Here is a 55,852-nt window from a genome sequence, read left to right on the forward strand (position 1 = left end):
GGGGGCCCCGGCCCGCCCGCGCCGACCCCGCTCGCCCCCCCCGCCACCGCGCGCGCGCGGCCGCCCCCCCCCCCGGGGCGCGGCCGGTGGCCCGGACGCGATCGGCGACCTCTGCTGTGCGCTCGCAGAAGGCGCTCTGCGACGGCACGCACTCAGTGTTGACAGGCGCCCCCTGACACGCCGAGCAGGAGATGCCTTCCCCAGCGCCTCGGTGAGGCGGTGCCTGGCCGTTGAGGAGACGTTGTGTGCTTCGCCGCCGAGGCCGGCGGTGGGGTTGGCGCCGGCTTGCTGAAACGGGCCCGGTCAGCCGTACATCGCAACGTGGTGGAGAGCCGCAAGCGCCTCGTCGATGGGGTGGGGTTGGGGCACGCCGGAGGAGTCGAGCCTGTTCCACCTCTGGAGGTTCACCGCCACCGTCATCTGCCGTTTGCCGTCGGCACGGGTCATGGACAGGGTTCCACCGCCCCAGACCGTGCCGCCATGGCCCCAGAAGACGCCTTGACCTGGACTTTCCATCGGGTGCAGGCCGAGGCCGTAGTCGATGGTCCGTCCCTCCTGGGAGATGACCGGGACGGTGCGTCGCATGTGCGCGAGCGACGACGGGTTCACGATCTCTCCGGCCAGCAGCATGCCGTAGAAGGAGTTGATGTCCGCGACGGTTGATATCAGCGAGGCCGACGGCCCCACCCATGACATGTCGAAGACGCTGTAGTCGCGCGGCGGGTCGATCATGCCGAACCACGCCTCGTACAGCTGCGAGTGCGGCCCGTCGACGTACGGTCCGGTGGGGAACTCGGTGTCCTGGAGCCCGGCGCGCTCGATGACGTTCCGGGTGATGCACCGTTCGGCCGTGGTGCCGGTCACCTTTCCCAGGAGTTCGCCGAGGAGCAGATAGTTGGTGTTGGAGTACACCCCCGGGGTGCCGCCCGGGGTGCCGACGGCAGGTGCGGTGACTCCCATCTCGATCAGTTCGGTGGAGTGAAACCGTGTGAGCCGGTGGTCGTCCAGGCTCTGGGGCCCGGTGTCAGCGAGGACGGGGAACGCCTTGAGGGAAGGGTAGGCATGGGGGAGGTACTCGGCGAGGCCGCTGGTGTGGTTGATCAGCATACGGACCGTGATCGCGTCACCGCGTGCTCCGGGAACCAGCCTCGGAAGGAACCGGCCGATCGGCGCATCAAGACCTAGCTCACCACGCTCGGCCTGCTGTAGGACCGCGGCGGCGGTGAAGGTCTTGGTGACGCTGCCGACGCGGTGCCGCATGTCGGCGGTGACGGGGCGGCCGGTGGAGACATCGGCCACCCCAGCGGCGCCGCGCCAGATCTGCTCGCCGTCACGCACCTCGGCGAACAGGCCCGGCATCCCAGCCCGGTGGACGTTTTCCAGGGCGGCGTTCAGTTGCGCGGGATTCAGTGGATTCCTCATGGACACGCGTCCTCTCGTCTTCGCAGGGAGGCTGTGCTTCACATCGATTGCCTGCCCCGGGTAGCAGGGCATGGGTGGCATGCCGGTCCGCCCGATTCCGGGCCGCTCGGCACGCTCCCGTCTCCAGTATGCACGCGGTGCGCGCAACACCGAGTGCATAGGTTAGGCTGAATCTCGGAGAGAGGGGTGCGATGGCAGGCCGAAGGCGCTGGTCGACCGAGGAGATCCTGGATGCGGCGGCGGAGCTGCTGCGCACGAGCGACGCCGAGTCGTTCAGCGTGCGCAAGCTCGCCGCGGTGCTGGGGACCGATTCCTCCAGCCTCTACCGGCACTTCCGCAGCAAGACCGAACTGCTGCGCGCGGTCGCCGACCGGATTCTCCTGGCCGCGATGGACGGCTACCGCCCCGAGGGGGACTGGAAGCAGCGCCTCACGGCCCTGGCCCTGCGCGTGAGAGAGGCCTTCGGCCAGCAGCCCCAGCTCGCGGCGGTCTGGGGACGCCATGTGTCCAGTGGCACCGGCTCCCGGCTGGTCATGGAAGAGGCCCTGCAAGCTCTGCGGTCGTCGGGACTGCCCGATGAGGAGATCCCGGCGCGTTACCACCGGATCGCGGTCCTCGTCGCCGCGCTGATCGCCTCCGAGGCCGGGGTCAGCGCCGTCACCCCCGAGGAGCACGAACAGGGTATGGAGCTGTTCCGCGTCGCGGTACTCGGCGCTGATCCCGAACGCTTCCCGGCCCTGGCCCACTTCGCCCGCGATGTCCGTCCCCTCGTGGTGGACCGCCGCGCCGCGTTCGAGGAGATCCTCGCAGCCCAACTCGCCCACATCGAGTCCACGATCAGCCCGGGCTAGGGTCTGTGTGAGGTCGTGTTCAGCGTATTGGTGCGCAGTGGCGGGTCGGTGACCGCAGCCCTGGACGCCCGCGAGGCCGACCGGTATGCGCGGGACCCACCGCCCAACCACGCGAGCGTGACACTGGTGGCCGCGACACGGAGAACCCCGGGATCGCCGTGCCGGTGGACGCGGAGGCGGAGGCTCCCACCGCGAGACAGGCGTTGTGCTGGGCGGCGGCGTTCTCCACGACGGCCCGCTGATCAAGCTCCTCCTGACGCTCCAGCAGGCGCTCGTACTCCGTCGGTTCGCCTTCGCGCGCCGGACCGCGTCGACTGTCGCGACATTCCGTGGCAGAGCGGGTCGATGGGGCGCACCCCTCAGGACGACAGCAGCCGTGGAAGTCCGGCCACTGCCGCCTGTGCTGCTGGTGCGAGGCCCACCGGAACATCCGCCTCGCCGCCTTGCAGGGAGGCAGTCAATGCCCTCTCGGTCAGGTCACCGGACCCTGGGCGGCGTCCCTCGCCCTATCCGCACCGCCTGTCCGACCTGCTCGGTAGCACGCTGGTTGTCGATGTCGGTCAGGTAGGGGGCGGCGAAGCCGTGGTAGTCCGCTTTGCGCGCGGCGGGTAGGTTCTTCCAGCCGGTGATGCGGTCCCGGCAGTCCGGCGAACCGCACTGGCAGTGGGCCGCGAAGTGTTCGACCGAGTAGTTGCGCATCGCGTAGTCGAAGGTGATCTCCTGACCTGCGGGAATGGACTGGCGGGCGACGAAGTTGTGAGCGCCGCTGGCGTTGGGGCGGATTCCGCAGTTCGGCTCGCACGAGTGGTTCACCTTGGGGATGAGCCCGCCGTGCAGGACGAACCGATTCTCGCCGATCTGGGAGGCATGGGAGTGGTTGCGGTCCAACTCGCGGTCGATGACACCGACCATCACTATCTCGCCGACCCGGAAGGACCGGGTGGCGAAGACGCCTTCCCCTTTGGCATCGGTTCGCTGGAGTTCGTAGCCGTCGTTCACGCTGCCTGCTCTCTGCAAGATCAGCTCTGCCCCCGAGCCGATCACGGATGAAGCGGGTTCCCCACGCCGGGGACCACCCTCAAGGCATGGCACCAATGATCTTCCCGACCGATCGTCCGAAAGACGCTCAACTGGCGTGACACTCCCGACGCTACAGTGCTCCTGAGTCCCAGCCCATCGACGAAGACCGAATCGAGCCCACGTACGCCGTTCATCGACCGCTCCCGTACGACCGCGGGTGCGGCGTCCCTGCCGATGCCGGGAAGTCGAGGCCCGGTCAGTTCGCGAAGTAGTGGCCGTCGGCAAGGTCCGTGGGCAGGTCCGGGTGGCTGGGGTGCCCGTCCAGGAGCGTGCGGGTACGGGTGCTCGACGCGGGGCGGCCATCCCGGCGAGCACGCACTGGGGCATACGGCGGCCGGCCTCACCCCGGTCCTCCGAGCGATTCCACCCGAGCGGGTACGGCGCTTCGAGCCGACGACCTGCCCGGCCTTCATGCCTTTCGAGGAACTGCGCGCGCCCGCACCCTGCGGTCGTCCTCGGTTGCCGCGCTGCGGGCGATCAGTACGGCGATGAGGTCGCCGTGGTCCGGCCTGCTGCACCTATCTCGGTACTCGGTCGTCCCCGCCGAAACGGTCAACGGCAGCGATGCCGGACGGGGTGGCGGGCCGCTCAGGAGTAGGTGGTCGGTCTGCGGGGCGGTGGGACGGCCCGGAGCAGTTCCCACAAGGGGCGTGAGCCGGAGGCCCATAGGGCGAGGGTGTGGCGGTCGACGACGTGGAGGCGCTGTTGCTTCGCGAAGTCCACGGCGGGCGCGGTGACGCGGCCGTTGGTCACGATGACGGCGATGTCGGCGCCGTGGACCTGGCGGGCGGTGCCGTTGAGGACCTGGAGGTCGGGGGTACCGACCGCGGAGCCGGCGAGGCCGTTGCGCCGGTGTTTGCACTGGATCACCCAACGGCGTCCGTAGGGGTCGGTGGCCTTCACGTCGGCGCCCAGGTCCCCGCCGCCCCCGACCCGGACCGCGTCCGGGCAGCCGTCACGGCGCATCAGGTCCCGTACCGCGTCCTCGAACTTGGTGTGGTGCAGGGCGTCGAGCTGGGCCAGTTCGTAGCGCAGGCCCCGTGCCCGGACCGCCGCCCATCGCGCCCGTTGCCGCCTCTGGTGGAGCCGGACGCCGGCCGTCACCGCCGCGAGCACGCCGGTGGCGGCCATGACCCACCAGTGGGCCAGCAGCCAGTCGACGACGACCACGACCAGGGTGACGGCCACGGCCGCGGCCATGAGGAGGCCAGCCAGTCGGTCGTCCGTGCGCTGCCGCCGTCTGCCGGGCCCGCGGGTGCGCCGCCGCGCGGGAGGGCGCCTGGTCGTGGCCGACCGGGCCGACCGGCCCCGGCGCGGTGCTCGGGGGCTCATCGGCTGGCCTGTGTGACGCCGCCCGCGAGCTGCCCGAGGAAGCTCAGGATTCCCTGGCCCACCGGGGTGGGAGCGATCAGGACTCCCAGTGCCAGGACGATGACCACGGTCAGTTTCTCGTCGGAGCGGCTGCGGGACTGCGTACGCCGCCGCAGCCTCAGGACCACGATGACCGCGAGCAGCACCGCCACATTGATGGACAGCAACCGTCCAGACCTCCCCCGTCGACCGGCCGTCACCACACGGGGACAACAGCACGCCGTCCCCGGACCTTCTTGTTGTAGCGGCGCCGCGGTGATGTTGGAGGCGGGTTTGATGGCGAATGGCACAAACCCGTCGGACCTGGCCGGATACCGAACAGCCGGGTGTACCCGGGATGACGGCCGGCCACGTGTCCCCGTTCGAGAGGGGAACGCCCTGCCGGAGCACCGCGACACGGTGATCACGCCTGGGTGCGTCCGCTCGGCGTCCCGGGCGCCGACGAGGACGACGGCCAGGGGGCGGGTCGTCTGCGGAGGGATGCGGCCCGCGGCCATCGCGCCGGCGAGCCGGTCCTCCATCAGGCCGATGGTGCAACGGGCTTCGATCTCCCGCCACCGCTCCCAGCCGAGCACGGCCGGGGCGTCGAGGAGGGCGATGCGCTGGACGCCGGGCTCTGGCACCGGACGGTGATCCATTCCGTACTAGACGGTGATCCATTCCGTGGACGTGGTCACTTCGGCGAGTACGTCCGGTAGTGGTTCCACGCCGGTGCCGGGTCCGGTGGGTACCGAGAGGTGGCCGTTGTCGAGTGCGAAGGGTGCGGTGATGTCCGTGGCGTAGTAGCGGCTGGAGGCGGAGGTGTCGCCGGGGAGGGTGAAGCCCGGGAGGGCCGCGAGGGCGACGTTGGCGGCGCGACCGATTCCGGTTTCGATCATTCCGCCGCACCACACGGCGATTCCGTGGGCCCGGCACAGGTCATGGATGCGGCGGGCTTCGAGGTAGCCGCCGACCCGGCCGGGTTTGATGTTGACGACGGAGCAGGCGCCCAGGGAGATGGCCGCGGCGGCGTGCGCGGCGGATTCGATGGACTCGTCCAGGCATACGGGGGTGGCGAGGCGGCGGGCGAGGTGAGCGTGCTGGACGAGGTCGTCGTCGGCGAGGGGTTGCTCGATGAAAAGAAGTCCGAAGGGGTCGAGCTGTTCGAGGTGCCGTGCGTCGGCGAGTGTGTAGGCGGCGTTGGCGTCGGCCTGGAGGAGCAGGGCGTCGCCGAAGCGTTCCCGTACGGCGGCGATCGGTGTGATGTCCCAGCCGGGTGCGATCTTCAGTTTGATCCGGAGGTAGCCCTCGGCGACGAAGCCCTCCACCGCGTCCAGCAGTTCGGGGATGGAGTCCATGATGCCGACGGAGACTCCGCTGGGCACCCGGTCGCGGACGGCGCCGAGATAGGAGGCGAAGGATTCGCCGCCCGCACGCAATTGAGCGTCCAGCAGGGCGCTTTCGAGGGCGGCTTTCGCCATCCGGTGCCCCTTGAAGGGTTCGAGCGCGGTGGCGACGGTAGCGGCGGTGACATGGTCGGGGAGGGCAGGGATGAGGAAGCGGCGGAGGACTTCGGCCGCGCCGTCCACGTACTCGCAGTTGTAACGGGGTTCGGACATGGCGACGCACTCGCCCCAGCCTTCGCCGTCGGGGGTCTCCACCCGCAGCAGCAGGATGTCGCGGGCGTACTCGACGCCGAAGGAGGTGCGGAAGGGGGCCTTGAGGGGCATGGCGATGCGGCGGAGTTCAATTCCCTTGACCTTCATCGGTTCTCCCTTGACCTTCATCGGTTCGGTGACTCCAGGGTGTGGGCCGGTCGGGCGGATGTTCCGGTGGCGGGGGGACGACGGTCGAGGAGGTAGCCGGAGCGGCCGTGGAACCCGGTGACGCGGGCGCCCGCGTCCAGCAGGCGGCCGAGTGCGTCGCGTACGGCAAGGCGCCAGGCGGTGGCGGCGGCCGGATCGGTGCGGCGCAGGCCCTCGATGTCGGGCGGGAGATCGATCCGTACGAATCGGGCTCCGGCCGTCAGCCGGGAGGGCAGCGGCAGTGGGTGGCCGTCGTCCGCCATGGTGAGCACCGGCAGAGCGGGGAGGGTGCTCTCGGGGTGGTGTTCCGGTGTCGCCGGGATGTCGAGTCGCCAGTGGACGACTGCTCGGTCGGAGTCGTCGGTGCCGTTGCGGGAGTCGGGCAGGGGGCCGTAGAAGTCCTGGTGGTAGGAGGCCAGGGTGGCGCCGAGTTTGACCAGGTTGAAGTAGGCGTTCCGGCGGACCAGGGGGTCGAAGGTCCAGGTGATGCGGGTCAGTCCGTGGCGGAGTGCCCAGGTGCGCTGGTGCAGTTTGAGCGCGAGACCGATTCCGCGTCCCCCGCGCACGCCGGTGATGTGGGAGTGCAGTGCCTGGCCCGGTGGGGCCGCGAGAAAGGCGACAGACGCGCCGACCAGACGGGAGCCTTGGTAGGCGCCGGCCACATAGTTTCCGGAGTGGGCCAGCGCGAGGATCAGTTCGACGCTGAGCGGGCTCAGGTCCGGCTCGAAGTGCCAGATGTCGTGGAAGAGTCGATGGATGTCCCGGCACTCGTCGAGGCCGTGGAGTTCGCGGACGACGAGCCCGTCGCCGGTCCTGTCCTCCGTCCCGGTCGCACTCCCAGTCCCCGTCCCCGTCCCGGCCCCGCCGCACGTCCCGTCCCCTGCTCCGTTCCTCACTGTGGCGTTCTCTTTCATGTTCATGTGCGTACTGCCTTGATCAGTTCGGCGAGGAGGGCGGTTCGTTGTGGCAGGTGGGCGACGACGATGTGTTCGTCATCGGCGTGTGCGCCGCCGCCGACGGCTCCGAGGCCGTCCAGGGTCGGGCAGCCCACCCCGGCGGTGAGGTTGCCGTCGGAGACTCCGCCGACCGCCACACCCCGCAGCGGTTCCATGCCGAGGCGCGCCGCCGCCTGCTGCGCGAGCGTGAACAGGGTCGCGGACGATGTGGCCTCCAGCGGTGGCCGGTCGGGACCGCCGAGGATGTCGAGCCGGGTGCCGGGGGTACGGGTGGGCAGGGCGCGGATCAGTTCGTCGACCCGTCGCTGGGCAGTGGTGGTCGGCACCCGGACGTCCACGCGGAGGGTGGCCCGGTCCGGCACGGTGTTCTCCGTGGTGCCCGCCGACAAGAGCGTGGGGGTGACGGTGGTGGCGCGCGGGCCATGGGCTTCGGGGAGTCCCTGGTTCATGAGTGGGCCGAGCGCGTTGACGGCGAGAATCTGGTGGGCTGCCTCGACGGCGGCATTGGCCCCCTTCTCGGGTTCGAGGCCGGCGTGCGCGGCCTTGCCGCTGACGACGATCTCGTACCGGGAAGCCCCCTTGCGCGCGGTTTTGAGCGCGCCGCCGTCGGCCGAGGCCTCCAGGACGAACGCGGCGGCGCAGCCGCGCGCGGACTCCTCGATCAGTGTGCTGGAGGTGGCCGAACCCAGTTCCTCGTCCCCGGTGATCAGCACGCGGACACCGTCCGGAGAGGGCAGCGACGCCACGGCGTGGAACAGTTGCACCAGTCCGGCCTTCATGTCGAAGACGCCCGGCCCCCGGGCGATCCCGTCCGCGACCGACCAGGGGTGGGTGGCGAGCGAGCCGATCGGCCACACCGTGTCGTGGTGCCCCACCAGCAGCACCCGGGGCGTGCCGAACGTCCAGCGCAGATGGGTGACTCCGTCGACGACCAGCGTCTTCGGCGCGGTCCCGAGGAGCCGGGAACCCACCTCCGCCACGACCACCGCGCTGCGGGCGACCGCCTCCAGGTCGGATGAGTACGACTCGCAGACCACGAGATGTTCGAGATCGGCCAGCATCCGGGCCACTTGCCCGCTGTTTCCCATGGTCAGGGTGGTTCGCCCGTTCATCTCGGCCGCCCCAGTTCCGCGCGCAGGAGGCGGTGCACATTGCCTCCCATGATCTTGCCGATGTCGGTCTCGGAGCGGCCCCGGCGGATGAGTTCGGCTGTCACGAGGGGCAGCCCGGAGGGGCCTTCGAGGCCCGGCAGGACGGCGAGCGGGTCGATCTCCCCGTAGGCGAGGTCCTCGCAGCAGGGCGGGGTGACATCGGTGATGACCTCGTACACGAAGTCGGGGCCGATGCCGACGTGGTCGATGCCCACGACGGACGCCACGTGCTCGATGTGGTCCCCCAGCCGCTCCACCGTCCGTGCCTCGGGGTCGGTGTCGAGGAAGGCGGGCAGGAAGTTGACACAGACGATTCCGCCGGTGGCGGCGATGCCCCGGATCTGGTCGTCGGTGAGGTTGCGGTGATGGTCGCGCAGGGCGCGGGCGGCGGAGTGGGAGGCGATGAGGGGGCGGGTGGCGAGTTCGAGGACGTGTCCCACTCCGGCGGCGCCGAGGTGGGACACATCGAAGATCATGCCGATGCGTTCCATCTCCGCCAGGGCCCGCACCCCTGCCGCGGTCAGTCTGGAGCCGGTGGCGTCCTCGCCGCTGCCGTCCGCCAGCGGGGTACGGCCCCAGTGGGCGAGGGACGCCATGCGCACGTCCAGGCGGTGAAGAGTGTGGAACAGCTCGATGTCCGCGTCGATGCCGGGTGCGCTCTCCAGGGCCAGGACGAGCGCGATCTTCGACTCCGCGAGCGCGGCGTCGATCTCGTCGCCGTCGCGGCACAGTGTCACGGTGTCCGCGTTGCCCTCGGCCAGCACATGGGCGGCCTCGATCATGCGCAAGGTGCGGCGCAGTGCGCCTTCGGGACGGTACGGGTCGTCGATGAAGACGGGCAGTACCTGGATGTCGACCCCGCCGGCCTGGAGCTGGGGCAACCAGCGCTCGCGGAAGAACTCCGCCCAGCGGGCCGGAGGCCGGGCGGTCACCGCTTCCAGGAGGTCGTTGTGGGTGTCGGCGACGACGGCTCGGTGGTGGAGGTCGGCGGTCACTTCGCGGCCTTCCGGTGTGTGGTGGCTCGGGGCGGTGCGGCGGCGACGGCTCGCTCGGCGGGGTCAGCCGGCTGCCGGGCGGTGGCCGGGGCGGGTACGGGAAGCTGCACTCGGGGTCAGTGCTGGGGCCCGGCGGTACCGGGGTCCTTCGCGGCCGAGTCGCCCAGGAGATGGCGCAGGCCATTGGCGAAGGCGCGCCGCCAGCCTGCGTGTTCATGGGCGCCGGGGAACTCGTCGTACGCGACGTCGTAGCCCTTGGCGGTCAGCACGCTGCGCAGATGGCGGTTGGCGGCGAGCAGGGTGATGCCGAAGGGCAGTGGCTGGTTCTCCAGCGTTCCGGCGCTCACCCAGTAGCGGGTGGGGGTCACGGGGTCGGCGGCGATCTGCCGGGTGAGCCACTCGGGTTCGGCGTCGCGGCCCATGGAGTGCGTGCTCTCGTCGCCGCCGAAGCCGTCCTTCTGGCCCCACCAGTGGGACCCGGAGAGGGAGAGCACCCTGCCGATGGCGTCGGGCCTGCTGTGGGCGAGCCAGACCGAGCCGAGGCCGCCGTAGCTGGCGCCCGTGGCGACCGTACGGGACGGGTCCTCGCCGGCGCCGTACTCGGCGCGCAGCCAGGGCAGGAGTTCGTCGGCGTACTGGGTCACGAGATCGGGGTTGCAGCACATCTCCACCATGCGTGACATGGGGTTCTTGTTGTGCACGAAGGCTGCGACGGTCGGCGGGATCGCTCCGGCCTCGATGAGGTTGTCGAGGATTTCCGGGTAGTTCTCCACCTGGTACTCGCCGTCGAGGAGGAACACCAGGGGGTAGTCGCCCCGGCCGCGCTCGTACCCGGCGGGGGTGTAGACGGTGATGGTCCGCTCGTTGCCGAACACCTCGGAACGCACCTGGTGTTCGGTGAGGGTGCCGGGGGTGCGGCTGGGGCCGAACCAGGTCTCGGTGTCCGCGCCGGGAAGGGTGAGGACGGAGTCCTTGGCGTGCTGATCGAACTCGGGACCCAGGTGGATGATGTCGGCGGTGACGCGGTCGGGGTTGAACGGATCGTGGTGCGAACAGCGGGCACGCTGGAGGGCGAATTCGTGCAGCGTGTTCTCCTCCTGGAAGAGTTTCATCATGTCGTCCGTCGACACCCTGGTGCTCGGGTCGTTGACGGCGAAGGTGTACAGGACCGACAGACGGTCGTCGGTGACCGGGAGCGACAGGTACCAGACATCGGTGCCCGCGACCCTCTCCATCTGTGCCACCCGGCCCTCGTCGTCCATGGTGAGCTGGGAGGCGACCGCGATCTGCTCGGCCGGGCCGATCCAGACGAAGGTGACGAGATAGCCGCCGTCGGGGAGCGCGTCGAGCAGCGGTCCGCCCGCCTTGGTCAGGGCGTCGGTGAGCGCTTCGAGGGCTCCGTCATGGCCGGCCGCGACAGCGCTCAGGAGCTGGGGGGCGAGTGCGGATGCGGGTGCGGATGCGGGTGCGGATGCGGATGCGGATGCGGATGCGGATGCGGATGCGGTCACGTTTAGCTCCTCGTGCGGTGATCGGGAGTCGGTTCACCGGAGAACCGGCAGGGATGGTGGCCCGGTCCGGGTGCGATGGGTGCGATGGGTGCGATGGGTGCGATGGGTGCGACGTGTGAGATTCCGGGTCCGGGACCGGGACCGGGACCGGGTCAGGCGTGGACAGTGGGGGCCGGTTCGGCGGTGGGCCGGGGCGAGGTGGCCGTCCCTCGTCCGGGGACCCGCCAGGCGAGCAGGATGGCGAGCGCGGTGATGGCTCCCCCGGCCAGGAAGGTGTTGGTGTAGCTCGCGTCCGTGGGCACCGGGATCGGCGACCCTTCGGCGTAGCGGGAGATGATCGCCGCGGCGATCTGCACGCCGAGGAGCATGCCGACGGACCGGGCGATGAGGTTGATGCCGGTGGCCGCGCCGGTGTCCTTGGGCTCCACGGATTCCACGGTTCCGTTGTAGAGGGCGGTGCCGCTCATGGCCCCGCCGACGCCGAGCAGGACCACGAGCAGGATCAGGTGCCATGGCTCGCTGTGCCGGTAGGCGGCGAACACCAGGCAGGCCGTGGCGATCACGAGTCCGGCGATGAGGACCGTGCGGGAGCCCAGGCGGCGGCAGAGCATGCCGGCCAGTGGCCCGATCAGTACGGAGACCAGAGCGGCGGGAAGCATGTACAGGCCGGTGTCGGTGATCGTCCCGCCGAGCCCGTAGCCGGACTGTTCGGGGGCGAGCACGATCTGCGGGATGGACAGCACCGACACCGCGTAGCCCAGGCCGAGCACCAGAGCGGCCAGCGTGCCGCTGAGCACCGCGGGACGCCGGAGGAACCGCACATTGACGATCGGGTTCTCGACACGGAGTTCGGCCCGCACCCAGAGCGCCCCGAGGGCCGGGAACGCGGCGAACAGCCCCAGCACGAGCGGGGACGACCAGCCCCAGTCGGACACTTTCGACAGGGCGAACGTCAGACAGAACAGGGTGGCCGCGAGCAGCGCGGCGCCGGCCCAGTCGATCCTGCCGGCGCCGGTGTCCGGGGCCTTGCCCGCGATGCCGTCCAGTGCCGCGCCACCTGGTGAGGGGGCGGTACGGGGCATGATCCAGTAGGCGATCAGGGTGGCCACGGCGATGACGATGGCGGGCAGGCCGAAGATCCACCGCCAGGACAGGTTCTCGGCGATGGGCCCCGCGAGCACCACGCCGACGCCGCCACCGAAGGAGAACAGCCCGACCAGCAGACCGATACCGAACGAACGTTTCTGCTCCGGGAAATGCTCCCGCACGATGACAAAGCCCAGCGGCAGGACGGCGGTACCGATGCCCTGGATCGCCAGTGCGGCGATCAACAGGGGGAAGGACTGGGTGATCGCGGACAGCGACGCCCCGGCCACCCCCGCACAGCCCACGGCGAGCAGCATGCGCCGGCCGCCGTAGCGGTCGGCCAGGGAACCCACGAGCGGAACCGCCAGCGACGCGGTGATGGCGATCGAGCTGAGCAGCAGGGCGCCTTCAGCCGTGGTGAGCACCAGAGCGGCCTGGATGACGGGCAGCGCGGGCAGCAGCATGGAGTCCAGCAGCCCGGTGACGACGACGAACACGGCCGTCAGGGCGAGGACAGAGGTGCCGGACTGTGGTGACGCGACGCTGGGTGGTGCGACTGTCTCGGACATGAGTGCTCCGGGTCTCCGAGGATGGGTGAGGGCGAGCGGCGGCGACGGTCCTGGGTACTGCCGGTTGAGGAGCCCCGTACATGGGTGGAGGCGGTGGAGGCCGTCCGGTCGGTGATCGGCCCCGCGCGATGGTGGTCCGGTCGGTGATCGGTCCCGGGCTGGGGTGATCCGGCCGGTGATCAGCTTCGGGCTGCGGTGGTTCCGTCTGTGATCGGCCCCTGGAGGCGGTGATCCAGTAGGCGATCCAGAGGCGGCCGTGGCGATCCAGTAGGTGATCAGCCCCGGACCGTGGTGATCCAGTCGGTGACCAGTTCGTCGAGGACACCGAGCGGCACGGCGCCGTGGCCGATGACCTCGTGGTGGAAGTCCCTGATGTCGAAACGGTCGCCGAGGGCGTGGCGGGCGCGTTCGCGCTGGGCGAGGATCTCGCGGCGGCCGATCATGTAGGCGGTGGCCTGGCCGGGCCAGGCGATGTAACGGTCGATCTCGTTGCGGACGTTGGCCTTGGTGGTGGCCGTGTTGTCCTGCATGTAGGCGATGGCCTGCTTGCGGGACCAGCCGAAGTGGTGCATCCCGGTGTCCACGACCAGCCGGCAGGCGCGGACCGCGTCCAGCGACAGCATCCCGAACCGGGTGAGGTACGAGCTGTAGAGGCCCATCTCGTCGGCGAGGCGCTCGGTGTACAGGCCCCAGCCCTCCAGGTGCGCGGTCATCTGGCCCGCCGACTTCCGGCGGAACTCGGGCAGCTCACGCAGGGTCTGGGCGACGGCGAGCTGGAGGTGATGGCCGGGGATGCTCTCGTGGAAGGCGAGCGCCTCGTACTCGTACCGGAACTTCGTCTCGGGACGGATCGTGTTGATCCAGTGGGTGCCCGGCAGCCCTGGCCCGCCGGGCGGCTGGTAGTACGCCAGCGGCGCGGTCTCGGCGGAGAGCGGGTCGACCTCGCGGGTCACGCAGTCGCCGATGTCATAGGGGCGGAACCAGGCGGGAGCGGCCCCCCGGGCGCGCTCCAGCGCCTCTTCGACCAGGGCGACGATCTCCTGTGCCCGGGAGAACCGCAGTGACGGGTCCTCCCGCAGGGCGGCCAGCGTCTCCTCGGCGGTCCCGGTCCTCAGTACCTTGGCGCCCAGCTCGGCGAACTCCTCGCGCAGCGCGGCCACGGTCTCCCGTCCGATCCGGTGCACCTCCTCCGGGCTCAGGCCGGGCCGGGTGTGCCGTCCGACGGCGTCCGCGTACGCCTCGATCCCCCCGGGGACATGGCACACTCCCGCCTCGGAGTCCGGCCGGGCGGCGTCGGCGAGCCCGGCGAGGCCCTCGCGGTACCGCAGGATGGACGGTCGCACCACATCCCGGACCAGTGCGCGGCCCTTCTCCTGCTCCGGCATGCCCTGCACGGTCCGCACCATGGCGTCATCGTCGAGATCGATGGCGAGGTGGCCGTCCAGCTGGGCCAGCGCGCTGTCCACACCGCTGCGCAGGGGGCGGCGGCCCTGCGCCGCCGCCTCCTGGTGGCACCGGAGCGTGCTGTCGAAGAATCCGGGCAGCGCGGCCAGCCGCTCCAGGTAGTCCGGTGCGCCCGCGCCGTCCACGGGGGTCATGGCGAGCGACTGGAAGACAAGATTCTGGGGGGCCGTGACACTGGCGGAGACCGCGAAGTCGGTGAGCCCGTGCTCGATCTCGCTCGCACCGCAGTCGATCAGACTGCGCAGGACGCCGTAGGTGACCCGGTCCTCACCGGTCAGGTCTTCCCGGGGTACGGCGGTCAGCCGCTTCCCCAGATCGAGCAGACCGGCCCGATGCCTTGCGGCAGCCTCCGGCGACGGGTCGGGCACCTCGTGGGCGTGACCGGCGACCCCCATGAGGGGCGCGGCGAACGGGTCGAACGCCATCTCCGCGGCGAAGTACTCCGCGGCCAGATCGGAAAGTTCCGCTTGATGGTCCTGCTCAGCCATGTGTTGCTCCCGATGTCGGCAGTGCGACGGCAGTGTGATGTCCGCATTGCGATGCAGCGAGTATTCGATCCCACTCGCCGCAGTGTCAATAGACTGCGTCGTTCAGTTCCGAATGAATGATGGCTAGGGGATACACTTCCGGCATGACTCGGGACCAACAGGCGCATCTGCGGTTCGCCGACGTGGTGGCCACACTGCTCGGAGCCGACGTGCCGCCCATGGCGGGCAGGATGGTCGGAATACTCCTCATCGCGGAGGAACCCCGACTGGCCACCAAACAGCTCGCGGCTCGCATGGAAGCCAGCCCGGTGACCGTCTCCAGCATGGGAAGACTGCTGCGCCGGCTGAACATGGTCGAACGGACGGTGTCACCCGAGACCCGGCAGGACGAGTTCAGTCTGCGCTCGGCCCACTGGCCCGACGTCTACCAGGACAACGCACGCGAGGTGTCCCGGCTGGTGGCGATCCTCGACGAGCAACTCGCCGACCCCCGACTCCCCGACGCGCCCCGGGTCCGCATTCTCGAAATGCGCAACTTCCACGCCTTCCTCCTGGCCAACATCCCCGAACTGCTCGACCGGTTCGCGCGGTGGCGTGCCGACCACGGCCCACTCGCCGTGTTCCCCGCGACCGACGACACCGACGCGCCGGCCGGGCCGCAGGACTGACGGGAGGCCGGACACCCCCGACCGGAGGAGTGGCGGAGAACCACAGCGCCACAACGGCCCTGGCCGCCCAACGCCTCTGCGGCCCACGGTCTGGCGCAGCGGATGGTACCGACGGTACCGTGGATACCATGACCAAAGCCATGAACCTGCGCTTCCCTGACCCGGCTCAGCGGGCCGCGATCGAGGCCGCCGCGAGGCAGGAGGGTGTCAGCCTCCAGGAGTACATCCTCTCCGCGGCCTACGACCGTGCGACGGCCGTGGAGAAGCACTTCCTCGACGCGTTCCGGGAGTCGATGGACCGCAGCGGTGACGCTTTCGACGAGGACACCCGCCCGGCCGGGGCCGGCGCGGCGCAACGCGCCGGGGAACTGGAAGCGCGTCTTGAGCTTGAGGCGCTACAGGAGCGGGGCCACGCCGCGTGACCGAGGACAATCCCGCCCACCCTCTCGACGTGGCCTTTCTTCTGCACGCCGCCGAGTTGCTGCCTGGTGATCCCCAAGTGGACGACTACGGTCCGCTGTATGCGGCGGTCGCGCGGGTGAACGCCCGTGCGATGGAGCGTGAGGTGTACGGTTCCGTCTTCCTCAGGGCCGCCGCGCTGCTCGAAACGCTCGCGCGGCTGCCGTGCCTGGAGCATTCCAACGAGCGGTTCGCATGGCACTCCGCGGAGGCGTACCTGATGTTGAACGGGTACCGGCTCGACTATCCGCCGAAGGAGGCGGTGGCACTGGTACGTGATGCCGCGTCCGGCGGGAAGGGTGTCGGGCTGATCGGCCGTCAACTGCGGGCGTGGAGAATCTCCTGAGTCGCCCAGCCCGGCAGCCGGTCGGTTCGGGTCAGCCGGTCTCGGTCTTCGTTTGCGGGCGGGAGCGGGTGGCCGCGTCGGAGGACGTGAAGCTGGCCAGGAAGTTCAGTGCCTCCTCGGCGGGGCTCCCGGGCGGAGCCGTGTAGATCACGAGGAGGTGGTGGGCGGCGCCGGGGACCTGAAAGGTCTCGTAGTTCAGTGTGACGTCTCCGACGGTGGGGTGCCGGAAGCGCTTGGGTCCGTGGTTCTTCTCGTGCACATGATGGCTGGCCCACAACCGGCGGAAGGTCTCGCTGCCCAGTGACAGTTCGCCGATGAGACGTACGAGGTCCGCGTCGTGCGGCTGGCGTCCGGCGGCCATGCGCAGTATGCCGACCGTGGTGCGCGCGGCTTCGTCCCAGTCGAGGTGGATCTGTCGTGCGTCCGGGTCCAGGAAGATCCGGCGGGCCATGTTCCGCTCGCGTGGCGGGAGCGTGGGGAAGTCGGCGATCAGCGCGGCTGCGAGCCGGTTCCAGGCCAGGACATCGTTGCGATCGTTCATGATCACCGCGGGGGCGCCGGGGATGGCGTCGACGATCTGCCGCAGGGCGGGTCGCAGCACGTCGCCCCGTGCGGTGGCCGCTGTCGTCGCGCCGGCGGCGCGGGGTGGCCGGGCCAGGTCGTACAGGTGGGCGCGCTCGGCGGATCCCAGGTTCAGTGCCCTGCTGAGTGCGTCAAGGACCTCGTCGGAGGGGTGATCGGCCCGCCCCTGCTCCAGGCGTACGTAGTAGTCGGTGCTGAGTCCGACCAGTTCAGCGACCTCTTCGCGGCGCAGGCCGGGGACACGGCGGCGGCCGGTCGGCGGCAGTCCCACGTCCGCCGGTGACACCAGGGCCCGCCGGGTCCTGAGGTAGTCGCCGAGGCTGTTGGCGATGATGCTCGTATCGGCCATACGTTCCAGTATGGAGGCTTCGTCAGGGACGCGAGGGCCGGAAGGTGGCCCTGTCGATCCCAGGGAATCACGGTCTCTTCATCCGCCGGTGGCCCTCGCCGACGATCGAGGGCATGTCCACTCTCTCTTCTCCCGGCGCCGCACGCCGACCCGACCCGGATCGAACCCGTGCGAGCGATTCCCCGGCGGCCCCGTCACCCGGTGCGCCCCTGGCCCAGCCCGGGGGCGACGGCGGGCGCGGCTACTGGCCCACGGTGGTCGCGGTCGGGTCCGCCAGCATGATGCTGCCGTTCTCCGTGACCGGGGCCGCGGTGGCCCTGCCGAGCATGGCGGCGCACCTGGGCTCCTCGGTCGGCACCGCGCAGTGGATGCTGAACGGCTTCAACATCACCTTCGCCGCCCTGCCGCTCGCGGCCGGCAGTCTCGCGGACCGGCTCGGCCGGCGCCGGGTGCTGCTGACCGGCATCGCACTGGTCGGTGCGCTGTCCCTGCTGGTCGCGCTGGCGCCTTCGATGGCCGTGGTCGATGTGGCCAGGGTGGTCCAGGGATGCGGGGCAGCGGCCGTGCTGGCCTCGGGAGCGGCGGTGCTGGCCCACTCCACCTCCGGGCGGCGCCGACAGCTGGCCTTCGGGTTCCTCGGTACCTCCTTCGGTACGGGCCTCGCGATCGGGCCGCTGGTCGCCGGGGCCCTGATCGAAGCGGCCGGTTGGCGGTCGGTGTTCCTCCTGGTCACGGCCATGTCCCTACCGGCGTGGCTGTGCGCGAGGCGGGCTCCGGAATCACGCAACCCCGAGCGGCCCGCTCTCGACGTGGCCGGGCTGGCCACCTTCACCGCCGGGCTGACCTGTCTGTCCTTCGCCTTCGTACGGGCCGGGGCCGCGGGCTGGAGCGCTCCGAGCACCTTGCTGCTGCTCGCTGCCGCCGTGCTGCTGGTGGCGCTGTTCGCCGTGGTGGAGATGCGCCTGGGCGACCGCGCGATGTTCGACATCCGTCTGTTCCGCAGGCCCGAGTTCGTCGCGGTGGTCTGCCAGCCCTTCACGGTCACTCTCGGCTTCGTCGTCCTGCTGGTCTACCTGCCCGCCTATCTCCAGGGCGTCGCCGGTCACACCGTCCTGGCCAGCGGCCTGTTCCTGCTGCCGATGACCGCCCCCGTCCTGCTCCTGCCGCTCGCCGCAGGCCAGTTGGCCGCGCGTACCTCTGTACGAGCGGTGCTGACCGCCGCTTCCGCGCTGATCGTGGCCGGTGCGCTGCTCCTGGTGACCCTGCGCGGTGACGGATCATGGCCGGCACTGGCACTTCCTCTGCTGCCCTTCGGCGCGGGAGTGGGTCTGGCGTTCGGGGTCATGGACAATGCCGCCGTCAGCACTGTCCCGGTCGAGAACGCCGGTGCCGCGGCGGGCATCTTCAACACGATGCGCATCACCGGCGAGTCCGTCGCTGTCGCAGGTGCCGCGGCACTGCTCACCTCGCTCACCTCGGCCGGGTTGAGCGGCGGCGGCCTCCCCTCCGATGCCGCAACCCGGATCGCCGGGCAAGCCGTCCAGGGTCAGGTGGCCCAGGCACAGCACGCAGCCCTGGCCTCGGGCCTCACCAGTGCCTTCCACACCCTCGGCCTCATCCTCGCGGCCCTGTCCACGCTCGGTGCGATCCTCACCTACTTCGCGCTCGCACCCCACCGCACCGCCTCGCGCCACTGAACGCCCCCGGCCGTCGGTCAGCAGGAAGGCACGCGGTCGGCGTACGCCACCTCGTGCCGATCTTCCCCGCCACGGTCCTGGCCCTGGTGGGGCTGCCTGCTGTCATGGCTTCCCGGTGGCCCGGTGGACGAAGGCGGGTGGGAGGTTCGCCCACACCACATTCAAGCGCTCCAACCGGTCGAAGCGGTGGGCGAGTTCGGCGGTGAAGTGACGGGCGGGCGGAGTCCAGGACGCGTGCAGATAGGCGAAGGTGGTGAACCGGCCGCCGGGCGCGAGGACCGCGCTCACGGCGTCCATGATCTGCCCTCGGCGTTCCCGCGGCATGACCGTCCACGGCAGCCCGGAGACCACCGCGTCGACCGGTTCGCCCACCGCTGTGGCGAGCCCGGTGGCCGAACCCTGCACCACGGTCAGTCGTGGATCGCGCCGGGTGGCCGACAGCCTCGCGGCGAGCACAGGGTTCAGCTCCATCGCGACGAGCCGTGCGCCGGGTGCGAGGCGGGCGAGGATCGCGTCGGTGAACACCCCGGTCCCCGGGCCGAGTTCGACAACGAGCCGGGCCCGCTCCAGGCCGATTCCCTCGGTCATCGCGAGCGCCAGCCGCCGTGAGCTGGCCGCCACGGCTCCGGTCATGAGGGGCCGCCTGAGGAACTCGCTGGTGATCGACATGACTGTCATGCTCGAAGCGGCCCGGGTGGCCGCACGTCGTATCCCCGGCCCGTGCGTGTACGACTCCAGGAGGACCGCGCGACCCCCGGCAGGACGATGTGGGGAGCGGGCCCCCGCCCTAGCGTGAGGTGGTGCATCGGCTGATCGAGACGCTGTCCCGCTTGCGGCGGAGCCACCCGTGGCTGGCGGACCTTCTGCTGGTGGTGCTGGTGGCCGTGCCCCCGGTGATCCGCCCGCAGCCGGGCTGGCGGCCGGTCTGGGTGCAGACGGTTGTCTACCTGGCCCTGGTGCTGCCGCTGTTGTGGCGCCGTCGTCGGCCGGCGCTGGTCGCGGCGCTGGTGACCGTGGCGTTCTGGGCGCAGTACCTGGGAGAGGTGTGGGGACAGGAACCGGGGCGTGGCGCTGTCGCCCTGGCCGCGGTTCTCGCCACGCTCACCGTGCGCGGGCTGCGCCGGGTCGCCGCGGCGACGGTGGTCTGTACCGCCTGCTGCGTTGTGCTGTGGATTCCCGCGTGGCAGCGGGACCACGGGGGTTCGGGCGGGGTTCGGGCGCCCGCGGCGTCTGGCTCACCCCGCTCGCGGTGGGGCTCCTGCTGGCCGGGGACTGGGTGTTCGGCGAGTACGTCCGTGCCCGGCGTGCCTATATCGCCGAGTTCGAGCGGCGGGCCGTGTCGGCCGAGTCGGAGCGCCTCGCCCTGGCCCAGGTCGCCGTCGCCGAGGAGCGCGCACGCATCGCCCGCGAGATGCACGATGTCCTCGCGCACAGCGTGAGCGTGATGGTGCTGAACGCCGAGGGCGGCAGGCTGATGCGGCAGGTGGACCCCGCCGTCGTGGACCGCACTCTCGGTGTCATCAGCGCGACCGGGCGGGAGGCGCTGGGCGAACTGCGCCGGTTGCTGGAGGTGCTGCGTACTCCCGACGACCTGGGCGCCTCAGCCAGTGGCCCCGACCCCTGTCCCCACCCCGATCACCGCTCCGATCCCGGTGGGCGCACCGGGCACCTCGCGGCCGATCTGCGGCGGCTGGTCGGACGCCTCGACACCAGCGGCACCCGCGCCTGGCTGGACCTGCGCGGAGAGCGGTCCGGCCTTCCTGCGGACCTCGTCCTTCAGGCGTACCGCATCGTGCAGGAGGCACTCACCAACGTGGTCAAGCACGCGCCGCCGGACGCCACCATCCTCGTACAGGTCGACACCGGTACCGAGGGGCCCGGGAGGCTCGTCCGTGTCCGGGTGGAGAACTCGGGCGGCACCGGAGGTGGGGTGGCACTCGCTGCCCCGCTGCGTCCCTCCGGTCGTGGACTCGCCGGCATGCGCGAACGCACCGCGCTGTACGGCGGGAGCGTCGACGCCGGGCCCACGCCCGATGGCGGCTACCGGGTCGCCGCCACCCTGCGCCCCACCGAAACCGAGCCGGCCCGTGACCCGCCCGGCCCCGCAACCGGCTCCCGGTCCGTCCGCGTCCCGGGTGCTGATCTGCGACGACCAGGAGCTGATCCGGATGGGGCTGCGCATGGTCATCGACAGCCAGCCGGACCTCACCGTGGTGGGCGAGGCCGCCGACGGCGACGCGGCGATCACGGGCGTGGCCGCCCTGGCACCGGACCTCGTCCTGATGGACGTACGCATGCCGGGCCTGGACGGGCTGGCCGCGACCGAACGGCTCTGCGCACGGCCCGATGGGCCCCTCATCCTCGTCGTCACCACCTTCGACCTCGATGAGTACGCCTACGCGGCCCTGCGGGCCGGCGCGAACGGCTTCCTGGTCAAGGACGCCCCCGCCGAGGAGATCCTGGTGACGGTCCGTGCGGTGCTGCGGGGCGAGGTCATGGTGGCGCCCTCACTCACCCGGCGCCTGGTCGAGCGCTTCATCCTGCACACCCCCTCACGCGTGCCCGAGGAGCGCAGCCGCCTGGCCGCGCTCACCGAGCGGGAGCGGGAAGTCCTCGCCCTGGTCGCCCGGGGACTGGCCAACGGCGAGATCGCGGACCGCCTCTTCATCGGCGAGACGACCGTCAAGACCCACCTCGGCCGCGTCCTGACCAAACTCGGCCTGCGGGACCGTGTCCACGCGGTGATCTTCGCCTACGAAAGCGGTCTGGTGAGGGCCGGTGACTGAGCGGCGACCCGGCGCTGGAAGGTCTGGCAGGAGAACTCACGTGGCCACAGGTGCGAGCCGTGGCCGGCCCTCTGCCCATGGCCACCTTGGGCCGCTGTTCCTTGATCCTCAAGCGGGGCCGGCCCCGGTGGCAACTCGCCACCCGGGGCATCCCCTGGCCCCCGCCGAAAGACTGGCGACAGCGGCTCCCCCACCGGGCCGTGCCGCCCCCGCGACTACACGGTGGTCGGCTCCCAGACCGGCAGCCAGAGGTCGTTGTCCTCGCCCTGGCTGGAACAGGTGTACTGGATCAGCGGGTTGCCCTCGCCCGTGCCGCCGCGGACGTTGAGGCACTTGCCGCTGTGCCGGGCGACGAGCTGGTAGCCGTTCCCCTTCGCGACGAACCGCCACTGCTGATGGTGGCCGGTGTCACAGGTCCACTGGATGATCTCGGTCTCCTCGGCGGTGTCACCGTTCTTCACGTCCAGGCACTTGCCGCTGTGCACGGACGCGAAGCGCACATAGCCACCGCCCATGTCCTCGGCCGTCCAGCGGGCGCTGCCGCCGAAGGAGAAGGCCCCCTGGACGATCGCGGCCCCGTCGTCCACGGAGGCCCCCTTCACCTCGGCGAGCTGCTCGGCGTCGGAGGCCAGTCGCAGGGTCAGCTGGCGCAGCGAGGGCGGTGCCGCCTGCTGGGCCGCCGCGGCACCGGCCGGGGCGGCCGGAACGGCCAGCAGGGCCGCCGTCGCCACGGACACACCTGCACCGGCCAGCCATGTGCGAGGAATGGACATATTTGACTCCTGTCGGGTGAAAGAGCACACAAAGCACCGATTTCTCACCGGCCAGTGGGACCCTAGAGCCAACCTCGCCACCCCAGCCATCCCCCTCAGGGGCGACTTGCCGCTCACACCCTTGACGGGTCCGCGCAGATGAAGACCGCCTTTTACGATGTCCCCCGTACCGGCGTACGGGATTTCATGAGCGGCTGGATTCGTGTGCCGAAGTTCTCCACACCTTCGAGGAATTCATCGAAGACCAGAATGATCCCCTTGACGCCGTGGACCTCGCTGATCTGGTCGAGCATCTTCGCGACGGTCTCGTAAGACCCGACGAGCGTGCCCATGTTGAGGTTCACGGCTCCCTCGGGCAGCGCCACGGTCTTCGCCGTCGAGGAGTCGTCGGCGTCCTTGTCCTTCGCCGTCTGGTCCGTCAGATACCCCAGTGCCGCGAGGTCGGCGTTGTCGTGGTAGTCCTTCCACTTCGCCTGCGCGGCACTGTCGGTCTCGTCCGCGATGATCATGAACAGCGCGAAGGCGCCGACGTCGCGGCCGGTCGTACGCGCTTGTTCGGCGAGCGTGGCCGTGGCCTCGGAGAGGGCGAGCGGAGTGTTGACCCCGCTGCCCAGAATGAAGTTTCCGTCGGCGTACTCGGCGGCGAACCTCATCCCCGTACCGCTCTGCCCCGCGGCGAGGATGTCGATGTGCCCGTTCGCCGGGCGCGGAGACAGCACGCAGCCGTCCATCCGGTAGTACTCGCCCTTGAAGTCGCTGGTGCCCTCGCTCCACAACTGCCGCAGCACAGTGACGTATTCGGCGGCACGCGCGTAACGGGTGGTGAAGTGTTCGTCTCCGGGCCACAGGCCCATCTGGGCGTACTCGGCGGGCGCCCAGCCGCTGACGATGTTGACGCCGGCCCGGCCGGGGGCGACCGAGTCGATGGTCACCGCCATCCGCGCGGCCATCGCCGGGGGCAGGGCGAGGATGGGGGCGGAGGCGTACAGCCTGATGCGGTCCGTCACGGCGGCCAGTGCCGCTGTCAGGGTGAACGACTCAAGGCAGTGGTCCCAGAATTCCGTCTCGCCACCGAAACCCTTGAGTTTGATCATCGATAACGCGAAGTCCAGGCCGTGCTTCTCGGCCCGCTGCACGATGGTCCTGTTCAGTTCGAAGGTCGGCATGTATTGCGGAGAACTCTTCGAAATGAGCCAGCCGTTGTTCCCGATGGGGAGGAAGACCCCGATGTCCATTTCACTCCTCGGTCACCGGGGCAGGCGACGCACGGACCGTTTCCCGCCCCTGTGGGGTGTGGTCGGGAGGGTCACCGCCGTCGTACGGCCCACAGCCGGTCGCCCTCGCTGCGGGTCACCTTACTGCGGGTGTCCGTGGCCTCGGTGGCTGCCGCGAAGGTGTTCGCCCGGTCGCGCGGCCGGGTCGACCGCCGGTGGGGACCGGGGCCGGCTCCGTACGCCGGAGGGGCCGTGTCAGTCGGCCATGTCGAACCGGGGCTCCCCGCTCCGGGTGCGCTTGACCTCGTAGAAGCCCGGAACCGTGGCCATGAGGTGAAAGCCGTCCCACAGCCGGCCCGCCATCTCCCCGGTGGGAGCGGGCGAGACGACCGGTCCGAAGAAGCCGACCCGCTCGCCGTCGGGCGCGGCGAGCGACATCACGGGGGTGCCGATGTCGCCGCCGGCCAGGGCGACCGCCTGGGCGTGCGAGGAGCGGATCGCCCCGTCGTAGGCGGTGGACCCGGCGGCCTCCGCCAGTTCCTCGGGGAGCCCGGCATCCGCCAGGGCCGCCGTGAGGTTTCCCCAGTCGCCCTGGAGGTGGAAGCGGGTGCCCATCGCGGTGAAGAGGTCACCCAGTGCCCGCTGCCCGTGCCGCTCCTCGACCGCGGCGCAGACGCGTACCGGCGCCCACATGTAGTCCTCCCACTCGCCCTCGGGGTTGTCGTCCCGGTGCTCGTTGAGCACCGAGAGACTCATCACCCGCCAGTGGACGGTCACCGGCCGCACCTTGGTGACCTCCACCAGCCACCGTGAGGTGATCCAGGTGTACGGGCATACGGGGTCGAACCAGAAGTCCACGCTTCGCCGTTCAGTCATGTGCTCGACTCCTCACACCGTGTCCGGTCTGAAGGCTAACGCGGGGTGCGGCCCGCCGTGAGCACGGGCTCCGGCGCGGGAAGCGGGTGCACCTCCACCTCGTCGAGATCGCCCCCGGTCGCCCGTGGCCGACACCTCAGATGTGGCGCACGGCCTCGTCGTAGTTCAGGCGTGGCAGCCGGTCGAACCACGGGGCGGTGCCGGGATGGCCGATGTTGACCACGAGGAACGAGTTCCAGTCGGCCTCGGGGAAGAACTCGGCGTCGATCCCGGCGGCGTCGAAGCCTCCCAGGGGCCCGGCGGCCAGGCCGACCGCCCGGACGGCGAAGAGGAAGTAGGCGGCCTGGAGCCACCCGCTTCCCGTGGCGATCCGCCCGTGCAGCTCAGGGTCGTTGTCGAGGGCGTCGCGCAGTTGCGGGCGGAAGGGCAGCAGGCGGGGAATGTGATGGTGGTAGGTGTTGTCGACAGCCAGGACGGCGTTGACCGGGGCGGACTTCGCCTTGGTGGTGTTTCCGGCGTCCAGGTGCGGCAGCAACCGGTCCTTGCTCTCCGGGGTGGTGAGGTAGAGGATGCGAAGGGGCAGGGTGTTGGCCCAGGTCGGTCCCCATTTCATCAGCTCGTAGATCTCCTTGAGCTGCTGCTGGGACACCGGACGCTCGCTGAAGTTGTTGACGGTGCGTGCGTGGGTGAAGAGGGTGGCGCGGCCGTTCTCGTCGAGCCTGGAGAGGGTGATCTCGGCGTCTTCGGGCGTGGGGGTGTCGGGCATGGTTTCCCTTTCGGAGTTGGGGGCCTGTCGGCTTACCGCTGGATCGCCTTCACTTCCAGGAATTCCTCCAGGCCGTAGCGGCCGAGTTCACGGCCGTTGCCGGACTGCTTGTAGCCGCCGAACGGTGCCAGCGGGTTGAACGCGCCGCCGTTCACATCCACCTGGCCGGTGCGCAGCCGCCGGGCGACCGCCAGGGCGTGCTCGGGCTCGCCGAACACCGCGCCGGCCAGCCCGTAGATCGAGTCGTTGGCGATCCGCACCGCCTGTTCCTCGTCGGCGTACGGGATCACCGAGAGCACCGGGCCGAAGATCTCCTCCTGGGCGATCACCGAGTCCGGGGCGACGTTGCCGAACACGGTGGGCTGCACATAGGCGCCGTCCCCCATGCCCGCCACGGGGCCAGGACCGCCGAAGACCAGAGTGGCTCCGTCCGCCACACCACGCTCGATGTAGCCGTTCACCCGGTGCTGGTGGGCCGCCGAGGACATCGGGCCGACGCGGGTGCTCTCCTGTACCGGGTCGCCCAGGGTGTGCTTGGCGGCAGCCGCGGCCAAGGCCTCCACGATCTCGTCGTGCCGGGCGGCGGGCACCAGCATCCGTGTCCAGGCGGTGCAGGTCTGGCCGCCGTTGGCGAAGGCGTTGGCCAGTCCCAGCTTCACGGCTCGGGCCAGATCGGCGTCGTCCAGGATGACGTTGGCGGACTTGCCGCCCAGTTCCAGCGCCACCCGTTTCACGTTCTGCGCCGCGACCACGGACACCCTCTTGCCGGCCCCGGTCGACCCGGTGAAGGACACCATGTCCACGTCCGGGTGGGCCGCGAGGGCCTCGCCGGCCACCGGGCCGGTGCCGTGCACGAGGTTGAACGCCCCGGCGGGCAGACCGGCCGCCTCGGCGATCTCGCCCAGGATGACAGCGGTCAGCGGTGCGATCTCGGACGGCTTGAGCACCACGGTGTTGCCGCCGAGCAGCGCCGGCGCGACCTTGGAGACGATCTGGTGCAGCGGGTAGTTCCAGGGGGTGATCGCCCCGACCACGCCGATCGGCTCGCGCACCACCAGGGAGTTGCCGATCTCCTCGGTCCACGGGAAGTCGGTGGCGACCGCGGCGACCCCGGCCGAGGTGGCGGCGGGTACTCCCGCCTGCACCGCGCGTGAGAAGCGGATCGGCGAGCCCATCTCGGCCGTGATGCTGGCGGCGATCTCGTCGCGGCGCGTGGTGATGCCGTCGGCGATGCGCCGCACCACGGCGATCCGCTCTTCGACCGCCGTGGCCGACCAGCCCGGGAGGGCCGCGCGGGCGGCGGCCACCGCGGTGTCCACATCGGCGGCCGAGCCCGCGGGTACGGTGGCGATCGCCTTGCCGGTGGCCGGGTTCACCACGTCGATGTGCTCGCCGTCGCCGTGGACGCGACGGCCGTTGATCCAGTGCGGGAAACTCTCAGCCATGGGTCCGCTCCCCCTTCTTGAGGATCGGGCCGGTGCTGACGGGGCGGCGCGACGGGCGACGGCCGGGCGCGAGCCCGGCCGGACCGGCGCCGATGATGCCGAGGGCGGTACGCGGGGTGGTGCGCATCGTTTGGCGGTGTCCTTCCTGGAGATGGTTCCCGAACACGGTCCTGTGGACGGACCCTGAGCGGGTTCTTCGGTATGCGGTGGCCGGCCGGGGCAGGGCCCGTGCCGTGTGCCGGGCTACTTGCCCTCGAAGCGCGGCGTACGGCGCTCGATGAACGACGCGGCGGCTTCGGCCGCGTCCGCCGTGGCGACGGTGAAGGCCTGACGGCCGCTTTCCACTTCGAGGTAGGCGGCGAGGTCCATCGACTCGGCGTCGAGCAGATTCTGTTTCATGGCGGACAGCGCGAGCGGTGCCCGCGCGGCCAGGCCCTCGGCCACCGAGCGCACTTCCGGCAGCAGCTCCGCGCCGGGAAACGTGCCGGTCACCAGCCCCACCCGTTGTGCCTCGGCCGCGTCGAAGCGCTCCGACAGCAGGAACAGGGACCGGGTCAGCTGGGCACCCAGGGTCCGGGTGGCGAACCAGATGCCGCCGAAGTCGCCCGACACGCCCGCGCCGAGGAACGCCGTGCTGAAGCGCGCCGCATCCGCCGCGTACCGAAGATCGCAGGCGAGCGCGAGCGACAACCCGGCCCCGGCGCAGGCGCCGTTGATCGCGGCGATGGTGACCTGCGGCATCGTGTGCAGCAGCTGGCTCGCCCGGACAAAGGTCCGCAGCCTGCGGTGCTGGCTGGTCAGGGGCGGTGCGCCGTTGATCTCGTCGAGCCCGGCGGACAGATCACCGCCGGCGCAGAACGCCTTGCCGTTGCCGGTCAGGAGCACGACCCGCACATCGCTGTCGGCCGCTATGTCTTCGAGGGCGGTCAGCAGTCCGTCGAGCAGCCCGGAGGTCATGCTGTTCATCCGTGCCGGGCGATTCAGCCGGACCGTCGCGATCGCTCCCTCCCGGCTCACCTGGACCGCGTCATTCACCACAGCCGACATCGGGACTCCGTTCGCATGCATCGATGTGTGCCGGCCGGTCATGGGTCCGCCGCGTTCCCGCCGGGAGCGCATGGTGGTTCTCCGGGGGTCCTGGCGGGTCATGTCAGCCGGGTGGCCATGATGGGCGGCGATCACACCCCGGCGCTTGGTCGCGATGCCCAAGACCACGGGGACGCTTTGCACGGATCGCCCAAGCCGCGTCATCATCACGGTGGCGCGCCGGTGGCGCTCGAACCACGGTTGCGCGCATCACGGTGACACACGAATCGCCTTTGAGCGTGTCTCGGTCACACGAATCAGAGTCGTCTGAACCACGATTGCACGAATCGCGCAAAGATCACCGGCAGCGCTGTCCAGGATTGTGCAACGAGGCCAAGCCCATACGCCCTGGCCTGTGGTGATGATACCGGAATACGAGGAGCCGACACCGAGGGAATGACTCCGGGCGGGGAAACGTGACAGCTACCGAATTGGATCCGGTATTCCTGGTCCACAAGTCACTCTCTCAGAATGACGTCGTGTCTTCCATCGCATCCATAGGCGAAAGTGGTGACTCATGGCAACGATGCCCTGGGACGAGCTGGTTCAATTCTGTCGGCAGCTCGGTCAAAACCTCATAGGCAAAGAACTGTACGTCGTGTTCTCCGACCCGGTCGATGGCCTGGACCCGGTGCTGAAGAACCTCGAACCCCATCTGGCGTACCAGATCAAGTTGCAGGACGAAGGCGTGATGTTCGCCGCCGGACCGCTCTCCAGCGCGGGTGGCACGGAGTACAACGGGCACGGGGTGTTCGTCTATCACGCGGAGTCGATCGACGACGCCACCCGGATCGCCGCCTCGGACCCGATGCACCAGGCGGGTGCCCGGACGTTCCGTGTGCTGCCCTGGCTGCTCAACGAAGGCACGCTGCGGACGTGACCGCGAGCCAGGACCCGAGCCGTAGATCGCGGTCTCACTGACGACCGGCTGAAGACGGCTGGTGAGGACGGCACGGCCGCCACGCGGCACCGGCCCTCCCGTCGGCCCACCCCGACCGACTCACCAGCTCACCAGCGCCCGGCGCAAGACGTGGGGACCTCACTTCGTCGCGCCGCCGCTGGACGCCGGGACGCCGAGCCAGTACCGCTGTGCCCTCGGACTCCCTCCCGGCGGGACCGGCCCCCGCCACCACACCTGCGTGGACCGGACCGCCGTACGGCCGTACCCGCGAGCGCCGCCGGAACCCGGGCGCATCCCGCCCCGCACGGCGAAATGCCGAGGTGCCGGCGGTGAGCGGACGTTTACCTCTTCGCTCGCGCGGACCGGCGCGGTACCGTCGGTGCCCGCCGCTCCGCCACCACAACATCACGCGCGATCACCCGCGCCGCTCCCTCGCGTCCGGCTCATCGTCGGCCCGGCCTCCTCCCGCCGACGAGCCGACCGCGATCCCCCGCGGTTTCAGCCGACAGGAGACCCATCATGTCCCACGCCACGCCAGCCCCCGCGAGAAGCAGACCCAAGGCCGAGACACCCGCGCACGACCTCCCCATGCGCACGATCGTCACCGGCTCACTGATCCTCCTCTTCTCCTACCTGCTCAACGCCATGGACCGGCAGGTCTTCGGCCCGCTCCTGCCCAGCATCCGCGAGGAGTACGGCTTCTCACTGGCCCAGGGCGGCACGCTCGCCACCGTCTTCACCCTGGGGATGGCGGTGGCCGGGCTCCCCACCGGCTATCTCCTGGACCGCTTCAGCCGTAAGACGGTCATGCTCGTCAGCATCGTCATCTACTCGCTCGGCACCCTGGCCACGCCCCTGGCCACCGGCTTCGCCGACATGACCGTGTACCGGATCGTGTCCGGGTTCGGTGAGGGCATGCAGACGGCGGCGCTGTTCGCGGCCATCGGCGCGTTCTTCTCCCACAACCGCACCTTCGCCCTCGGCTGTGCGGGTACCGCCTACGGTCTGGGCACCTTCATCGGACCGCTCGCCGGGGTCCAGATGCAGACCGCGCTCGGCTCCTGGCGCCTCCCCTTCGTGGTGCTGGGAACGGCCGGCCTCGTCATCACGGCGATCGCCCTCTTCGCCGTCAACCGCGGACTCACCGAGCGCGCCGACGAGCGCCCTGCCTCGATCGCGGGCAACTCCCATCTGCCCGCCTCTCCCTACAACCGTGACAGCCTGGCCCTGGCACTCAGCGCCGCCATCAGCGGGGTGGCCGTCTACGGCTTCCTCGGGCTGTACCCGACGTACCTGATCAGCCATCTGGACTACACGGCCACCCAGGCTGCCCTGGCCATGAGCTTCGTGGGCTTCGGTGCCCTGCTGGCGCCGCTGTCCGGCTGGCTGGGCGACCGGGTCGACCAGCGCAAGGTCCTGATCGTCGCCTACGCCGCACTCTCGGTGACCAGCCTGTTCATCTACCAGACGGAGGTCACCCTGGGCTGGCAGTGTCTGTTCGCGTTCTTCATGGGCGTCTTCGGCCTCGGCACGCTCTACACCAACCACAACAGCGCGATCCAGCGGGCCGTGCGGCCCGACCAGGTGGGGCGCAGTACGGGACTGTTCGTCACCAGCTTCTACCTCTGCGCCGCCTTCTCCGGGCTGCTGTTCGCCTCGCTCGTGGAGATGTCCGGCTGGGGCGCGGCCGGTCTGTGGCAGGTCACCCTGCTCCCGCTGGTGGCCATCTGCGTGGTGGCCTGCGTACGCCGGGCCGGCTTCGCGGACCGGGCGGCGGCCGACCGGCCCGCCGACTGACGAACGCCACTCGACAACGCCACTCTTCGCTCCCGGGACGCCTCTCCTCGTCACTGCCCGTGATGCCTCCCCGCGTCACTCCCCCGGCGCCTCCCCGCGCCACCCCCGGGACGACACCTCGCGCCGCCACCGGCGACGCCTCCCCGTATCACCCCCCGGTGGGCGGGAGCCCACTCCCCGCCCACCGGGGGCCCCAGCCGTGCTCCGGAATCCCGGCGCGACGGCGCCTCAGCCCCGCCGAAAGGAAGCTCACGCAGCATGAGCAGCACCGTGCATCGCCCGCGTCCCCGCCGCTCCTGCCTCGCCGTCCCGGGCAGCAACCCCCGCTTCCTGGAGAAGGCCCAGACCCTCGCCGCGGACCAGGTGTTCCTGGACCTTGAGGACGCCTGCGCCCCGGCGGTCAAGGAGAAGGCCCGGCACCTGATCGTGGACGCGCTCAACACCGGTGACTGGACCGGCAAGACGCGGGTGCTCCGGGTCAACGACTGGACCACGCACTGGACCTACCGCGATGTCGTCACCGTGGTCGAGGGCGCGGGGCAGCACCTCGACTGTGTCATGCTCCCCAAGGTCCGGGACGCCGCCCAGATCAAGGCACTGGACATGCTCCTCACCCAGATCGAGCGGACCATGGGCTTCGAGGCCGGACGGATCGGTATCGAGGCACAGATCGAGAGCGCCGAGGGCCTGGTCGCCGTGGAGGACATCGCGGCTGCCTCCCAGCGCCTTGAGACGCTCATCTTCGGCCCCGCCGACTTCATGGCCTCCATCGGGATGAAGTCACTCGTCGTGGGCGAGCAGCCACCCGGCTATCCGGCGGACGCCTACCACCACATCCTGATGCGCATCCTGATGGCCGCGCGCTCCCACGGCCTCCAGGCCATCGACGGGCCGTATCTCCAGATCCGCGACCCGGCCGGGTTCGCCGAGGTCGCCGGCCGCTCGGCGGCACTGGGATTCGACGGCAAGTGGGTGCTGCACCCGGACCAGATCGCCGCCGCGAACGAGATCTTCTCGCCCTCGCAGGAGGACTACGACCACGCCGAGATGATTCTCGACGCCTACGCCTGGTACACCTCGCAGGCCGGCGGGTTCAAGGGCTCCGCGATGCTGGGCGACGAGATGATCGACGAGGCCAGCCGCAAGATGGCCCTCGTCGTCGTCGGCCAGGGCCGCGCGGCCGGTCTGCGGCGCACCACCGTCTTCACGCCCCCGACGGCGTAGGAACGCGGCGGATGGATCGCTCGAACCACACCGTCTTCCCGTGGCCGCTCGGTGCGGTGCCCCAGTCGGAGGCCAGCGCGTCGACGATGATCAGCCCGCGGCCGTGCTCCCACTCCGAGCCCGGCTGGTTGGAGAGGACGATCGGCTCCGGCACGGGGGGTGTCGGGTCGGAGTCACGGACCTCGACCCTGATGTGTTTCCCGTGCACCCGCATCCGGATGTCGACGCCGCTGTCGGCGTGCACCAGCGCGTTGGTGACCACCTCGGACGTCATCAGCTCCACGTCCTCCGTGTGTTCATCGAGGTGCCACGCGTGGAGGAGGTCCCGCACGAAGGTACGTGAGGCCCTGACCGCCTGGAGATCGTGGCGCTGGACGCTCAGCCTGCCGGTGTGCCGGCCGCCGTCGGTCCGGCCGCCCTCGTACCGGGCCATCAGCAGCGCGACATCGTCGCGACGGGCCCGTTCCCGCGGTCCCGCCGCGAGCACCAGATCGACCAGTCGCTCCGGCTGGGTGTCCCCGGGGGAGCCGAGCGACGCGAGGAGTGACTCCGGGGTGGCCGCGTCGGCGGCGGACGACCAGCTGAGGCCGTTGGTGTGCAGCATGAGCAGGGTCGCGGGCGGGAGCGACAGCTCGGCCGACGTGTAGACGGTGCGCGGGTCGACGCCCAGCGGCGGGCCGGTACGCAGGTCCGCGACCGTCACCGATCCGTCCGGGTGCCGGACCACCGGGGCCGGATGTCCCGCCGAGGCGGCGTCGAGCATCCCGTCACCCAGGTCCAGGACAGCGACACAGCAGGTCGCCAACAGGTCGGTGTCCAGCTGGAACAGCAGGCGATTGGTCCGCCGGAGCACGGTGGCCGGGGGGTGACCCTCCATGAAGTAGGCCCGTACCGCGGTGCGCAGCTGCGCCATGACCACGGAGCTGTCGATCGAATGGCCCTCGACGTCACCGACGACCAGCCCGGCCGTCGACTCGTCCCGGACCATCACGTCGTACCAGTCTCCGCCCAGGGTGGACGCACCTGACGGGACGTAGCGGGCCGCCAGGGCGAGGCCGGGGATGTCCCAGGCCGCCTCGGGCAGCAGCTTGTTCTGCACGCGCTCGGCCAGACTCCGGCCGGACTGGCTCAGCCGGGCCCGGACGAGGGTGGGTCCGAGCAGATTGGCCATCATCAACAGGATGATCTGCTCCTGGGCGCTGGGGTTCACCGGACCCTCGAACCCCAGCGCGCAGGCCCCCACGGCAAGGGAGCCGACCATGATCGGAAGAAAGACCCAGCCGCCCCGCACGCCGTCCTCCACGCGCCGGCCGTCCTCGGTGCCGGGGTAGGCGTTCACCAGCGCCGCCCGGTCCCGGTAGCACAGGGGCACTTGCGACCGCATCACCTCTCTGAGCGGGTCCCCGTCGTGGTGCGCGCTGGATCCGTGCAGCCGTTTGACGGCCTCCTGTGGGCAGTTGCCGTACCCGGCCACCCAGACCTTTCCGTACTCCACCGAGGTCACCAGGAACGCCGTGGCGCCGAACGGCTCCATGATCCGCTCCTGCACCACCTTCATGACCTCCGCGAAACCGCCCGCCTCGTTGAGCATCGCGGCCAGTTGGTGGATGTGGTACATGAACGTCACTTCGGTGGAAGCCGGGATCTCGGGCATCCCCCACTGGCTCGCCCCGGTGCTGCCGGCCGCCCTGCTGGCGACGGTGCGGGCCGAGTGCAGGACCGGCACGATGACCGGTTTGGTCCCCGGGGACATCGGCACGCCCTGGCCGGCCATCGTCGCCAGCCGCCCGGACAGATCGCGGGCGATGGCTTCCAGGCGCTCAGCGCGGCTCTCCGGCGTGGCGGCGGAGTCCTGCGTCCAGATCCCGGTGAGAGTGCCGAGGCGCCGGCCCTCGTGCGTGAGCGGGGCGGCCACGACGAGGGCCAGAATGGGCACCACACCCGGGAGCTGTGCCGCACCGGCGGTCGGTCGCTGCTGGGGGGCCATCGCGAGGGTGCCGCTGCGGAGGGCGTTCGCCGTGGGATGGGCGTCGGTGGCCGCGATGCGCTCGGGCATGACAACGATGGCGGGCGGGAGCCCGCCCGCCATCGTCAACCGCAGTGTCTCGCCGCCCGCTTCGAGGAGATGCACGAAGACGGCCTCGGCGGCGAGTTCGCGCACGGCTGCATGGAGCACCGTGACAAGGAACGTGTCCCGCTCGTGGACGCCGCGTGCCGTGGCGGTCCACCGCCGACCTGGCTTTCTGGGGCCAGGTCCGTCGTCAACGTGCTGTGCCATGGGAAGCGACACCTCGCTTCGCAGCTCCGTCATGTCCGGGCCGACCTCAGACCAGTATCGCCCCTGCCCCTCTGATCAGGCAGCCTACGCGTCGGCGAGCCACGCCGGTATCCGTCCGGTGTGGAGGTCCACGGCTTTGACCTGCGACGTCGAGGCCGGTCCGGAGCCGTGCCTCATGTTACCCATGGTAAGCAGCAACTTGACCGACCATTCGGTCAGGTGATCCCGTCCAGCCCCCGGTCAGGGGTCCCGTACGGCCCTCGGTCAGGCGGTCCGTACGGCTTTCAGGCGGTCCGGTACGGCGGGGGCTCCAGGCCGGCCGCCCACTGCTCGGCGCCGACCGCGTCCCGGATGTGGTCACGGGACGCCTCGGCGAGCCGGGTGGCCCGCTTCAGATCGGGGGCGATCAGCGCACCGCCGTACTTGAGCACCCGGCCGTTGACCAGGACCGTGTCCACCTCGGCGCGGCTCGCCTGGAAGACGATCTGGTGAACGGCGTTGGTGAGCGGGACCATCGAGGGGGTGTCGGCCCGCAGCATCACCAGGTCGGCCAGCTTGCCCGGGGTGATCGACCCCAGCTTCGAGCCCAGGCCGAGCGCGTCGGCGCCACCCTGGGTCGCGTAGTGGAGGACGTCCTCCGTACGCAGATCGTTGTTGATGACCGTCTTGCCCTCGGCGTGGGCCGCCTGGTGGTCGAGGCCACGGTCGGCGTTGAGGGTGGCCCGCATCGCGGAGAACATGTCGGCGCTCCACCAGATGCTGGTGTCGTTCGACAGCGAGATCGGGATGCCGTGCTCGCGCACCTTGCCGGTGGGCGGGTAGCCCTGACCGGCGTTCAGCTCGCTCTCGGCGGAGATCGAGACGTTGCCGCCGCTGTCGGCGATCATCTGGTAGTCGCTCTCCGTGAGCGACGAGGAGTGCACATAGGTGTTGGTCGGGAGCAGGAAGCCATTGTCCCGCAGGATCCTGATCCCGTCCTTGCCGGAGAAGTTCCAGACACCCGCGTGCTGGGTGACCATCAGGTCGTGGTCGCGGGCGAACTCCCAGGCCGGGCGCTCCGGGAAGGCCGGGTCGTTCGGCGTCTCCCAGGCGAGTTGCAGGGTGACCAACTGGTTGCTGGAGGAGAAGCGGGCGCGCTGGAGCCGGTCCACGTCACCGTCGACGGCCCACTTCTGCGGACCCGCGCTGATGTCGCCGAACGCCAGCCGGGCCCGCCCGCGCGAGTCGAACAGGGCGTCGGCGGCGGCCTCGGCGTGCTCGTAGGTGTACAGCCCGTGTGACCAGTCCAGGGTGGTGGTGACCCCGCTGTTGATGGCCTCCACCATGGAGAGGTAGTTCCCGGCGTAGATGTCCTCGGGGCGCCAGAGCTGGCCCCATCCGCCTTCGAACATGAACTGGAAGTAGTTCGCGATCGTCCACTCGGCGGCGACCCCGCGCAGCACGGTCTGCCACATGTGGCGGTGGGTGTCGATCATGCCGGGCATCAGGATGCGGTCGCGGCCGTCGACGACCACGGCGTTCGAGGGCGCGGCGAGGTTCGGGCCGACGGCCTTGATGGTCGCCCCGGTGACCAGCACATCGGCGTTCTGCTGGGTGCCCAGGCGCGGATCGCCGGTGACGACGGTCGCGCCGCGGAACAGGATCGGGCGGCCAGGGGTGAAGGACGGGACCGGCGCGGGCGCCTCGGGCCGGGCGGTGGCGGTCGCGGCGGCACCGAGCCCCAGACCGGCCGCGCCGACACCGGCGCCGGCGGCGAGGAAGGACCGGCGGCGCAGCGGCGGTCTGGAACGGTCCGTCTGAGGTGATGCGGCGTCATTGTTCATGACTGACTCCAAGTATTTACAGGCTACTTGAGGGGCCGTGGAAGGTATCGGGAGTGGCGGCGATCGGGGTTGATCGTCGGCGTCAGGCGTAGTGCCGGTAGATCGCCTCGGCCACGCAGGCCGGCTTGTCACTGCCGTCGACCTCCACGGTGAAGGTGAGGTGCAGCTGAACGGCGTTCCCCTTGACCTCCTCGACGGAGGCGACCGTGCCATGCAGGCGAATCTTGGCGCCGACCGGCACGGGGCTGGGGAAACGTACTTTGTCCAGGCCGTAATTGACGCTCATCGACGTACCGCTGACCTCCAGCAGTTCCTCGAAGAGCGGGATGATCAGGGACAGCGTGAGATAGCCATGGGCGATGGTGCGGCCGAAGGGGCCCTCCTTCGCCTTCTCCGGGTCGGTGTGGATCCACTGGTGGTCGCCGGTGGCGTCGGCGAAGGTGTTCACCCGCTCCTGGGTGATCTCCATCCAGCCGGTGCGGCCCAGGTCGGTTCCGGCGAGTGCCTTGAGGCCGTCGATGGTGTGGGCAAGGGTGGGCACGGTTTGTCCGTCCTTCTCTGGAGGGGTGAGCGGGAGGGGTGAGCGGGAGGGGTGAACGGGCGGGGCGGCGGCGGGGCGTCCGGGACCGGACGCGGCTCGCTCGCCCCGGTTGGTGGGGGTAGGTGGTGGAACCCGGGCCGGGCACCCGCTGTTCGCCGGTGCCCAGCCCATCGGCGGTTCAGGCGGCGTACTCCGGGGTGATCCGGTAGATCTGCCCGGTGCGTGTGAGCGCCTCCGCGTCCCACTCTCCCCCGACGCCGTCCACCAGCCACAGCGCGATGGTCCACAGGTCGGCCAGGGCGAGCTGTTCGTCCAGCGGTTCCAGTCCGGGGACGAGTGCGGCGACGCGTACCGCGGCGGGGAAGGGGAGGCCGGAGCTGCCGACGAACACCAGCTCGTAGTGGCGGCCGGCCAGGCTGAGCAGGCCGGGCGCCCCGAACGGATCAGCCGCCAGGCCGAAGGTGACCGACAGGAACTCCCGGAACTCCGGGTAGTGGCCGAGCTGGTGTTCCTCCAGCAGCGGCACCGACCGATGGCCTTCCGGACGCTGCTCGACGATGAGTACCTCGGGTGCTTCAGCCATTGCCCTGCCCTTCGTTCACCCGGCCGGCGAAGTCGGCCAGGAGCTTTCCGATCTCCGCACCGGAGTCCTCCTGGAGGAAGTGCCGCCCGGTCACCAGGTGCGGACCTTCGGCGTGCGGCCAGACGTCCTTCCAGTAGCGGGTGAACTCATCGGTGGTGAATACGTCGTCCTCGCGCCCCCAGATCACCGTCGCCGGCAGTCGCAGGGCCCGCATCTGTGCCTCCAGCCACCGGAACCGCTCTCTGGCGATGTCGGTGTCCCGGCCCAGCGGGATGGAGCGGGGCCAGGTCCAGGTCAGGGCGCGCTCGTCGGCATCCGCGGTGACCTCGGTGTAGCCGTCGCGGCCTTCGGCGGCGAACCGCTCCCGGTCGACCACGGACAGATACATGCCGCGTCCCGGCATCGCCCCGAGCTTGCCCATCACCAGGGGGCCCACCACCGGGGCGTGCATGAGCCGCCACGGCAGCACACGCGAATGGAATGCCGACCAGGGCTCCACCCACGCCCAGGTGGAGATGACCGCGACGGACGAGACGGCCTGCGGTCGCACGGCGAGCGCGGACAGTCCGGTGGGGCCGCCCCAGTCATGACAGACGAAGGTGGCGCCGCGCAGCTCCAGCGTGTCCAGCAGCGCGACCAGGTTGGCCGCGTGGTTGTCCAGGGTGTGGACGGTGTGGTCGTGCGGCTTCTCGGACAGTCCGAAGCCGATCTGGTCGGGCACCACCACGCGCAGTCCGGCGGCCAGCAGCGGCGGCACCACGTCCCGCCACAGATAGCCCCATGCCGGGTTGCCGTGCAGCAGCAGCACGGGAGGCGCGTCGCGTGGCCCCTCGTCGATGTAGTGCATGCGTCGGCCGTTCACCCGCACGAACCGTGACTGGAACGGGTAGCGGCTCCGAATGTCCTCGGGGAGTTCTGCGATCGTTCTTGGCATTCTCAACCTTCCGTTGTACGGCCTACCGTGTGCGGCCTGTGTCCGTTACCGACGTCAGCTGTCACGACCCACCTGCTCGTCCCACCGGGCGGACACGTACTTGGGCTGGGTGTAGAAGCGCCAGGCGGCGTTCGACAGTCCCGTGTCGCCGAAGACGGAGTCGTTCCACCCGCCGGCCCCGAAGGGCGCCACGGGCACCGGGATGGGCACGTTGACGCCGACCATTCCGGCCTGCGCGTCGCGCTGGAAGCGGCGGGCCGCCGTACCGCTCGCGGTGAAGATCGCCGCGCCGTTCCCGTACCTGTTGGTGCGGATGAGTTCGAGCGCCTCGTCCAGGGTGTTCACCCGGAGCACGATGAGCACCGGGCCGAAGACTTCCTGGAGATAGATCTCGGAGGTGGGTGTGACATGGTCGAGCAGGGTGGGACCGACGAAGAAGCCGCCCTCGTGGCCGGGGACGACCTCGGTGCTGCGGTCGACCACCGGCTTCGCGCCCGCGTCGATCGCCCTGGCGACCATCGACTGGACGCGTTCCTTGGCCGCCGCGCTGATCAGCGGCCCGACCTGGGTGGCCGGATCGGAGCCCGCCCCCAGGATCATCCCCTCGGCCCGCAGGCGTACGGCCTCGACGACCTCGTCCGCTCCGTCGCCGACCAGCACAGCGGTGGTCACCGCCATGCATCGCTGCCCGGCGGCGCCGAAGGCCCCGGCGGCCAGGGCGTCGGCGGTGAAGCCGACATTGGCGTCCGGCATCACCACGAGGTGATTCTTCGCCCCGCCCAGTGCCTGCACGCGAATGCCCGCCGCCGCGCCACGCCGGTAGATGCTGTGCGCGACCGGGGTCGATCCCACGAAGGAGACGGCAGTGGTGTCCGGGTGGTCGATCAGGGCCTCGACCACGTCCTGTCCTCCGTGCACCACGGAGAAGACGCCGTCGGGCAGCCCTGCCGCCTTGGCCAGTTCGGCGAGGCGTACGGCGGGACCCGGGTCCTGCTCGCTCGGCTTCAGGATGAAGGTGTTGCCCGCGGCGACCGCGACCGCCATCTTCATCAGCGGGATCATCACGGGGAAGTTGAAGGGCGTGACCCCGACGCAGACCCCGAGCGGCTGCAACATCGAGAAGGTGTCCAGATTGGTCGCGGTCTGCTCGCCGAACTCGCCCTTCAGCAGTCCGGGGACCCCGCACGCCAGCTCGACGGCCTCGATACCCCGGGCCATCTCCCCCCGCGCGTCGTCCACGGTCTTGCCGTGCTCGGCGCTGATCAGTTCCGCCAGCTCGTCCAGATGCGCCCGCAACTGGTCGCGGAACGCGTAGAGGACCTGCGCGCGGCGCGAGACAGGGGTGTTGCGCCACTTCGGGAACGCCGCCTGCGCGGAGGCGACCGCGCGCTCGACGACCTCCGCGTCTCCCAGGAGGACTTCGCCCAGCGGTGCCCCCGTGGCCGGGTTGACCACCGGCACGGGTTGGCCGCCGGCGTACGGCTGTCCATCGATCCAATGGTGCGTCAGCAGTTCATTCATCATTGATCCTCGCTGTCGGATGCGGGCCGGCTGACGCCCGCGAGCGGAAGGGTCGGGCAGCCGGCGGTCGCACGTTCAGGTGCGAGAACCTCGTCAGCTGTGCTCTCCCGCCCCGCGGGGAAGGCGTCCCCGCGGGGCGGGAATTCCCGGGGCCCATCTCTGTGGGCGGCGGCTGCGTACGGGTCTCAGTGGCTGCCGGGCTTCGTAATGGTGTTGCGTACGACGCCGAGCTTCTCCACCTCGACCTCGACCACGTCGCCCGGGCCCATCAGACGCGGCGGCTTCATCGACGCGCCGATCCCCTCGGGGGTGCCGGTGGCGATCACATCGCCCGGCAGCAGGGTGACACTCCGTGAGATGTGGCTGATCACCTGGGGGAGCTTGAACACCATGTCCCGGGTGTTGCCCTGCTGGACGGTCTCCCCGTTCACCCGTGTCCTGAGGTTCAGGTCATGGGGGTCCAGCGTCGGATCGATCACGAGGGGTCCGATCGGACCGCTGCGGTCCGCGTTCTTCCCCAGAGTGAACTGCGGGGTCTCCAGCTGTACCTGGCGCGCGGAGATGTCGTTGAAGACCGCGTATCCCAGGATCGACTCCATGGCGGTCGCCTCGTCGACATCGTAGGTCGGCCGGCCGATGACCGCGGCCAGCTCGACCTCCCAGTCGAGCCCCTCCTCGCGAGGAGGAACAGGGATGGACGCTCCGTCGACGACCAGCGTGCTCGCCCAGCGCCCGAAGATCATGGGCACCACCGGGCGGGCGATTCCGACCTCTTCCGCCTCCGCCGCGTGCCCGAGGTAGTTGATCGCGACGCAGAAGACGCGGGCGGTCTCGGGGACGACCGGGAGCAGGGTGAGACCGGAGCGCTTGATCGGCTCCCCGGCCGGTGCGGCGCGCTCGGCGATCCGGAAGCCGTCCTGGTAGAACTCCCGCATTGTCGCCAGCGGCACGATCGTGTCGGCGTCACCGAGCGAGCCGATCGCGCTTTCGCCCTGGCCATTCACATACCCAACGAGCTTCACTGGTTCTCCTTTTCCGGCGACAGCACTCGTCGTGTGTTCACCGACCGGCTCTCAGTTGTAGTAGGTCCAGACTGTTCCCTCGGGGAACACATCGTTGTCCTCCGGGCTGCCGGCCTTCCGGAACATCTCGTACGCGATTTCCTTGATGATCTTGCCGTCACGCATCTCGAAGAGATGCGCCACGCGCACCGACATGATGGTGCCGACCGGGTACGGCAGATTCGGCATGTAGTCGCCGACGACCTCAGCCTCCACGACCTCGTCGTGGAACACGAACTGCTCGGTCGCGAACTCCCGCAGCACGGCGGACTTGTTGAACTTCACCGTCCGGAAGATGTCGAGGTAGGCGGCACGCACCACACCGTGATCGGAGAGGCCGATGCCCCGGCTGGGCCCCTCCCACGAGATCTCGTTGTCGTCGTACAGGGCGATGGCCTTGTCGATGGTCTCGGGAGCCTCGTTGTGGAAGTGCGCCTGAACCGCGGCCAGATTCGCCGCGATGATGTCGTCACGGCTGGCAGTGGTTTCACCCATTGCTTTTTCCTCTCCATGGCATCGGGTCCCGGTCGTGCCGAGGCACACCGGTCCACCGACCGTTGATGGCTCACTGAAGGAATTGCGGATTTGTCCGGCTGCGTTCACGTGGCCGGTCATAGGTCCATACTCCGGATCCCCGCGGTGTCGCGCTTGGTCCCGATGCCCAAGGCAGCGGTGACGCTTTGCACGGATCGCCCAAGCGGGCCGCGCGGTGCCCGGGCGGCGTCTCACGGCAGTCGCGCGGTGCTCGGGAGGCGCCCTGCGGACGTCCCGGGCCGGCGACGCGAAACAGCCCGTCCACCTGGGTGTTCCCGGGGACGGGCAGTTCGATCCACGCTGGTCGGGGCGGCGCGTGGGCAGGGGTGGGAGGGCGTTCGCGCGGTGGCCGTGCGGCACAGGCGCGGGACTGCCACGGCCGGGCCCATCGGCCCGGCCCGTCGCCAGTTCATCGCCCGGCCCATCGCCCGGCCGTCACCGGGTCATCGCCCGGTCGCCGCTCGGGAGTTCAGCTGGAGATGGTCGCGCAGTCTCTCAGCAGCAGCGCCAGCCGCAGCTCCGTCTGGCGCTCCGTGACCGGACGCTGGAGGAGTTCCTCGATGCGCCGCAGCCGGTAGGCCACCGTGTTGCGCGCGATGTACATGCGGTTCGCGGTCGCCTGCGGGCTGTGGTTGTCCAGATAGATGCCCAGGGTGGCACGCAGTTCGGCGGTCGAGGTGCCCGCTTCGGCGAGATCACGAAGCTCGCTCTGCACAAAGCTGTTGATCTTCTGCTGATCCGGACCGAGCAGCGTCAGCAGATGCAGATCGGAGAAGTAGTGCGGGACATGGGAACGTATCCCGAAGAAATCCACGATGCGCTGCGCCGCCAGCGCGTCCTTGTGTGTCTGCCGGAACCCCGTCACGTTCTTGGCGGGCGTGCCCACCACGACGCCGATACCCGGAGTCTCCGTCAGCGCGCCTCGCACCGCGAGAGGTGACCGGCTGTTCCCCCAGCCCCAGAGCACGGAGTGACCGTCGGGCACCAGCAGCATCTGCTCGGCACGACAGTCGCGCAGCAGTCTCCGGGCGGCGCTGTGCAGTGAATCATCGTCGAACCGCGACTCGAACCGGGTCAGCACGACGGCGACATGATGCCGGCCGCTCAGTTCATAGCGCAGTCGGCTGGAGGCGACGTCGACGTCTTCGGGATCCGACGCGAGAACGGACCGAAGGGCCTCGTCCCGATGCGCGAGAGGCGATTTGTTGTACCGCTCGTACTCGGCCTGATAGGTGCGCGTCACGTCATCCGAGAGGGTATCCAGACAGAAGAGGAGCGTGCGCGAAATCAGATGCAGATGATCCGCGAGTTCCGTCGGGGAAACAAATCCCCGGCAGGCTTCCATGAGCCAGTCGCTGAGCATTGCGTGCGAGAATCTGATGGCTCCCAGAACATCCACCTGCGGGATACTCCGGTGCACGAGGTCTCGAATATGGAAAGCCGCTTCCGGTGTGACCTGCCAGTGCACGAGTTTACCGTCGAAGATCTCGACGAGCCCGGTCAGCACTGTCGATTCGGTGGCGATGCGCAGCGTATCGAACTGCGCGGGGCCACCACGGAACGCCGGGTACTTCTCAGTGACCAGCTCGGCGAGGGTGTAGGCCTTTTCAATGGCCCAATCGACCGCCTCGGCGCCGATCACGTCGATGGCGTCCGCCACCGATTCCGATGACACCGCGGGCTGCACGGAGTCATTGCTTCCGCTTCTTCCTCTGCTGAGGTTGGATACCCATCGGCCTTTGACTCGCACTGTTGCACCTCAGCTGATAGGGCGGTCATGGAGCATCCCGGCAGTTCAGCCCAGGGAAAAACACCGGCCGCCGTCACCAAGTCTGCCGGGTTCACTTGGGCGTTACCTTACCGAAAGGAGAGACAAACAAAATCAACGTAAAGTGAAGGTAGACCGACCTGTCTGCTAGTGTCAAGACATGTCAACTGCTGTACGTCCCTCCCCCCGCCGCCGGCTGTTGGACACCGCCCACCGTCTGTTTTACGCACGGGGCATCCATGAGAGCGGCATCGACCGGCTGATCGCCGAGTCCGACGTGGCCAAGGCCACCTTCTACAAGCACTTCCCGTCCAAGGACGACCTGATCGCGGCGTACCTGGACGAGCGGAGCGAGCGGATGCAGGCCCGGGCCGTCGCTGAACTGCCCGGCCGGTCGGATGACCCCATAGAGCAGGTGCTGTGTGTCTTCGACCTGCTCGCGGAGAACTTCGGCTCCCCCACCTACCGAGGCTGCGCGTTCATCAACGCGGCGGGCGAGTGTCCTTCCGTGCCCGCCGTGCTGGACGCCGTGACCCGCCGGCGCCGCTCGCTCAAGGATCTGTTCGCCGGTCTCCTGGACCGGGCGGGTCTGCGGGACACCGACGATCTGGTGGCTCAGCTCTGCCTGATCTACGACGGTGCCGCGGTGTCCGCCCAGCTCAAGGACGCGGAGGGCCCGCAGGTGCACCGCTGGGCGCGGTCCGCGGCGGCTGCCGTGCTCGCCTCCCGGCTTTCCTGATCCCCCATAGCGTTCCTCGCGTCGCGGGACATCGATGTCACCGTCGCCGCGGACGAGATGCCCCCCCGCCCCCCCCCCCCCGGGCAGCGGCGCCCCGCGCCACCGCCCCGCGCCCCCGCCCCCGCCCCCCCCCCCCCCCGCCCACGGCATCGCCTCGTCGCCGCGCTCGCCCGTACCGCCGTAGCCCTGGCGGCCCTGGCCGCCCCGGCCTCGGCGTTATCCGGTGATCTCCGCGCGTACCGCCGCGGTGATCTCGTCCGCCCCGATGACGATCAGATCGACCGTGCCGGCCGTGTTCCGGAGGTCGGTTCGTACGGCGGCATCGGTGATGCCGGGCAGATTCACCTCGACGTTGACGCGGGCGGTGACGGCCGCGGCACGGACGGCCTCGGCGGCTGCCGCCACGTCCGCGAGCACACTGCGGTTGCCTGTCGTGCTGAGTTCCCGGGCCGCCGGGAGGAGGGCGTGGGCGAGGCCGATCACGGCGGCCGGTGGCTGTGCCGCGAGGGTGAGTGCGCGGGCGATCGCCGCCGAGCGCGTCTGCCGGGCTTCTTGCGTGTCCTTGGGCAGGCCGTATGCCGTCGCCACAGCGCCGAACGCCTTCGCGTCGTCCTCCGCACACCGGAGTGCGTCCGCCCGCCATCGGTCCGTCGCGTCGATCAGCTCGGTGATCCGCTCGGCGTGCTCGGCGTACTTGTGGCCGGTCGTGTAGCGGGCGACCATGCCGAGCAGCGCGGCGGCGACGGCCGCGTGAAGCCCGGCCGCGGCGCCGCCGCCAGGAGCCGGGACACGATCGGCGAGCGTGCCGAGGAACTCGCCGATCGTCTCGTTCGGCAAGGAGGGCTGCGCGGGGAGCTGCATGGAGAGTCCTTGTCGTTCCTGGTCACAGCAAAATCGAAGCGGAATCGAAGCGAAGCCGGCTCGGCGCCGGGCCCCACTGCTCGCTACACGGGAGAGGACGTCCACAGGAGCGGGTCGGACTGATTGATCGCGAAGGGCAGGAACTCTTCGATCAGGCCGCCCGTGCCCCACTGGTCGTTGTCCTCCTGCGTCGCGGGCCAGACGCGTCCGCAGTAGTCGTCCTCGTGCGTGAGCGTCTTGAGTTCCGACGTGTACTCCGCCACGTTCCCGTTCGGGTCGACGAAGTACGAGAAGGTGTTGTCGCCCGGCCCGTGGCGGCCGGGCCCCCACACCGGGCGGACGCCCTGGCGCATCAGGCGGCCCGTGCCGCGCAGGTATTCGTCCAGGCCGCGCATGTCGAACGCGATGTGGTTGAACGAGGAGTGGGGTGCGCGGGTGATCGCGATGATGTGGTGGTCGCCGCCCACGCGCAGGAAGGCCATGAAGTCGCCCAGCCAGTCAATCACCTGGAACCCGAGGTGGCGTACGTAGAAGGCGATCGTCTCCTCGATCTGTGCGCTGTTGAAGACGACATGGCTGACCTTGCGGGGTACCGACTCGCCGGGTTCGAGGGCGCGGAAGGGCCGGGGGGTCAGGTCCGCGCTGATCTCGATCAGCCGGCCGTCGGGGTCGAAGACGCGCAGGCCGTAGCCTCCGCCGGGGGTGTCGAGCGCGCCCGGCGCGCGGTCGAGGAACATGCCTGACGCGAGCATCGATTCGGCGATCCGGTCGACGTCCGCACGGTCCCGCACGGCGAGCGAGGCGAGGTCGAGATGCTTCTCCTTCGCGGCGCGCAGCCGCAGGACATAGGGCTCGGGGCTGCCTTCGGCCGCGAAGAACCTGACGTCGCCGTCCCGCTCGACCTCCCGCAGTCCCCAGATGCCGCCGTAGAAACCCACCGAGGCGGACAGGTCGGGCACCGCTTCGGCCACGTACCGGACATGAGTGACCGGCGAGACCGGCCATTCGGTGGCCGGCTGGCGAAAGGGTGTGGTCCGGTTCATGTGCGATGTGTCCAGGTGCGTCTTGCTCATGTGAATCATGCCTCCGTTCCAGGATGGCCCCCGTGGGCCGTGCCCGGCGACTTCCGTTGCCGTCGCCGCGTGCGCGCCGTGTCAGACGACACGGTTGCGAAGCTGTCCCAGGCCTTCCACCTCGGCCTCCACCACATCGCCCGACGTGAGGAAACTGTCGGTGCCCTGGCCTACTCCACCGGGTGTTCCGGTGGCGATGATGTCGCCGGGTTCGAGGGTGGTCATGCGTGAGGCGTACTCGATCTGCTCGGCCGGGCTGAAGATCAGGTTCCCGGTGCTGCCGTTCTGCTTGATCTCCCCGTTCACCGTCAGCCGCAGCCTGAGGTCCAGGTGGTCCGGCACGAAGGCGGCGGGGACGAACACCGGTCCCATCGGGGCGAACCCGTCATGGCTCTTGCCGCCGAACCAGTCCGAGCGCAGCCTCTCGCGGTCCGGGCGGATCAGCAGATTCCGCGCGGAGAAGTCGTTGGTCGTCATGAATCCGGCGACATGGGCCAGGGCGCTCTCCGCCGTGACCCGCCTGGCCCGGCGCCCGATGGCCACCGCGAGTTCCACCTCCCAGTCCATTTGGGTGACTTCCGGTGGAAGGGGGATGTCGTCATAGGCACCGGCCAGGCAGCTGGGCGCCTTCAGGAACAGATAGGGGCGGGCGCCCTCACGCCGCCCGGTGAAGTCCCGCGCCTGGTCGATGGGCGTGTCATTGAATCCGTACGTCCGTGCCGCACGCATCTCCTGGACGTGGTCCGGATAGTTCTGGGCGGCGTGCAGCATCTTGCTGGGGCGGGGAATCGGCGGCAGGATCGCGCATCCGTCGGCGACCCGTGGATAGCGGTCGGTGTCCAGGCCGCTCTCGGTGACGCGGCGCGCCAGCGCGCACAGCTGGTCGAAGGTCCGTGACCAGTCCTCCAGCAGATCCAGGACGCCGAAGCGCGGGGTGTCCGGAACCAGGTCCATGGCCGCTGCGGCGGCGGCCCCGCGCAGATCCCAGATCTCTCCCCCGAGCAGCAGGGCGGGTAGGGGCACGCCTGACTGCCGTACGGTCATCAGGGCGAAGTCCCCGAGCAAGGGGCTGCCCTGTGTCACCTGTTGCCGAGCGGGGGTCATGGGGTTTCTCCTTCGTCCGTGCCCGTCGTGCCGCGACCGCCGGGGGCGGGGAGCCGGAACAACCGGCGTGCGTTGCCGTCGAGGACGAGTTCGCGTTGTTGGGGGGACAGGTCCAGGGCGTCGATCGCGGTGAGTGTGTCGCTGATGAAGGACGGGCCGCCGTCCTGGCAGAAGGGCGCGTCGGTGCCGAAGAGGGAATGGGACGGGCCGAAGAACTCGTAGCCCGCCCGGAGGCCGGGTGCCCATCCGTTGAGTGCGGTGTCGGCGTAGAAGCGCCGGTAGTGCTCGCCTGCCGGGGCCTTGAGTCCGGCGTCCACGGCGAGCGGGTTGACGCCGCCGGGTCCGGTGAAGATCTGCCGGAATCCGAGGTCGAGGCGGTTGGCGAACATCGGGAGCATGGCGCCGAAGTGGTGCAGCACGATCTTGATGTCCGGCAGGGTGTCGAAGATGCCGGAGAACACCATGCGCGCGGCGAAAGCGCTGGTCTCGTAGGGCCAGCCGAAGGTGAACCACACCTCGTCCTCGGAGGCGGCCTCGGTGGTGTAGTCGGCCGCTGCCGCCGTGCGGTACGGGTGGACGAGGATCGGCAGGTCGAGGCGGGCCATCGCCTCGAACACGGGCCGGAACTCCGGGTCGCTGAGCGGTCGGCCACCGGCGTTGGTGAAGATCTGGATGCCGCGTGCGCCGAGTTGCTCGTGGGCGTGGTGGAGTTCCTGGAGCGCCAGGTCCACATCACCCATCGGCAGCACGGCGGTGAACGCGGGGAACCGGTCCGGGTGTGCCGCGCACAGCGATGCCAGTTCCGTGTTCGCCAGCCGGGCCAGTTCGGCGGCCACCGGGGGCGGGGCGAGCGAGTCGACCGGCGGGTTGCCGAAGTTGAGGATCTGCTGGAGGTCCGGAAAAGCCTCCAGTGAACGCAGCCGAGCGTCCATGTCCCACAGCTCGGGGAGCCGCTCGAACAGCGCGAGAGCCGGATGCCCGGGGGCCAGCTCACGAAAGCGTTCGAGAACGGTGCGAGGCAGGAAGTGGCTGAACGCGTCCAGCACGGGATCACCTATCTCTGAGGTCTCTGAAGGGCTCTGAAGTGCTCTGAAGTGCTCTGAAAGTCTTCTACATAATGCATAATCGGTGATTGTGCTTGGTCGGTGCCTGGGCCGGCCAAGGTCATGTCGTCACTCGGCGCTCAGCGAGCGCTGCCGGAATCCTCCAGCCGGGACTCCAGCGCCTCGACCCGCGCGTGCAGGTGCGCGGACATCGCCGCGGCGGCGGCATCGGCGTCGCGGGCCTCCAGTGCGGCCAGGACGGCCGCGTGCTCGGCGTGCGCCTCCTCCGCGCTGCTGGCGTCGACCCCGAGGAAGGCGACGAACGACGAGGTGGCGGCCTGCTCCGCGGCGACGAGCTTCGCCAGCCTGGCATTGCCGGAAGCCTGGGCGATCAGCGCGTGGAAGTCCGCGTTGAGGCGGATGAACTCCTGCTGCTCGACCCCCGGCCGGTGCATCCGGCTCATGATCTCGCCCAGCGAGGCCAGCGCCTCGTCCGACAGGCGCACCGCGGCCAGCCGCGCCGCCTGCGCCTCCAGTCCCCCCCGGACCTCGTAGCCCTCCACGAGGTCACGCATGGACGGGCTGAAGACGCGCACCCCGCGCCGGCCCTCCCGCTCGACCAGACCCATGCGTTCGAGCAGGTGGAACGCCTCGCGCACCGGGGTGCTGCTGACTCCGAGCCGCGCGGCCACGTCGTTCTGGCGCAGCGGTTCACCGGCCGCCAGGATGCCCTGCCTGATCTCGGAGCGCAGTTGCTCCGCCACCCGCTGGGCGATGGTCAATGTCAAAGTGTCGGTCATCGCTCACATCCTCGCGCAATACCGGCGGTGGATCATGCACCGGGGTCGGCCGGGGCCGCCGTCAGCCGCTCAGCGGACTACCGGGCGCCACCGGGAAGGCCAGTGGCCGCATCGGTGCGGCGGTGGCCCCGCGCAGCCGCAGACCGGCGCCGACGAACACGAACTCGTGCAGCCGGGCCGCGGCCAGATCCTCCAGGTAGGCATTCTCCATGATCGGGATGCCGCACTCCCCCAGCAGATAGGTGTGCACCGGGTGCCAGTTCTCCGGGTCCACGGAGGGCATGACCTCCAGCGCGACATTGTCCGCCCCGATGATCATGGCGCCCGCCTCGGCCAGCAGCGCCGCAGCCTCGCGGTCGAGTCCTGCCTCGTTGTAGAGGTAGCGGGGGCCGTCGTGCCACACCCTCATCCGCCCGGTCCGGATCAGTACGACGTCACCGACGCGGATCTGCGTCCCCTGGGCCTCGATCACCCCGGCGAGTTCCTCGGCCGTGATCCGGTGGGAGTCGGGCAGCAGGTCGACGCCCGCGGCGCCCGCGACATCGAGCAGCACTCCGCGCGCGATCACCGGGGGGTGCCGGTCGGCTCCGTTCTTGAGCCAGTGCCGGCTGCCGAGGTCCTGCGCGGCCGTACGGCCGTTCCACACCGAGCCGCCCAGTCCGAAGTGGTTGAGGGCGTCGAGATGGGTCCCGGTGTGCGTGTACATCGAGATGCAGTCACCGGAGTAGGTCACCAGCTGATTCTGCTGCTCCCCCACCCCGAGCACGTTCTCGTTCACACTGCCGGGAGGCGTGTGCGACATCCAGATCTGATACGTCGGGTCGCCCAGCCCGGCCCACGACGGCATCCCCACGTGGTAGTCGACGGACAGGTCGTAGATCACGGACGGGTCGGCGGAGGCGAGCGCGGCCCCACGTGACTCCGCTGTCATCAGGTTGAGCATGCCGATCTCGTCGGACGGCCCGAAGGGGCTGGCACTCACCTCATGGCGACGTGCCGAACGAGCGGCGATGCTCTCACCTGCGACGATTCGCTCAGTTGCGGTCATGGCGTTCTCCTCGCTCTCCCCTTGTATCGATTATGCATTATGTTTAGCGTACCTGCCTGCCGTCAAGAACGGTCAAGAACGGAGAGCCATGCCTGACCTTGAGTACGCGGTGTCCGAGGGGATCGAGTACACGGTGTCGGAGGGGATCGCCACCATCCGCCTCAACCGCCCGGACAAGCGCAACGCCTTCACCCTGGAGATGGTCGACGCGTGGGCGGACCGGCTCATCGACGCGCAGCACGACCCCGACGTCCGCGTCATCGTCGTGACCGGTGCCCCCGGCGCCTTCTGTGCGGGAATCGACCTGTCCTGGATCGAGGACACCGGCCAGCGCCCTCTCGACCACAAGCTGACCCTCAGCGAGCACATCCACCGGGTGCCGCTCGCCCTGGAGGCCGTCGACAAGCCCGTCCTGGCCGCCGTCAACGGTGTGGCCGTCGGCGCCGGCCTGGACATGGCGCTGATGTGCGACATGCGGCTCGCGTCCGCCGACGCCACGTTCGCCATGTCCTACGTCAAGGTCGGCCTGATCCCGGGCGATGGCGGCTGCTGGCTGCTGCCCCGGCTCATCGGACTCCCCCGGGCACTGGAGCTGCTGCTCACGGGCGACACGGTCTCCGCCGACCGTGCCGACCAGCTCGGCATGATCAACAGCGTGCACGCGCCGGAGGACCTGATGACCGCCACGTACACGCTGGCGCGCAGACTCGCCGACGGACCGCCCCAGTTGATCCGCATGATCAAGCGGACCGCGATCCAGTCCCAGCGGCTCGACTTCCGTACGAGTCTGGAGCTGGTCTCCTCGCACATGGGGGTCATCAGGAGCACCGAGGACTCCGTCGAGGCGTATCGCGCGTTCCGCGAGAAGCGGCCCGCCCGCTATCAGGGTCGGTGAGCGCGATGAGCGACGGTACGACCGAGCCGACGGCGGCCCTGGCCGGGGTCCGGATCGCGGATTTCTCCCGGATTCTCGCGGGCCCGTTCGCCACGATGGTCCTGGGCGACCTCGGCGCGGAGGTCATCAAGGTCGAGCGACCTGGCGGGGGCGACGACACCCGCGCGTGGGGACCGCCGTACGACGCCTCCGGTACCGCCACCTACTTCCTGGCGGCGAACCGCAACAAGACGAGTGTGGTCATCGATCTCAGCACCCCGTACGGCAGGGAGCGGGCCCGGGAACTCGCCGTCGAATCCGGCATCGTGGTGGAGAACTTCCGGCCGGGGGTGATGGCCCGGCTGGGCCTGGGCTACGAGGAACTGCGGGCCGAGCGACCCGATCTCATCTACTGCTCGATCAGCGCCTTCGGTTCCGGGCCGGGAGCGGCACTGCCCGGCTACGACCTCATCGTGCAGGCGACCGGCGGGCTGATGAGCATCACCGGCGACCCGTCGGGCGAGCCCCAGAAGGTCGGCGTCGCGCTGGTCGACGTACTCGCCGGGCTGTTCGCGTGCGTGGGACTGCTGTCGGCCGTACGGCACCGCGAGCGCACGGGCGAGGGGCAGCGGGTCGAGGTGAGTCTGCTGGGCTCGCTCCTCGCGGCGCTCGCCAACCAGGCATCGGCCTTCACCGCGGCGGGAAGCGTGGCCACCCGGCTGGGCAACCAGCATCCGTCGATAGCGCCGTACGAGACCCTGCCCACGAAGGACGGTGAGATCGCCGTCGCGGTGGGCAACGACCGGCAGTTCGCCACGCTGTGCGCGGAGTTGGGCGCCCCTTCCCTGGCCCGGGACGCCCGGTACCTGACGAACACCGACCGGGTCGCCCACCGCCCGGAGCTGCGTCGGGAGCTTTCCGCGCTGCTGGCCCGCGAGGGGACCGCGCAGTGGGCCCGCAGACTGGGCGAGGCGGGTGTCCCGGCCGGGCCGGTGAACGACATCGCCGGAGCGTTCGCCCTCGCGGAGTCGCTCGGGCTCGACCCGATCGCACGTGTCGGGGACGTGGCGGTGCCGAGCAACCCCATCCGGATGTCACGGACCCCGCCGGCCTATCGGCTGCCGCCGCCGTCGCTCCCCGGTCATGACTGAGGGGGGTGTGCCGGGGGCGGGCAGGGTGGTGCGGCGGGCACTGGGATGGTCGCTCACCACGGCCGACGTCCTGCGGCTGATACGCGCGGACGCCCATCCGGTGTGCCTGTCCGGCGACTGGGCGGGAGGGTTCGACGTCGTGGCGTCGGAGCCGGTCGTGGTACGGACGGGGACGGACTCGCCGGAGGATGTCTTCGACGCCCCGTTTCCCGTCGGGTCCGCGGACGGCCCGGCGGGGGTGGGCTCATTCGAGGGGCAGTGGGTGGGCTCGGGCACCTTCGGGGGTGGGTGGATCGGGTATCTCGGGTACGCCGCCACCGGGGAGGCACTCGCGCCTCGTCCGGGTCACCGTCTTCCCCCGCTCTGGTTCGGGTTCTACGACCATGTGCTCGTACGGGACCGGGCGACGGGCCAGTGGGCCTTCGAGGCGTTGTGGTCCGACGAGCGGGGCCGGGAGATCGAGCGCCGCTTCGCCGAGCTGGTCCGGCGGGCCGAGGCCGTTCCACCGGCCCGCTCCTACACGTTCTCGCCGTTCCGGCTGCTTCCCGGGGGTGACGGGCACCGGGAAGCGGTGCGCGGGGCGGTGGAGTACATCCGCCAGGGGGACATCTTCCAGGCCAACATCTGTCTGCGGGCCGAGGCGGGATTCGACGGCGATCCGCTGGACGCCTTCTGCCACGCGGCCGACGGACTCCGCCCGCCCTACGCCGCCTTCATCGGTGTCAGCGACCCGGGCGACCCGGGTGATACGGGCGATACGGGGACGACCGGGCGGAGCGGGAGTGCGGGGGCCCGCGCCGCCGTCGCGTCGCTCTCGCCCGAGCTGTTCCTGCGACGCGAGGCCGGTGCCGGTGCCGGTGCCGGTCGCGCGGTGGTCGCCAAGCCCGTGAAAGGCACGGCGCCACGGTCCGGTGACGCGGCCGAGGCCGCCTCTCAGCGGGCCGGGCTGCTGGCCTCGGCGAAGAACCGGGCCGAGAATGTGATGATCGTGGATCTCATGCGCAACGACCTCGCCCGGGTCTGTGTCCCCGGCAGCGTCACGGTCCCCGTCCTGCTCGGCGCCGAACCGCACCCCGGGGTCTGGCACCTGGTCTCGACGGTCGAGGGGGTGCTCGCGCCGGGCAGGTCCGACGGCGACCTGATCCGGGCCACGTTCCCCCCGGGCTCGGTGACCGGCGCGCCGAAGGTCCGCGCCCTGGAGATCATCGACGAACTGGAGACCACGGCCCGCGAGGTGTACACCGGCGCGGTCGGATACCGCTCCCCGGTCGCGGGCCTGGAACTGAACGTGGCGATCCGTACGTTCGAGTTCGCCTCGGGCCGATCCTGGCTGGGCGCGGGCGGCGGCATCGTCGCGGATTCCCGTCCCGACGACGAGTTCGCCGAGGCGATCCTCAAGGCACGTCCGTTGCTGGCCGCGATCGGGGCCACCCTCGGCGCGGGCCCCGTCGTCCCTGACTCGACGGGGGCGATGGCGGCGGGCGGCGCTTTCGGTTCGCCGGGGTTGACGGCGATGCGGGGCGCTGTCGGCTCCCCGGGGGCGATGGCGGCGCGCGACGCTGCGATGCGTCCTCGGCCCACGGCGGGGGTGTTCACCGCCCTGAGGGTGTCGGACGGCAGGGCCAGGGATCTCACGGCACATCTGGCCCGTCTGTCGGCAAGCGTGCAAACCCTCTACGGCAAGCGTCTCCCCGCTTCCCTGCCCGATGCCCTGCGCGAGGCCGTGGCACGTCGCCCGACCGGCCTGCTGCGCATCACGGTCCGTCCGAGGGGCGGCCCACTACAGGTCACCGTCGAGGTGCTCCCGTATGCCGGGACCGGGACCAGTCCCCCGGCCGTGCGGCTGCGCCCCACCGTCGTACCCGGCGGGATGGGTGAGCACGCCTACGCGGACAGACGGCTGCTGGCCCTGCTGACGGCCCGGCCGAACGGCGCTCCTGACAACCATGTGCTGATCACGGACGACACCGGTGAACTGCTGGAGACGGACCGGGCGAACGTGTTCGCGGTCATCGACGGTGTCCTGCTCACCCCGCCCGCCGACGGCCGGCTGCTGCCGGGCGTCACCCGCGCCGCGGTGCTGAGCGCCGCTCGCGGTCACGGCGTCCGGACCGGCCTCGCATCCCTGGTCCTGGGCGACCTGGCGTATGCCACAGAGGTCTTCGTCACCGACTCGCTCACCGGCGTGACTCCCGTCGCGGCGGCCGATGGCTGCCCGGCGACATGGCAGCCGGGTCCGGTGACCACGGCGCTGGCACGGGCCCTGGCCGCCACGGCGACCGCCCCTGTCGCCCACTGCCGCGCCGCATCCCCATCGACATGCCCCTCCGTCACTCAGAGGACCTGACTCATGGACCACATCTCCCGTCTCGGTGTCGTCGGCTGCGGCCTGATGGGCTCGGGCATCGCCGAGGTCGCCGCCCGCCGGGGACTGGACGTCCTGGTCACCGAGGCCACCGACGAAGCCGCCACCGCGGGCCGCGCCCGCGTCACCGCCTCCCTCGACCGGGCCGTACGCCACGCCAAACTCACCGAGCAGGAACGCGACCACGCCCTGTCCCGCCTCACCTTCACCGCGGACCTGGACGCCCTCGCCGACCGTCAGATCGTCATCGAGGCCGCCGCCGAACACCGCGACCTCAAGACCGACCTCTTCACCAGGCTCGACAAAACCGTCACCGACCCGCACGCCATCCTCGCCACCAACACCTCCTCCATCCCCATCACCGACGTCGCCACCGCCACCACCCGCCCCGAACAGGTCATCGGCCTGCACTTCTTCAACCCCGTCCCCGTCCAGCCCCTCGTAGAGATCATCCCCGCCCTCACCACCAGCGCGGACACCCTCACCACCGCCCGCCGCTTCGCCACCGAACAGCTCGGCAAGCAGCCCGTCCAGGCCCCCGACCGCTCCGGATTCGTGGTCAACGCCCTCCTCGTGCCCTACCTGCTCGCCGCCGTCCGCATGGTCGAGTCCGGAACGGCCACCCCCGAGGACATCGACCGCGGCATGGAACTCGGCTGCGCCCACCCCATGGGCCCTCTCCGCCTCCTCGACCTCATCGGCCTGGACACCGCCCAGGCCATCGCCGAGTCCCTCTACGCGGAATACAAAGAGCCCCTCTACGCCCCGCCCCCGCTGCTGCGCCGGATGGTCGCCGCGGGCCGGCTCGGCCGCAAGAGCGGCCAGGGCTTCCACACGTACTGAGCCTGCTCCCCGAGGCAGGAGAGCGGGACAACACAACGGCCCCCTCGCGGCTCTGGAAGCCGGGAGGGGGCCGTGCTGCTGGGACGGGGTGGGCGCGCTGTCTACGCGGCCTGCTCGGTGACGCGCCGCTGCCAGTCGACGGTCGCCTCGACCTGGTTGAAGGAGTAGAGATGTATGCCGCTCACCTTCAGGTCCGGGTCGGTCAGCGCGTCACCCATGCCGAGCAGCAGCCGCTCCGGCTGGTAGGCGTCGCCGCGGATCATGTTGCCGACCAGGCCTCGCTGCTTGGAGAGGTACCTGAGGGAGGAGCCCACCCCTATGCGCAGGGAGAGTTCGGCCAGTTTGCGCGTGTTCATCGGCGCGGCGAGTCCGATGTGCAGCGGCAGGGTGATGCCCGACTCACGTGTGCGACGCAGCCAGGCGACGAGTGCGGCGGGGTCGAAGCACAGCTGGCTCACCATGTAGTGGGCGTAGGGCTGCTTGCGGCGCAGTGCCGTGAGCAGAGCCTCGTCGGCGATCTTGGGGTGGCCTTCCGGGTAGCACCCGACCCCGATCGAGGTGAGGCCGTGGTCCATCCCGGAGAGCGCCTCAAGGATCTCGGCGGCTTCGCTGAACTTGCCGGCCGGCACGTCCGCGTCGCCGCCTATGACGTACAGACGGGTGATGCCGAGGTCGGTCAGGCGCCCGACGAAGTCGCGCAGCTCGGTCTCATCCGCGACCTGCCGGGCGGCCAGGTGCGGGACGACCCGGTACCCGGCCCGTGCCGCCTGCGCGCTGTGCTCAAGTGTGCGCTCCAGCCCGAACTTCGGCGAACATGTGATGGTGACGGTCGTCCCCGCCGGCACGGCCTTGACCTTCTCCTCGGCTCCCTTGAGCGGGATGACCTCGATGGCGGCGTTACGGATCAGGTCAGCCATGGCGCTGCTGACAGGGTGGTGAGGGCTCATCTGCGACTGCTCCTTGCTGGCTTACGGGCTTACAGGCTTACGGGTGAGGGCTGGGGGCTTTCGTCAGCCGGTCTTGCGAGCCGACACATTGAGCGTGATCTTGACCTTCTCGGCGATGAGCACGCCGCCGGTCTCCAGAGCCGCGTTGTAGGTCAGGCCCCAGTCGGACCGGTCGATGGTGGTGCCGCCTTCGAAGCCGACCCTGCGGACGCCGTCCGCGTCGGTGGTGGTGCCGAGGAAGGCGAGGTCGAGCGTGACCGGCCG

At 70.2% G+C, this 55,852-nt stretch carries 53 protein-coding genes and 3 pseudogenes (1 of these 56 only partly in view); 16 read left to right on the forward strand and 40 right to left on the reverse strand.

From position 1 onward, the window contains the following. Positions 1-303: 303 nt before the first annotated feature. Positions 304-1,422, reverse strand: coding sequence for a serine hydrolase domain-containing protein (locus ACFXAZ_RS10635; RefSeq protein ID WP_384587479.1), 1,119 nt, complete (start codon positions 1,420-1,422; stop codon positions 304-306). Positions 1,423-1,613: 191 nt separating this feature from the next. On the opposite strand from ACFXAZ_RS10635, the gene ACFXAZ_RS10640 reads away from it, so the two are divergent. After that, entirely contained in the window at positions 1,614-2,273 is a 660-nt protein-coding gene (locus ACFXAZ_RS10640) for a TetR/AcrR family transcriptional regulator (protein WP_384587482.1), read from the forward strand. Between the two features lie 477 nt (positions 2,274-2,750). On the opposite strand, the gene ACFXAZ_RS10645 is transcribed toward ACFXAZ_RS10640, so the two are convergent. The 11 genes and pseudogenes from ACFXAZ_RS10645 to ACFXAZ_RS10695 all read right to left on the reverse strand — a co-directional run bounded on the left by ACFXAZ_RS10645 (position 2,751) and on the right by ACFXAZ_RS10695 (position 14,728). After that, a complete protein-coding gene (locus tag ACFXAZ_RS10645; RefSeq protein WP_384587485.1) occupies positions 2,751-3,272 on the reverse strand; it encodes an SET domain-containing protein-lysine N-methyltransferase in 522 nt (173 codons plus the stop codon). A 669-nt stretch (positions 3,273-3,941) separates the two neighbouring features. Further along, on the reverse strand, positions 3,942-4,553 hold the full coding sequence (locus ACFXAZ_RS10650; protein WP_384587488.1) for a restriction endonuclease: 612 nt from the start codon (positions 4,551-4,553) through the stop codon (positions 3,942-3,944). Positions 4,554-4,681: 128 nt separating this feature from the next. Further along, entirely contained in the window at positions 4,682-4,891 is a 210-nt protein-coding gene (locus ACFXAZ_RS10655; RefSeq protein ID WP_384587728.1) for a hypothetical protein, read from the reverse strand. A 276-nt stretch (positions 4,892-5,167) separates the two neighbouring features. Continuing rightward, positions 5,168-5,362, reverse strand: a pseudogene (locus ACFXAZ_RS10660) (hypothetical protein); the annotation flags it as partial. Positions 5,363-5,368: 6 nt separating this feature from the next. Next, positions 5,369-6,469: an o-succinylbenzoate synthase gene (gene menC / locus ACFXAZ_RS10665; protein WP_384587491.1), complete on the reverse strand. Its 1,101-nt coding sequence runs from the start codon at positions 6,467-6,469 to the stop codon at positions 5,369-5,371. A gap of 17 nt (positions 6,470-6,486) precedes the next feature. After that, positions 6,487-7,422 (reverse strand): GNAT family N-acetyltransferase, encoded by a 936-nt coding sequence (locus ACFXAZ_RS10670; RefSeq protein ID WP_384587494.1) that lies wholly within the window; start codon positions 7,420-7,422, stop codon positions 6,487-6,489. 2 nt (positions 7,423-7,424) lie between these two features. Continuing rightward, positions 7,425-8,576, reverse strand: coding sequence for a M20 family metallopeptidase (locus ACFXAZ_RS10675; protein WP_384587497.1), 1,152 nt, complete (start codon positions 8,574-8,576; stop codon positions 7,425-7,427). Continuing rightward, a complete protein-coding gene (locus tag ACFXAZ_RS10680) occupies positions 8,573-9,610 on the reverse strand; it encodes a dipeptidase (RefSeq protein ID WP_384587500.1) in 1,038 nt (345 codons plus the stop codon). Before ACFXAZ_RS10680 ends, ACFXAZ_RS10675 begins: the two co-directional genes overlap by 4 nt. A gap of 116 nt (positions 9,611-9,726) precedes the next feature. Continuing rightward, on the reverse strand, positions 9,727-11,121 hold the full coding sequence (locus tag ACFXAZ_RS10685; protein WP_384587503.1) for an alpha/beta hydrolase: 1,395 nt from the start codon (positions 11,119-11,121) through the stop codon (positions 9,727-9,729). A gap of 152 nt (positions 11,122-11,273) precedes the next feature. Beyond that, positions 11,274-12,776 (reverse strand): MFS transporter, encoded by a 1,503-nt coding sequence (locus ACFXAZ_RS10690; RefSeq protein ID WP_384587506.1) that lies wholly within the window; start codon positions 12,774-12,776, stop codon positions 11,274-11,276. Positions 12,777-13,051: 275 nt separating this feature from the next. Continuing rightward, positions 13,052-14,728: a DUF885 domain-containing protein gene (locus ACFXAZ_RS10695; protein ID WP_384587509.1), complete on the reverse strand. Its 1,677-nt coding sequence runs from the start codon at positions 14,726-14,728 to the stop codon at positions 13,052-13,054. Positions 14,729-14,871: 143 nt separating this feature from the next. On the opposite strand from ACFXAZ_RS10695, the gene ACFXAZ_RS10700 reads away from it, so the two are divergent. The 3 genes from ACFXAZ_RS10700 to ACFXAZ_RS10710 all read left to right on the forward strand — a co-directional run bounded on the left by ACFXAZ_RS10700 (position 14,872) and on the right by ACFXAZ_RS10710 (position 16,201). Next, positions 14,872-15,396 (forward strand): hypothetical protein, encoded by a 525-nt coding sequence (locus ACFXAZ_RS10700; protein WP_384587512.1) that lies wholly within the window; start codon positions 14,872-14,874, stop codon positions 15,394-15,396. A 128-nt stretch (positions 15,397-15,524) separates the two neighbouring features. Next, the gene (locus ACFXAZ_RS10705; protein ID WP_384587515.1) at positions 15,525-15,818 is read left to right on the forward strand and encodes a DUF1778 domain-containing protein; all 294 of its coding nucleotides are present in this window, start codon (positions 15,525-15,527) and stop codon (positions 15,816-15,818) included. Further along, positions 15,815-16,201: a fic family toxin-antitoxin system, toxin component gene (locus ACFXAZ_RS10710; protein WP_384587518.1), complete on the forward strand. Its 387-nt coding sequence runs from the start codon at positions 15,815-15,817 to the stop codon at positions 16,199-16,201. Before ACFXAZ_RS10705 ends, ACFXAZ_RS10710 begins: the two co-directional genes overlap by 4 nt. A 31-nt stretch (positions 16,202-16,232) precedes the next feature. Here the strand turns inward: ACFXAZ_RS10710 and ACFXAZ_RS10715 are convergent, their stop codons facing one another. Continuing rightward, the gene (locus ACFXAZ_RS10715) at positions 16,233-17,132 is read right to left on the reverse strand and encodes a helix-turn-helix transcriptional regulator (RefSeq protein WP_384587521.1); all 900 of its coding nucleotides are present in this window, start codon (positions 17,130-17,132) and stop codon (positions 16,233-16,235) included. A 113-nt stretch (positions 17,133-17,245) separates the two neighbouring features. Here ACFXAZ_RS10715 and ACFXAZ_RS10720 point away from each other — a divergent pair, with 113 nt between their 5' ends. Beyond that, positions 17,246-18,829, forward strand: a complete 1,584-nt coding sequence (locus tag ACFXAZ_RS10720) for an MFS transporter (protein WP_384587524.1) — start codon at positions 17,246-17,248, stop codon at positions 18,827-18,829. A 102-nt stretch (positions 18,830-18,931) separates the two neighbouring features. Here the strand turns inward: ACFXAZ_RS10720 and ACFXAZ_RS10725 are convergent, their stop codons facing one another. Both ACFXAZ_RS10725 and ACFXAZ_RS10730 read right to left on the reverse strand, forming a co-directional pair. Further along, positions 18,932-19,498: a class I SAM-dependent methyltransferase gene (locus ACFXAZ_RS10725; RefSeq protein WP_384587527.1), complete on the reverse strand. Its 567-nt coding sequence runs from the start codon at positions 19,496-19,498 to the stop codon at positions 18,932-18,934. A gap of 274 nt (positions 19,499-19,772) precedes the next feature. Beyond that, positions 19,773-20,261, reverse strand: coding sequence for a hypothetical protein (locus tag ACFXAZ_RS10730; protein WP_384587740.1), 489 nt, complete (start codon positions 20,259-20,261; stop codon positions 19,773-19,775). Positions 20,262-20,273: 12 nt separating this feature from the next. Here ACFXAZ_RS10730 and ACFXAZ_RS10735 point away from each other — a divergent pair. Next, positions 20,274-20,360: pseudogene (locus tag ACFXAZ_RS10735) on the forward strand (hypothetical protein); the annotation flags it as partial. Positions 20,361-20,429: 69 nt separating this feature from the next. Here ACFXAZ_RS10735 and ACFXAZ_RS10740 read toward each other — a convergent pair. Next, positions 20,430-20,654, reverse strand: a complete 225-nt coding sequence (locus tag ACFXAZ_RS10740; protein ID WP_384587743.1) for a hypothetical protein — start codon at positions 20,652-20,654, stop codon at positions 20,430-20,432. A gap of 12 nt (positions 20,655-20,666) precedes the next feature. On the opposite strand from ACFXAZ_RS10740, the pseudogene ACFXAZ_RS10745 reads away from it, so the two are divergent. Beyond that, a pseudogene (locus ACFXAZ_RS10745) lies at positions 20,667-20,837 on the forward strand (hypothetical protein); the annotation flags it as partial. Between the two features lie 79 nt (positions 20,838-20,916). Next, on the forward strand, positions 20,917-21,615 hold the full coding sequence (locus ACFXAZ_RS10750; protein WP_384587530.1) for a response regulator: 699 nt from the start codon (positions 20,917-20,919) through the stop codon (positions 21,613-21,615). Between the two features lie 215 nt (positions 21,616-21,830). Here ACFXAZ_RS10750 and ACFXAZ_RS10755 read toward each other — a convergent pair whose 3' ends face one another. From ACFXAZ_RS10755 to ACFXAZ_RS10785, 7 genes are all read right to left on the reverse strand, one after another. After that, positions 21,831-22,388, reverse strand: a complete 558-nt coding sequence (locus ACFXAZ_RS10755; protein ID WP_384587532.1) for an RICIN domain-containing protein — start codon at positions 22,386-22,388, stop codon at positions 21,831-21,833. A gap of 152 nt (positions 22,389-22,540) precedes the next feature. Then, on the reverse strand, positions 22,541-23,623 hold the full coding sequence (gene rutA / locus ACFXAZ_RS10760; protein WP_384587535.1) for a pyrimidine utilization protein A: 1,083 nt from the start codon (positions 23,621-23,623) through the stop codon (positions 22,541-22,543). A gap of 234 nt (positions 23,624-23,857) precedes the next feature. Then, complete coding sequence (locus ACFXAZ_RS10765; RefSeq protein WP_384587538.1) at positions 23,858-24,478, reverse strand: disulfide bond formation protein DsbA; 621 nt, start codon at positions 24,476-24,478, stop codon at positions 23,858-23,860. A 136-nt stretch (positions 24,479-24,614) separates the two neighbouring features. After that, complete coding sequence (locus tag ACFXAZ_RS10770) at positions 24,615-25,244, reverse strand: malonic semialdehyde reductase (protein ID WP_384587541.1); 630 nt, start codon at positions 25,242-25,244, stop codon at positions 24,615-24,617. Positions 25,245-25,276: 32 nt separating this feature from the next. Beyond that, a complete protein-coding gene (locus ACFXAZ_RS10775; RefSeq protein ID WP_384587544.1) occupies positions 25,277-26,689 on the reverse strand; it encodes an aldehyde dehydrogenase family protein in 1,413 nt (470 codons plus the stop codon). Then, positions 26,682-26,816 (reverse strand): hypothetical protein, encoded by a 135-nt coding sequence (locus tag ACFXAZ_RS10780; RefSeq protein WP_384587547.1) that lies wholly within the window; start codon positions 26,814-26,816, stop codon positions 26,682-26,684. The genes ACFXAZ_RS10775 and ACFXAZ_RS10780 overlap by 8 nt, the downstream gene beginning before the upstream one ends. 116 nt (positions 26,817-26,932) lie before the next feature. Then, positions 26,933-27,736, reverse strand: a complete 804-nt coding sequence (locus tag ACFXAZ_RS10785; RefSeq protein WP_384587550.1) for an enoyl-CoA hydratase-related protein — start codon at positions 27,734-27,736, stop codon at positions 26,933-26,935. Positions 27,737-28,292: 556 nt separating this feature from the next. On the opposite strand from ACFXAZ_RS10785, the gene ACFXAZ_RS10790 reads away from it, so the two are divergent. From ACFXAZ_RS10790 to ACFXAZ_RS10800, 3 genes are all read left to right on the forward strand, one after another. Further along, positions 28,293-28,655, forward strand: a complete 363-nt coding sequence (locus ACFXAZ_RS10790) for a YciI family protein (RefSeq protein ID WP_384587553.1) — start codon at positions 28,293-28,295, stop codon at positions 28,653-28,655. A 540-nt stretch (positions 28,656-29,195) separates the two neighbouring features. Beyond that, on the forward strand, positions 29,196-30,473 hold the full coding sequence (locus ACFXAZ_RS10795; protein ID WP_384587556.1) for an MFS transporter: 1,278 nt from the start codon (positions 29,196-29,198) through the stop codon (positions 30,471-30,473). A 258-nt stretch (positions 30,474-30,731) separates the two neighbouring features. Continuing rightward, positions 30,732-31,697, forward strand: coding sequence for an HpcH/HpaI aldolase/citrate lyase family protein (locus ACFXAZ_RS10800; RefSeq protein WP_384587559.1), 966 nt, complete (start codon positions 30,732-30,734; stop codon positions 31,695-31,697). Here the strand turns inward: ACFXAZ_RS10800 and ACFXAZ_RS10805 are convergent. The 9 genes from ACFXAZ_RS10805 to ACFXAZ_RS10845 all read right to left on the reverse strand — a co-directional run bounded on the left by ACFXAZ_RS10805 (position 31,678) and on the right by ACFXAZ_RS10845 (position 42,632). After that, entirely contained in the window at positions 31,678-33,975 is a 2,298-nt protein-coding gene (locus ACFXAZ_RS10805) for a SpoIIE family protein phosphatase (protein WP_384587562.1), read from the reverse strand. The two genes, ACFXAZ_RS10800 and ACFXAZ_RS10805, sit on opposite strands and share 20 nt — an antisense overlap. Positions 33,976-34,259: 284 nt before the next feature. Further along, the gene (locus tag ACFXAZ_RS10810; RefSeq protein ID WP_384587565.1) at positions 34,260-35,798 is read right to left on the reverse strand and encodes an amidohydrolase family protein; all 1,539 of its coding nucleotides are present in this window, start codon (positions 35,796-35,798) and stop codon (positions 34,260-34,262) included. A gap of 82 nt (positions 35,799-35,880) precedes the next feature. Beyond that, positions 35,881-36,339 (reverse strand): MaoC family dehydratase, encoded by a 459-nt coding sequence (locus ACFXAZ_RS10815; RefSeq protein WP_384587567.1) that lies wholly within the window; start codon positions 36,337-36,339, stop codon positions 35,881-35,883. A 178-nt stretch (positions 36,340-36,517) separates the two neighbouring features. After that, complete coding sequence (locus ACFXAZ_RS10820) at positions 36,518-36,922, reverse strand: hypothetical protein (protein ID WP_384587570.1); 405 nt, start codon at positions 36,920-36,922, stop codon at positions 36,518-36,520. Continuing rightward, entirely contained in the window at positions 36,915-37,856 is a 942-nt protein-coding gene (locus ACFXAZ_RS10825) for an alpha/beta fold hydrolase (protein ID WP_384587574.1), read from the reverse strand. Before ACFXAZ_RS10825 ends, ACFXAZ_RS10820 begins: the two co-directional genes overlap by 8 nt. 54 nt (positions 37,857-37,910) lie before the next feature. Next, positions 37,911-39,380: a CoA-acylating methylmalonate-semialdehyde dehydrogenase gene (locus ACFXAZ_RS10830; RefSeq protein WP_384587577.1), complete on the reverse strand. Its 1,470-nt coding sequence runs from the start codon at positions 39,378-39,380 to the stop codon at positions 37,911-37,913. Between the two features lie 182 nt (positions 39,381-39,562). Then, positions 39,563-40,399: a fumarylacetoacetate hydrolase family protein gene (locus ACFXAZ_RS10835; protein WP_384587580.1), complete on the reverse strand. Its 837-nt coding sequence runs from the start codon at positions 40,397-40,399 to the stop codon at positions 39,563-39,565. A gap of 51 nt (positions 40,400-40,450) precedes the next feature. Continuing rightward, positions 40,451-40,933 (reverse strand): nuclear transport factor 2 family protein, encoded by a 483-nt coding sequence (locus tag ACFXAZ_RS10840; protein ID WP_384587583.1) that lies wholly within the window; start codon positions 40,931-40,933, stop codon positions 40,451-40,453. Positions 40,934-41,441: 508 nt separating this feature from the next. Continuing rightward, a complete protein-coding gene (locus ACFXAZ_RS10845; protein WP_384587586.1) occupies positions 41,442-42,632 on the reverse strand; it encodes a PucR family transcriptional regulator in 1,191 nt (396 codons plus the stop codon). A gap of 268 nt (positions 42,633-42,900) precedes the next feature. On the opposite strand from ACFXAZ_RS10845, the gene ACFXAZ_RS10850 reads away from it, so the two are divergent. Continuing rightward, on the forward strand, positions 42,901-43,479 hold the full coding sequence (locus ACFXAZ_RS10850; protein WP_384587589.1) for a TetR/AcrR family transcriptional regulator: 579 nt from the start codon (positions 42,901-42,903) through the stop codon (positions 43,477-43,479). A gap of 216 nt (positions 43,480-43,695) precedes the next feature. On the opposite strand, the gene ACFXAZ_RS10855 is transcribed toward ACFXAZ_RS10850, so the two are convergent. The 6 genes from ACFXAZ_RS10855 to ACFXAZ_RS10880 form a co-directional block, all read right to left on the reverse strand. Then, positions 43,696-44,340, reverse strand: coding sequence for a cyclodeaminase/cyclohydrolase family protein (locus tag ACFXAZ_RS10855; protein WP_384587592.1), 645 nt, complete (start codon positions 44,338-44,340; stop codon positions 43,696-43,698). Positions 44,341-44,423: 83 nt separating this feature from the next. Beyond that, positions 44,424-45,383 carry a VOC family protein gene (locus ACFXAZ_RS10860; protein ID WP_384587731.1) on the reverse strand — a complete coding sequence of 320 codons (960 nt, stop codon included), beginning with the start codon at positions 45,381-45,383 and terminating at the stop codon, positions 44,424-44,426. 111 nt (positions 45,384-45,494) lie between these two features. Then, positions 45,495-46,517, reverse strand: a complete 1,023-nt coding sequence (locus ACFXAZ_RS10865) for a fumarylacetoacetate hydrolase family protein (RefSeq protein ID WP_384587595.1) — start codon at positions 46,515-46,517, stop codon at positions 45,495-45,497. Further along, positions 46,514-47,563, reverse strand: coding sequence for an amidohydrolase family protein (locus ACFXAZ_RS10870; RefSeq protein ID WP_384587598.1), 1,050 nt, complete (start codon positions 47,561-47,563; stop codon positions 46,514-46,516). The genes ACFXAZ_RS10865 and ACFXAZ_RS10870 overlap by 4 nt, the downstream gene beginning before the upstream one ends. A 137-nt stretch (positions 47,564-47,700) precedes the next feature. Further along, entirely contained in the window at positions 47,701-48,360 is a 660-nt protein-coding gene (locus ACFXAZ_RS10875) for a GntR family transcriptional regulator (protein WP_384587601.1), read from the reverse strand. A gap of 61 nt (positions 48,361-48,421) precedes the next feature. Continuing rightward, complete coding sequence (locus tag ACFXAZ_RS10880) at positions 48,422-49,408, reverse strand: cyclase family protein (protein WP_384587604.1); 987 nt, start codon at positions 49,406-49,408, stop codon at positions 48,422-48,424. A gap of 88 nt (positions 49,409-49,496) precedes the next feature. Between ACFXAZ_RS10880 and ACFXAZ_RS10885 the strand changes: the two genes are divergently transcribed. Genes ACFXAZ_RS10885 through ACFXAZ_RS10900 form a run of 4 tightly spaced genes read left to right on the forward strand, consistent with a single transcriptional unit; the run spans position 49,497 to position 54,641 of the window. Beyond that, positions 49,497-50,303 (forward strand): enoyl-CoA hydratase/isomerase family protein, encoded by an 807-nt coding sequence (locus ACFXAZ_RS10885; protein WP_384587607.1) that lies wholly within the window; start codon positions 49,497-49,499, stop codon positions 50,301-50,303. Positions 50,304-50,308: 5 nt separating this feature from the next. Further along, positions 50,309-51,433 (forward strand): CaiB/BaiF CoA transferase family protein, encoded by a 1,125-nt coding sequence (locus tag ACFXAZ_RS10890; RefSeq protein ID WP_384587610.1) that lies wholly within the window; start codon positions 50,309-50,311, stop codon positions 51,431-51,433. Further along, a complete protein-coding gene (locus ACFXAZ_RS10895; protein ID WP_384587613.1) occupies positions 51,426-53,780 on the forward strand; it encodes a bifunctional anthranilate synthase component I family protein/class IV aminotransferase in 2,355 nt (784 codons plus the stop codon). Before ACFXAZ_RS10890 ends, ACFXAZ_RS10895 begins: the two co-directional genes overlap by 8 nt. 3 nt (positions 53,781-53,783) lie before the next feature. Then, on the forward strand, positions 53,784-54,641 hold the full coding sequence (locus ACFXAZ_RS10900) for a 3-hydroxybutyryl-CoA dehydrogenase (protein ID WP_384587616.1): 858 nt from the start codon (positions 53,784-53,786) through the stop codon (positions 54,639-54,641). Between the two features lie 101 nt (positions 54,642-54,742). Here ACFXAZ_RS10900 and ACFXAZ_RS10905 read toward each other — a convergent pair whose 3' ends face one another. Together ACFXAZ_RS10905 and ACFXAZ_RS10910 are read right to left on the reverse strand one after the other, a co-directional pair. Further along, positions 54,743-55,588, reverse strand: coding sequence for a methylenetetrahydrofolate reductase (locus ACFXAZ_RS10905; protein ID WP_384587619.1), 846 nt, complete (start codon positions 55,586-55,588; stop codon positions 54,743-54,745). Positions 55,589-55,651: 63 nt separating this feature from the next. Further along, positions 55,652-55,852: the 3' portion of a YceI family protein gene (locus ACFXAZ_RS10910; protein ID WP_384587622.1), read on the reverse strand. Its footprint extends 381 nt past the window's final position; 201 of the gene's 582 nt are visible here — the last part of the coding sequence; the start codon falls outside the window, past its right edge; it ends in the stop codon at positions 55,652-55,654.

Origin of the sequence: Streptomyces sp. NPDC059477 (assembly GCF_042749375.1) — a bacterium.
Lineage (GTDB): Bacteria > Actinomycetota > Actinomycetes > Streptomycetales > Streptomycetaceae > Streptomyces.

Bases quoted from the DNA above. Each gene is read 5' to 3' on its own strand.
- ACFXAZ_RS10635 (WP_384587479.1), bottom strand. From the start codon at position 1,422: ATGAGGAATCCACTGAATCCCGCGCAACTGAACGCCGCCCTGGAAAAC.
- ACFXAZ_RS10640 (WP_384587482.1), top strand. From the start codon at position 1,614: ATGGCAGGCCGAAGGCGCTGGTCGACCGAGGAGATCCTGGATGCGGCG.
- ACFXAZ_RS10650 (WP_384587488.1), bottom strand. From the start codon at position 4,553: ATGGCCGCGGCCGTGGCCGTCACCCTGGTCGTGGTCGTCGTCGACTGG.
- menC (WP_384587491.1), bottom strand. From the start codon at position 6,469: ATGAAGGTCAAGGGAATTGAACTCCGCCGCATCGCCATGCCCCTCAAG.
- ACFXAZ_RS10670 (WP_384587494.1), bottom strand. From the start codon at position 7,422: ATGAAAGAGAACGCCACAGTGAGGAACGGAGCAGGGGACGGGACGTGC.
- ACFXAZ_RS10675 (WP_384587497.1), bottom strand. From the start codon at position 8,576: ATGAACGGGCGAACCACCCTGACCATGGGAAACAGCGGGCAAGTGGCC.
- ACFXAZ_RS10690 (WP_384587506.1), bottom strand. From the start codon at position 12,776: ATGTCCGAGACAGTCGCACCACCCAGCGTCGCGTCACCACAGTCCGGC.
- ACFXAZ_RS10695 (WP_384587509.1), bottom strand. From the start codon at position 14,728: ATGGCTGAGCAGGACCATCAAGCGGAACTTTCCGATCTGGCCGCGGAG.
- ACFXAZ_RS10700 (WP_384587512.1), top strand. From the start codon at position 14,872: ATGACTCGGGACCAACAGGCGCATCTGCGGTTCGCCGACGTGGTGGCC.
- ACFXAZ_RS10705 (WP_384587515.1), top strand. From the start codon at position 15,525: ATGACCAAAGCCATGAACCTGCGCTTCCCTGACCCGGCTCAGCGGGCC.
- ACFXAZ_RS10715 (WP_384587521.1), bottom strand. From the start codon at position 17,132: ATGGCCGATACGAGCATCATCGCCAACAGCCTCGGCGACTACCTCAGG.
- ACFXAZ_RS10720 (WP_384587524.1), top strand. From the start codon at position 17,246: ATGTCCACTCTCTCTTCTCCCGGCGCCGCACGCCGACCCGACCCGGAT.
- ACFXAZ_RS10725 (WP_384587527.1), bottom strand. From the start codon at position 19,498: ATGTCGATCACCAGCGAGTTCCTCAGGCGGCCCCTCATGACCGGAGCC.
- ACFXAZ_RS10755 (WP_384587532.1), bottom strand. From the start codon at position 22,388: ATGTCCATTCCTCGCACATGGCTGGCCGGTGCAGGTGTGTCCGTGGCG.
- rutA (WP_384587535.1), bottom strand. From the start codon at position 23,623: ATGGACATCGGGGTCTTCCTCCCCATCGGGAACAACGGCTGGCTCATT.
- ACFXAZ_RS10765 (WP_384587538.1), bottom strand. From the start codon at position 24,478: ATGACTGAACGGCGAAGCGTGGACTTCTGGTTCGACCCCGTATGCCCG.
- ACFXAZ_RS10770 (WP_384587541.1), bottom strand. From the start codon at position 25,244: ATGCCCGACACCCCCACGCCCGAAGACGCCGAGATCACCCTCTCCAGG.
- ACFXAZ_RS10775 (WP_384587544.1), bottom strand. From the start codon at position 26,689: ATGGCTGAGAGTTTCCCGCACTGGATCAACGGCCGTCGCGTCCACGGC.
- ACFXAZ_RS10780 (WP_384587547.1), bottom strand. From the start codon at position 26,816: ATGCGCACCACCCCGCGTACCGCCCTCGGCATCATCGGCGCCGGTCCG.
- ACFXAZ_RS10785 (WP_384587550.1), bottom strand. From the start codon at position 27,736: ATGTCGGCTGTGGTGAATGACGCGGTCCAGGTGAGCCGGGAGGGAGCG.
- ACFXAZ_RS10790 (WP_384587553.1), top strand. From the start codon at position 28,293: ATGGCAACGATGCCCTGGGACGAGCTGGTTCAATTCTGTCGGCAGCTC.
- ACFXAZ_RS10795 (WP_384587556.1), top strand. From the start codon at position 29,196: ATGTCCCACGCCACGCCAGCCCCCGCGAGAAGCAGACCCAAGGCCGAG.
- ACFXAZ_RS10800 (WP_384587559.1), top strand. From the start codon at position 30,732: ATGAGCAGCACCGTGCATCGCCCGCGTCCCCGCCGCTCCTGCCTCGCC.
- ACFXAZ_RS10805 (WP_384587562.1), bottom strand. From the start codon at position 33,975: ATGGCACAGCACGTTGACGACGGACCTGGCCCCAGAAAGCCAGGTCGG.
- ACFXAZ_RS10810 (WP_384587565.1), bottom strand. From the start codon at position 35,798: ATGAACAATGACGCCGCATCACCTCAGACGGACCGTTCCAGACCGCCG.
- ACFXAZ_RS10820 (WP_384587570.1), bottom strand. From the start codon at position 36,922: ATGGCTGAAGCACCCGAGGTACTCATCGTCGAGCAGCGTCCGGAAGGC.
- ACFXAZ_RS10825 (WP_384587574.1), bottom strand. From the start codon at position 37,856: ATGCCAAGAACGATCGCAGAACTCCCCGAGGACATTCGGAGCCGCTAC.
- ACFXAZ_RS10830 (WP_384587577.1), bottom strand. From the start codon at position 39,380: ATGATGAATGAACTGCTGACGCACCATTGGATCGATGGACAGCCGTAC.
- ACFXAZ_RS10840 (WP_384587583.1), bottom strand. From the start codon at position 40,933: ATGGGTGAAACCACTGCCAGCCGTGACGACATCATCGCGGCGAATCTG.
- ACFXAZ_RS10850 (WP_384587589.1), top strand. From the start codon at position 42,901: ATGTCAACTGCTGTACGTCCCTCCCCCCGCCGCCGGCTGTTGGACACC.
- ACFXAZ_RS10855 (WP_384587592.1), bottom strand. From the start codon at position 44,340: ATGCAGCTCCCCGCGCAGCCCTCCTTGCCGAACGAGACGATCGGCGAG.
- ACFXAZ_RS10860 (WP_384587731.1), bottom strand. From the start codon at position 45,383: ATGAACCGGACCACACCCTTTCGCCAGCCGGCCACCGAATGGCCGGTC.
- ACFXAZ_RS10865 (WP_384587595.1), bottom strand. From the start codon at position 46,517: ATGACCCCCGCTCGGCAACAGGTGACACAGGGCAGCCCCTTGCTCGGG.
- ACFXAZ_RS10875 (WP_384587601.1), bottom strand. From the start codon at position 48,360: ATGACCGACACTTTGACATTGACCATCGCCCAGCGGGTGGCGGAGCAA.
- ACFXAZ_RS10880 (WP_384587604.1), bottom strand. From the start codon at position 49,408: ATGACCGCAACTGAGCGAATCGTCGCAGGTGAGAGCATCGCCGCTCGT.
- ACFXAZ_RS10885 (WP_384587607.1), top strand. From the start codon at position 49,497: ATGCCTGACCTTGAGTACGCGGTGTCCGAGGGGATCGAGTACACGGTG.
- ACFXAZ_RS10890 (WP_384587610.1), top strand. From the start codon at position 50,309: ATGAGCGACGGTACGACCGAGCCGACGGCGGCCCTGGCCGGGGTCCGG.
- ACFXAZ_RS10895 (WP_384587613.1), top strand. From the start codon at position 51,426: ATGACTGAGGGGGGTGTGCCGGGGGCGGGCAGGGTGGTGCGGCGGGCA.
- ACFXAZ_RS10900 (WP_384587616.1), top strand. From the start codon at position 53,784: ATGGACCACATCTCCCGTCTCGGTGTCGTCGGCTGCGGCCTGATGGGC.
- ACFXAZ_RS10905 (WP_384587619.1), bottom strand. From the start codon at position 55,588: ATGAGCCCTCACCACCCTGTCAGCAGCGCCATGGCTGACCTGATCCGT.